The 47978-nt window shown below is 53.7% G+C and carries 46 protein-coding genes, 2 tRNA genes, 1 rRNA gene and 1 CRISPR repeat array (1 of these 50 only partly in view); of the genes, 29 read left to right on the top strand and 20 right to left on the bottom strand.

Features of this window, described 5'->3' with window-relative positions; translation table 11 throughout:
- The 3 genes from rrf (at nucleotide 1) to N7326_RS09055 (ending at nucleotide 3648) form a co-directional block, all read left to right on the top strand.
- Nucleotides 1-117, top strand: a 5S ribosomal RNA gene (gene rrf / locus N7326_RS09065).
- A gap of 149 nt (nucleotides 118-266) precedes the next feature.
- Nucleotides 267-1013 carry an ABC transporter ATP-binding protein gene (locus tag N7326_RS09060; RefSeq protein ID WP_259158719.1) on the top strand — a complete coding sequence of 249 codons (747 nt, stop codon included), beginning with the start codon at nucleotides 267-269 and terminating at the stop codon, nucleotides 1011-1013.
- Entirely contained in the window at nucleotides 1000-3648 is a 2649-nt protein-coding gene (locus tag N7326_RS09055; RefSeq protein WP_259289653.1) for an ABC transporter permease, read from the top strand. Before N7326_RS09060 ends, N7326_RS09055 begins: the two co-directional genes overlap by 14 nt.
- Here N7326_RS09055 and N7326_RS09050 read toward each other — a convergent pair.
- Complete coding sequence (locus N7326_RS09050; RefSeq protein ID WP_259080031.1) at nucleotides 3645-3944, bottom strand: FluC/FEX family fluoride channel; 300 nt, start codon at nucleotides 3942-3944, stop codon at nucleotides 3645-3647. The genes N7326_RS09055 and N7326_RS09050 overlap by 4 nt on opposite strands.
- Nucleotides 3944-4306, bottom strand: a complete 363-nt coding sequence (locus tag N7326_RS09045) for a CrcB family protein (RefSeq protein WP_263088541.1) — start codon at nucleotides 4304-4306, stop codon at nucleotides 3944-3946. The genes N7326_RS09050 and N7326_RS09045 overlap by 1 nt, the downstream gene beginning before the upstream one ends.
- Before the next feature lie 85 nt (nucleotides 4307-4391).
- On the opposite strand from N7326_RS09045, the gene pgm reads away from it, so the two are divergent.
- The 5 genes from pgm (at nucleotide 4392) to N7326_RS09020 (ending at nucleotide 8325) form a co-directional block, all read left to right on the top strand.
- Nucleotides 4392-6047 (top strand): phosphoglucomutase (alpha-D-glucose-1,6-bisphosphate-dependent), encoded by a 1656-nt coding sequence (gene pgm, locus N7326_RS09040; protein ID WP_259080043.1) that lies wholly within the window; start codon nucleotides 4392-4394, stop codon nucleotides 6045-6047.
- Between the two features lie 100 nt (nucleotides 6048-6147).
- On the top strand, nucleotides 6148-6630 hold the full coding sequence (locus tag N7326_RS09035) for a DoxX family protein (RefSeq protein WP_259158771.1): 483 nt from the start codon (nucleotides 6148-6150) through the stop codon (nucleotides 6628-6630).
- A gap of 48 nt (nucleotides 6631-6678) precedes the next feature.
- Entirely contained in the window at nucleotides 6679-7389 is a 711-nt protein-coding gene (locus N7326_RS09030) for a DsbA family protein (protein WP_259080045.1), read from the top strand.
- Between the two features lie 137 nt (nucleotides 7390-7526).
- Nucleotides 7527-7599 (top strand) — tRNA-Ala (locus N7326_RS09025).
- 435 nt (nucleotides 7600-8034) lie between these two features.
- Nucleotides 8035-8325, top strand: coding sequence for a hypothetical protein (locus N7326_RS09020; RefSeq protein WP_259080047.1), 291 nt, complete (start codon nucleotides 8035-8037; stop codon nucleotides 8323-8325).
- Nucleotides 8326-8478: 153 nt separating this feature from the next.
- Here the strand turns inward: N7326_RS09020 and N7326_RS09015 are convergent, their stop codons facing one another.
- Nucleotides 8479-8844, bottom strand: coding sequence for a hypothetical protein (locus tag N7326_RS09015; RefSeq protein WP_263088540.1), 366 nt, complete (start codon nucleotides 8842-8844; stop codon nucleotides 8479-8481).
- A 933-nt stretch (nucleotides 8845-9777) separates the two neighbouring features.
- Here N7326_RS09015 and N7326_RS09010 point away from each other — a divergent pair.
- Together N7326_RS09010 and N7326_RS09005 are read left to right on the top strand one after the other, a co-directional pair.
- Nucleotides 9778-11043, top strand: a complete 1266-nt coding sequence (locus N7326_RS09010; protein WP_259080260.1) for a glycosyltransferase 87 family protein — start codon at nucleotides 9778-9780, stop codon at nucleotides 11041-11043.
- On the top strand, nucleotides 11037-11381 hold the full coding sequence (locus N7326_RS09005) for a hypothetical protein (RefSeq protein ID WP_259080052.1): 345 nt from the start codon (nucleotides 11037-11039) through the stop codon (nucleotides 11379-11381). The genes N7326_RS09010 and N7326_RS09005 overlap by 7 nt, the downstream gene beginning before the upstream one ends.
- On the opposite strand, the gene N7326_RS09000 is transcribed toward N7326_RS09005, so the two are convergent.
- Together N7326_RS09000 and N7326_RS08995 are read right to left on the bottom strand one after the other, a co-directional pair.
- Entirely contained in the window at nucleotides 11378-11689 is a 312-nt protein-coding gene (locus N7326_RS09000; protein WP_259080054.1) for a DMT family transporter, read from the bottom strand. The genes N7326_RS09005 and N7326_RS09000 overlap by 4 nt on opposite strands.
- A gap of 4 nt (nucleotides 11690-11693) precedes the next feature.
- Entirely contained in the window at nucleotides 11694-12029 is a 336-nt protein-coding gene (locus N7326_RS08995; protein WP_259080056.1) for a DMT family transporter, read from the bottom strand.
- A gap of 39 nt (nucleotides 12030-12068) precedes the next feature.
- On the opposite strand from N7326_RS08995, the gene N7326_RS08990 reads away from it, so the two are divergent.
- Together N7326_RS08990 and N7326_RS08985 are read left to right on the top strand one after the other, a co-directional pair.
- The gene (locus tag N7326_RS08990; protein ID WP_259080058.1) at nucleotides 12069-12485 is read left to right on the top strand and encodes a pyridoxamine 5'-phosphate oxidase family protein; all 417 of its coding nucleotides are present in this window, start codon (nucleotides 12069-12071) and stop codon (nucleotides 12483-12485) included.
- Nucleotides 12486-13244 carry a fructosamine kinase family protein gene (locus N7326_RS08985; RefSeq protein WP_259080059.1) on the top strand — a complete coding sequence of 253 codons (759 nt, stop codon included), beginning with the start codon at nucleotides 12486-12488 and terminating at the stop codon, nucleotides 13242-13244.
- On the opposite strand, the gene nadE is transcribed toward N7326_RS08985, so the two are convergent.
- A complete protein-coding gene (gene nadE / locus N7326_RS08980) occupies nucleotides 13241-14080 on the bottom strand; it encodes an ammonia-dependent NAD(+) synthetase (RefSeq protein ID WP_259080095.1) in 840 nt (279 codons plus the stop codon). The genes N7326_RS08985 and nadE overlap by 4 nt on opposite strands.
- 206 nt (nucleotides 14081-14286) lie before the next feature.
- Here nadE and ykgO point away from each other — a divergent pair, with 206 nt between their 5' ends.
- The 3 genes from ykgO (at nucleotide 14287) to nrdE (ending at nucleotide 17356) form a co-directional block, all read left to right on the top strand.
- Nucleotides 14287-14409, top strand: a complete 123-nt coding sequence (gene ykgO, locus N7326_RS08975) for a type B 50S ribosomal protein L36 (protein WP_005511141.1) — start codon at nucleotides 14287-14289, stop codon at nucleotides 14407-14409.
- 412 nt (nucleotides 14410-14821) lie between these two features.
- Nucleotides 14822-15055, top strand: coding sequence for a glutaredoxin-like protein NrdH (gene nrdH / locus N7326_RS08970; protein ID WP_259080112.1), 234 nt, complete (start codon nucleotides 14822-14824; stop codon nucleotides 15053-15055).
- Between the two features lie 141 nt (nucleotides 15056-15196).
- Nucleotides 15197-17356, top strand: a complete 2160-nt coding sequence (gene nrdE, locus N7326_RS08965) for a class 1b ribonucleoside-diphosphate reductase subunit alpha (RefSeq protein ID WP_259080114.1) — start codon at nucleotides 15197-15199, stop codon at nucleotides 17354-17356.
- 51 nt (nucleotides 17357-17407) lie between these two features.
- Here the strand turns inward: nrdE and N7326_RS08960 are convergent, their stop codons facing one another.
- Nucleotides 17408-17893, bottom strand: a complete 486-nt coding sequence (locus N7326_RS08960; protein WP_259080116.1) for a ferritin — start codon at nucleotides 17891-17893, stop codon at nucleotides 17408-17410.
- Between the two features lie 362 nt (nucleotides 17894-18255).
- Here N7326_RS08960 and nrdF point away from each other — a divergent pair, with 362 nt between their 5' ends.
- The 4 genes from nrdF (at nucleotide 18256) to N7326_RS08940 (ending at nucleotide 23939) form a co-directional block, all read left to right on the top strand.
- Nucleotides 18256-19251 (top strand): class 1b ribonucleoside-diphosphate reductase subunit beta, encoded by a 996-nt coding sequence (gene nrdF / locus N7326_RS08955; RefSeq protein WP_259080118.1) that lies wholly within the window; start codon nucleotides 18256-18258, stop codon nucleotides 19249-19251.
- Nucleotides 19252-20112: 861 nt separating this feature from the next.
- Nucleotides 20113-21807 (top strand): aa3-type cytochrome oxidase subunit I, encoded by a 1695-nt coding sequence (ctaD, locus tag N7326_RS08950; protein WP_259080123.1) that lies wholly within the window; start codon nucleotides 20113-20115, stop codon nucleotides 21805-21807.
- A 129-nt stretch (nucleotides 21808-21936) separates the two neighbouring features.
- Nucleotides 21937-23193: a phosphoserine phosphatase SerB gene (gene serB / locus N7326_RS08945; RefSeq protein WP_259080131.1), complete on the top strand. Its 1257-nt coding sequence runs from the start codon at nucleotides 21937-21939 to the stop codon at nucleotides 23191-23193.
- A complete protein-coding gene (locus tag N7326_RS08940) occupies nucleotides 23193-23939 on the top strand; it encodes a peptidyl-tRNA hydrolase (protein WP_259080132.1) in 747 nt (248 codons plus the stop codon). Before serB ends, N7326_RS08940 begins: the two co-directional genes overlap by 1 nt.
- Here N7326_RS08940 and N7326_RS08935 read toward each other — a convergent pair.
- The 3 genes from N7326_RS08935 to N7326_RS08925 all read right to left on the bottom strand — a co-directional run bounded on the left by N7326_RS08935 (nucleotide 23863) and on the right by N7326_RS08925 (nucleotide 27780).
- Complete coding sequence (locus N7326_RS08935; RefSeq protein ID WP_259158738.1) at nucleotides 23863-25860, bottom strand: ATP-dependent DNA helicase; 1998 nt, start codon at nucleotides 25858-25860, stop codon at nucleotides 23863-23865. The genes N7326_RS08940 and N7326_RS08935 overlap by 77 nt on opposite strands.
- On the bottom strand, nucleotides 25860-27161 hold the full coding sequence (locus N7326_RS08930) for a nicotinate phosphoribosyltransferase (RefSeq protein ID WP_259080134.1): 1302 nt from the start codon (nucleotides 27159-27161) through the stop codon (nucleotides 25860-25862). Before N7326_RS08930 ends, N7326_RS08935 begins: the two co-directional genes overlap by 1 nt.
- Nucleotides 27162-27528: 367 nt before the next feature.
- On the bottom strand, nucleotides 27529-27780 hold the full coding sequence (locus N7326_RS08925; protein WP_263088531.1) for a hypothetical protein: 252 nt from the start codon (nucleotides 27778-27780) through the stop codon (nucleotides 27529-27531).
- Nucleotides 27781-27923: 143 nt separating this feature from the next.
- On the opposite strand from N7326_RS08925, the gene clpS reads away from it, so the two are divergent.
- The 8 genes from clpS (at nucleotide 27924) to rdgB (ending at nucleotide 33423) form a co-directional block, all read left to right on the top strand.
- Nucleotides 27924-28244 (top strand): ATP-dependent Clp protease adapter ClpS, encoded by a 321-nt coding sequence (clpS, locus tag N7326_RS08920; protein WP_259080144.1) that lies wholly within the window; start codon nucleotides 27924-27926, stop codon nucleotides 28242-28244.
- Between the two features lie 5 nt (nucleotides 28245-28249).
- Complete coding sequence (locus tag N7326_RS08915) at nucleotides 28250-28792, top strand: DUF2017 domain-containing protein (RefSeq protein ID WP_259080146.1); 543 nt, start codon at nucleotides 28250-28252, stop codon at nucleotides 28790-28792.
- Entirely contained in the window at nucleotides 28792-29745 is a 954-nt protein-coding gene (locus N7326_RS08910) for a P1 family peptidase (RefSeq protein WP_259080147.1), read from the top strand. The genes N7326_RS08915 and N7326_RS08910 overlap by 1 nt, the downstream gene beginning before the upstream one ends.
- Nucleotides 29746-29753: 8 nt before the next feature.
- A complete protein-coding gene (locus N7326_RS08905; protein WP_259080148.1) occupies nucleotides 29754-30383 on the top strand; it encodes a rhomboid family intramembrane serine protease in 630 nt (209 codons plus the stop codon).
- A 25-nt stretch (nucleotides 30384-30408) separates the two neighbouring features.
- Nucleotides 30409-31227 carry a glutamate racemase gene (murI, locus tag N7326_RS08900; protein WP_259080149.1) on the top strand — a complete coding sequence of 273 codons (819 nt, stop codon included), beginning with the start codon at nucleotides 30409-30411 and terminating at the stop codon, nucleotides 31225-31227.
- 67 nt (nucleotides 31228-31294) lie between these two features.
- Nucleotides 31295-32062 carry an MBL fold metallo-hydrolase gene (locus N7326_RS08895; protein WP_259080150.1) on the top strand — a complete coding sequence of 256 codons (768 nt, stop codon included), beginning with the start codon at nucleotides 31295-31297 and terminating at the stop codon, nucleotides 32060-32062.
- A gap of 22 nt (nucleotides 32063-32084) precedes the next feature.
- A complete protein-coding gene (gene rph / locus N7326_RS08890; RefSeq protein ID WP_259080152.1) occupies nucleotides 32085-32816 on the top strand; it encodes a ribonuclease PH in 732 nt (243 codons plus the stop codon).
- A gap of 1 nt (nucleotide 32817) precedes the next feature.
- A complete protein-coding gene (gene rdgB / locus N7326_RS08885) occupies nucleotides 32818-33423 on the top strand; it encodes an RdgB/HAM1 family non-canonical purine NTP pyrophosphatase (RefSeq protein WP_259080155.1) in 606 nt (201 codons plus the stop codon).
- 39 nt (nucleotides 33424-33462) lie between these two features.
- On the opposite strand, the gene N7326_RS08880 is transcribed toward rdgB, so the two are convergent.
- Nucleotides 33463-33813: a DUF3817 domain-containing protein gene (locus N7326_RS08880; RefSeq protein WP_259080157.1), complete on the bottom strand. Its 351-nt coding sequence runs from the start codon at nucleotides 33811-33813 to the stop codon at nucleotides 33463-33465.
- Nucleotides 33814-34212 carry a hypothetical protein gene (locus tag N7326_RS08875; RefSeq protein ID WP_259080159.1) on the bottom strand — a complete coding sequence of 133 codons (399 nt, stop codon included), beginning with the start codon at nucleotides 34210-34212 and terminating at the stop codon, nucleotides 33814-33816. It abuts the gene before it with no gap.
- A gap of 90 nt (nucleotides 34213-34302) precedes the next feature.
- On the opposite strand from N7326_RS08875, the gene N7326_RS08870 reads away from it, so the two are divergent.
- Nucleotides 34303-34387: transfer RNA gene (locus tag N7326_RS08870), tRNA-Leu, on the top strand.
- A gap of 745 nt (nucleotides 34388-35132) precedes the next feature.
- A CRISPR array of direct repeats spans nucleotides 35133-37908; the repeat unit is 29 nt; unit sequence CGGATCATCCCCGCTCGTGCGGGGAAAAC.
- A gap of 70 nt (nucleotides 37909-37978) precedes the next feature.
- On the opposite strand, the gene cas2e is transcribed toward N7326_RS08870, so the two are convergent.
- The 8 genes from cas2e to cas3 form a co-directional block, all read right to left on the bottom strand.
- Nucleotides 37979-38329, bottom strand: a complete 351-nt coding sequence (cas2e, locus tag N7326_RS08865) for a type I-E CRISPR-associated endoribonuclease Cas2e (RefSeq protein WP_259289641.1) — start codon at nucleotides 38327-38329, stop codon at nucleotides 37979-37981.
- Nucleotides 38326-39291, bottom strand: coding sequence for a type I-E CRISPR-associated endonuclease Cas1e (gene cas1e / locus N7326_RS08860; RefSeq protein WP_259080165.1), 966 nt, complete (start codon nucleotides 39289-39291; stop codon nucleotides 38326-38328). Before cas1e ends, cas2e begins: the two co-directional genes overlap by 4 nt.
- Before the next feature lie 6 nt (nucleotides 39292-39297).
- Nucleotides 39298-39942: a type I-E CRISPR-associated protein Cas6/Cse3/CasE gene (gene cas6e, locus N7326_RS08855; RefSeq protein ID WP_259289640.1), complete on the bottom strand. Its 645-nt coding sequence runs from the start codon at nucleotides 39940-39942 to the stop codon at nucleotides 39298-39300.
- Between the two features lie 14 nt (nucleotides 39943-39956).
- Nucleotides 39957-40661, bottom strand: a complete 705-nt coding sequence (cas5e, locus tag N7326_RS08850; RefSeq protein ID WP_263088510.1) for a type I-E CRISPR-associated protein Cas5/CasD — start codon at nucleotides 40659-40661, stop codon at nucleotides 39957-39959.
- A 4-nt stretch (nucleotides 40662-40665) separates the two neighbouring features.
- A complete protein-coding gene (cas7e, locus tag N7326_RS08845) occupies nucleotides 40666-41805 on the bottom strand; it encodes a type I-E CRISPR-associated protein Cas7/Cse4/CasC (RefSeq protein WP_259080169.1) in 1140 nt (379 codons plus the stop codon).
- A 15-nt stretch (nucleotides 41806-41820) separates the two neighbouring features.
- Nucleotides 41821-42402 (bottom strand): type I-E CRISPR-associated protein Cse2/CasB, encoded by a 582-nt coding sequence (casB, locus tag N7326_RS08840; protein WP_263088508.1) that lies wholly within the window; start codon nucleotides 42400-42402, stop codon nucleotides 41821-41823.
- Complete coding sequence (casA, locus tag N7326_RS08835) at nucleotides 42402-44024, bottom strand: type I-E CRISPR-associated protein Cse1/CasA (protein ID WP_259080172.1); 1623 nt, start codon at nucleotides 44022-44024, stop codon at nucleotides 42402-42404. The genes casB and casA overlap by 1 nt, the downstream gene beginning before the upstream one ends.
- Nucleotides 44025-44102: 78 nt before the next feature.
- Entirely contained in the window at nucleotides 44103-46955 is a 2853-nt protein-coding gene (gene cas3, locus N7326_RS08830; RefSeq protein WP_263088507.1) for a CRISPR-associated helicase Cas3', read from the bottom strand.
- Between the two features lie 586 nt (nucleotides 46956-47541).
- Here cas3 and N7326_RS08825 point away from each other — a divergent pair.
- Nucleotides 47542-47978, top strand: the start of a protein-coding gene (locus N7326_RS08825; protein WP_263088506.1) for a type I polyketide synthase. 8614 nt of this gene lie beyond the right edge of the window; the window shows 437 of its 9051 coding nt (coding positions 1-437); the start codon lies at nucleotides 47542-47544; its stop codon lies beyond the right edge, outside the window.

Below are 47978 nucleotides of genomic sequence, written 5' to 3'. Positions count from 1 at the left end.
GTCGGTGGTTATTGCGTCAGGGGTACGCCCGGTCCCATTCCGAACCCGGAAGCTAAGCCTGGTAGCGCTGATGGTACTGCAAACGGGAGTTTGTGGGAGAGTAAGTCACCGCCGACCTAAAACTTAAGATGGTGGGGAGGGGTTGTGTGCAGGCTGTGTGCTTGTGCGCAACCCCTCCCCCTTTTTTTGTGTGTGTGGGGTGTGTGTGGGGGTTGGGGTAGTCTGGGGTGGGTAGGCTTTGTAGTGTTTGAGGGAAGAGGAACCAAATGCAAACCACCCCAGCTGCACGTGCACATAACCTGACCAAGACCTATGGATCAGGCAGCACTCAAGTTACTGCAGTGAATTCTATATCCATCGAATTCCCACAACGGCAGTTTACGGCCATTATGGGGCCTTCCGGCTCCGGGAAATCTACGCTGATGCATTGCATGGCCGGGTTGGATAGCATCTCTGGGGGCTCGACCTATATTGGGGATACCGATCTATCGCAGCTCGATGATAAGGGACTGACGAATTTAAGACGTGATCGCATCGGTTTTATATTTCAGAGCTTCAACTTAGTTCCCACATTAACCGCTGCAGAAAACATCACTCTTCCGCTCGATATAGCGGGCAAACCGGTGGACCACAATTGGTTTCACACCGTGACCTCACGGTTAGGCCTCGTCGATCGTTTAGGACACCGTCCTGCCGAGCTTTCCGGAGGACAGCAGCAGCGCGTCGCTTGCGCACGTGCTCTGGTTGCGCGCCCCGATATTATTTTCGGCGACGAACCCACGGGCAACCTTGATTCCAATGCTTCTCGGGAGGTCCTCGGGATTTTGCGCGGTGCGGTCGATGAATTTGGCCAGACTGTGGTGATCGTGACCCATGACCCCAGCGCGGCGAAATATGCCGACGAGGTCATTTTCCTATCCGATGGAGAAATCCGGACACGGCTGAACAGCCCGAGTGCTGAAGAGATTTTCGCAGTCATGGGTACTTTGGAGGATACCGATGGGCAAGCATAGCGCCCCGCGTCCCTCAGGTTCGCAAACCCTCCTGCGTATGAGTTGGCGCACAGTTGTTGCACATAAACTTCGTCTTGCCCTCACAGTGGTGGCCGTGATCCTCGGTACCTCCTTCGTGGCTGGGTCGATGATGTTCACAAACTCATTGGAAAAGGTCTTCGACTCAGCAGTGGAGGATCTATTCGCCGACGTGGACGTAGTCATGCATCCCAACCCTGGAGCTATGGTGGGGGCCAACCTTTTTGCACCTGGTGCTGGAACCTCCGGTATTACGGGAATCAAGGTAGATATGCTGTCTACGCTCCGCCAAGATCCGCAGATCGCTGGGGTCACGGTACAGGGCGCAACCACCGTGGTGGTTGCTGATGCTCAACGACGACCCTTCCAGACTCGCTCCGCGCAATCTACCATCAGTCCCTGGTACGACACCGAACAGGCTGTAGGCCTCGGCAATACTCTCCTAGAGGGAGAACTCCCTCGTGACAACGGCGTAGCTATCAACCGTGCCGCCGCCAACGATTATGATATTGCCATAGGTGATGAGGTCATTGTTGTTGATCCTGAAGGCCAGCGTAGTTATCAAATCACCGGCATCTACCAACCCGCTTCGAGCGCAGTGGACCTCAGTACCGGCGTATTATTACTTCAAGCCGAAGACGTCTATATCGATACGTATCTAGGTGGCATTTTCATCCCCGCGGCCTTAATATCGGGAGACGTAAAACGCGGCAGTGAGCTAATTGACTATCTTCAGCAAACCTACCCCGAATACGGCTACGCCTCAGCCCAAGAATTAGCACGCGGCATTTCTGAGTCCGTTGCAGATGCGCTGAGTTTTGTTAACTATTTCCTTGTGGCCTTCGCCATGATCGCCCTCCTGGTCGGTTCCTTTATTATTGCCAATACCTTTGCCATGATCGTGGCTCAGCGTCTCAAAGAATTCGCTCTGTTACGAGCCCTAGGGTGTTCCAGAAGGCAACTGACATCCACGGTGGTCATCGAATCTATTCTGGTCGGTATCGTCGGATCCCTTCTCGGTGTGCTCGCCGGTATGGGATTAGTTCAGGCCATCCAATTCACCCTTGGACGACTGGGTATGCCTATCGCTGCAGGCACAACTGGCCTTGGGGCATCCGCGATTGCTTTCCCCATCGTGCTTGGTATCGTCGTGACTGTTATAAGTGCTTGGGCACCCGCTCGCCGTGCTGGGGCCGTCCGCCCCGTGGAAGCTATGCGGACCACGGAAAGCTCAACTGCAACCTCCCTTAAAACACGTACGATCTTAGGTCTTCTCTTGCTCGCTGCGGGCATGGCGTTAGCCTTCGCTGGCGCGCTTGTCGATGCTGATAGCTACGCGACTAAAACTCGTGCGATTGGCGTAGGTATTGGCGCCTTTGCTGTCATTGGTGGCGTCTTCATGGCGTCGCCGGCACTGTCCATCCCTCTCGTGGGTGCCCTGGGCCGGGTTATAGCTCGCCCCTTTAAAGCTATTGGACAATTAGCCGCCACCAATTCTCGCCGCAATCCTAAGCGCACGGCTACCACCGCTTTCGCTCTGACTCTCGGTATGGCGCTTGTCACTGCTATTGGGATGTTGAGCGCCTCCATGCACGACAGTATTGAAGATCTGGTGAATTCAGAAGTCACCGCTGATTTCGTATTAGAGGGTCCTAGTGCCATGAGATTCCCAGTGCCGACGAATGCCTACGCAGATATTCAAGCTCTGGATAGTATTGATCAAGCGGTAGCAGTATCCTATGCCAAAGTCTCCCTAGACGATTCACCCACCGGTCTGGCGGCGCTGAGGGGCTTTCCCATCACTTTTATGGCCAATGGCGATCTTGAGGACGTCGTGGGACTAAAGAATCCGCAGGGAAGGTTTGATCTCTCCCAAGCTGGGACTTTTATCGCCCGCGAGTCCTATGCTCAAGAGCGCGGATTAGCCATAGGCGATACCGTGAATATCTACGACCAAGAGGGCCAGATCTTAGCGCGCGCTGAGCTGACTGGAACTTATGGAGACAACCGCATTCTCGACGATGTTGTCCTGTCTGAAGCCACAATCATTGATACCCCCGCTTATGAAAATGACAATCTGGCTCAGGTGCTTCTGATGGGCAAAGAAGGCGTAACACAGCGCTCCTTGCGAGCCGATCTCGAACAAGCCGTGGAAAAATACCTCGTGGTGCGGGTGATGAATGCCCAAGAATATGCCGGCGCCCAAGCAGGTTTAATCAACCAAATGATGTATATCCTCTATGCACTCCTTGGCCTAAGTATTATTGTCGCGGTGCTAGGCATTATCAATACCTTGGCACTTAATGTCATTGAGCGTCGGCAGGAAATTGGTATGCTGCGCGCTGTCGGTACACATCGCAACCAAGTGCGGCTGATGATTACCATCGAGAGTGTGCAGATAGCGATCTACGGCTCCATCATCGGAATGATTGTGGGCCTCGGGCTCGGATGGTCCTTCCTAAAAGTTCTAGGCTCGCAGGGGCTCGAAACCATATCCGTGCCCTATGGAACATTAATGATCATCCTCATAGGCTCTGGACTCGTAGGTGTGCTCGCCGCGATCTGGCCAGCCCAGCGCGCCAGTACAACGCCGCCGCTCGATGCGATCTCACATTAACTAAGGGCGATGAGGCCCAGGCCTGTAATGAGGGTTATAAGAAGATAACCGACAAAGAGGAGAGACTTACCGCCTTCGAGCATAGTTCCCAATTCCTTCGCGAGGGTCGACCACGTAGAGAGTGCTCCAGCAAATCCAACACTGATCACCCAGGCGAATCCGCTCGCGGCACTCAGAGCTATTGCAAGGCAGGCCAAACTATTCGCCAGATAGGTGCCAGCTGGGCTGGGAAGGAGACGAGAAAGCACATAGCGGAGCGCCCCACCACAGCAGGCAGCAAAAAAGACCGTGAGCATTATACGCTCACCCTCTGGGACACACTTGTGCCGGCAAACCAGGCGAGGAGGCACGTTGAGATCGTTATCAGACAGTAGCCGAAGGCCTGGGGGAGGGGCAGATGGGCGGTGAAGCCAGCGAAGGCCGAAAAGCTCGTAAAGCCACCGAGAATTCCTACGGCGAAGAAGGCGCGCAGGTTTTCGTTGCGGGGATTGCTCAGGCCCATAGCGAGACACCCGAGAATATTGATCACGAGGAGTAGCTCCGGCCCAGAACCGAGGGAGAAGACCAACGCGCGGGCACTCGCGCCTAGTCCAGCACCAAGTCCCGCGAGGATGGTGAGGCCGAAAAATTTATGGGTTATATGCAGGCCACGATTCATGGCAGTGATTGTACATCGGGTGGATCGAGCATGATTTAGCGCTAAGATAATGAGGACACAACTGTCCACAGAAGGAGTAACAGCAATGGCTCACCCACGCGCTGGCCAAGTAGCCCAGCCAGAAGACCTTGTCGATATCGCGGGGCTTGTCACCGCGTACTACACCCGCACCCCAGACGTGAGTGACCCTGATCAACAGGTTGCGTTCGGGACCTCCGGGCACCGCGGATCGTCCTTTGATACCGCCTTTAATGAGGCCCATATTCTTGCCACGACCCAGGCCATCGTGGATTACCGCCAGGCTCACCATATCGGTGGCCCCGTTTATATCGGCCGTGATCCCCACGCACTCTCCGAGCCTGCGATGGTATCGGCCCTGGAGGTTTTAATCGGCAACGATATCCCCGTGCGCGTTGATGACCGTGGTCGCTTTACCCCCACCCCAGCCGTCTCGCATGCGATCTTGGCTCATAACGCCAATCTGCCAGGTGGGGTTACGGGCTTGGACCCCAAGCGCGCCGACGGAATTGTGATTACTCCTTCGCACAATCCGCCTCGTGATGGTGGCTTCAAATATAACCCACCTAATGGTGGGCCTGCTGATACCGATGCCACTGATTGGATCGCGCAGCGCGCCAACGATATTCTGCGTAATGACCTTAAAGACATCCGCAGAGTAAGCGTATCGGGCGTCCTCGATCCGCGAGCAGAGCGTTTTGATTACCTCAATCATTATATTGCGGACCTGCCCAATGTGATCAATATTGAGGCTATCAAGCAATCTGGTCTGACCATTGGGGCTGATCCTATGGGTGGTGCCTCGGTGGACTACTGGGGGCGTATCGCTGAGGTCCACGGGTTGAATCTCACCGTAGTAAACCCCATTGTGGATCCCACCTGGCGTTTTATGACTCTTGATACTGATGGCAAAATCCGTATGGACTGCTCCTCACCACATTCGATGGCCAGCTTGGTGCATAACCGCGATAAATACGATATCGCTACCGGCAACGACGCCGACGCTGATCGCCACGGTATCGTCACCCCCGATGCTGGACTGATGAATCCGAACCACTACTTAGCTGTTGCCATTGACTACCTCTATACCCACCGCCCGCACTGGGGCACTGACGCCGTGGGGAAGACCCTCGTATCGTCGTCTATGATCGACCGGGTTGTGGCAGATTTGGATAAGAAACTCATTGAAGTTCCGGTGGGCTTTAAGTGGTTCGTTCCGGGTCTGATCGACGGCTCAGTTGGCTTTGGTGGCGAAGAATCCGCCGGCGCTTCCTTCTTGCGCCACAACGGTACCGTGTGGTCGACCGATAAGGATGGTCTCATTCTTGACCTTTTGGCCGCCGAAATCACTGCGGTTACCTCCAAAACTCCGTCGCAACGCTATGCAGAGCTTGCCCAAAAATTCGGCGCCCCGCATTATGCACGAACAGATGCTGAGGCCAACCGCGAACAAAAGGCTCTTCTTAAGGCGCTCTCGCCTGAACAAGTGAGTGCCACTGAACTCGCTGGCGAGAAAATCACCGCGAAATTGGTCTCGGCTCCAGGCAACGGTGCACCATTGGGAGGACTTAAGGTGTGCACCCAAAACGCGTGGTTTGCGGCCCGCCCCTCCGGTACCGAAGATAAGTACAAGATTTATGCCGAGAGCTTCTTGGGCGAAGATCACCTCGCACTCATGCAGGACGAAGCTCGTGCGCTGGTGAAAAAAGTATTAGAGAGCTAAACGAATTACTGCCCGTGGCCCTACAAATAAGGGCTACGGGCAGTAGGTTGCAATAGTTCAGGTGAGCTTTTATACGCAAAGATGGATAGACTAAGTGACTATGCTCCTAGAAAACGGCATCTTAGCGGGAGATGACACCCGTTCAAAGGTTATCGACATCATCAGCGCACTTGCTCGCTTTGGGCTAGCAGCGGTATGGATTCTCGCTGGGCTAACCAAAATTGGTAAACCCATGACCGAGGCCCAAAATATTATGGCCTATGAAATCTTCACCCCAGACTGGTCCTACTTCCTCGGGCAGATTATTGGTCCTGTGGAGATCGCTGGCGGGCTCATTCTCTTAGTCGGAATCTTTATCAGGCAAGCAGCGAAGATATCCCTCATAGTTTTGATCTTCTTTATGATCGGGATCGCCCAAGCTTGGTACCGTGGACTCGTGATCGATTGCGGATGCTTCGGTGACGCTGACCTTGCCGATGGCGGAATGAGCTATGTCACCACGCTGCTACGCGACGTGGTCTTCGTGGCCATGTCAATTTGGGTAATGGTCTTTCCCTATAAACGATTCGCCATCTACCCCTAGAGAGCACCCTTTTAACATATTCGGATACAAGTGAGTCAAGAAGGCTTGATGAGTAATAAAATTAAAAATCCCAACGAGAATAGCAGTGGCTTTATCTGGGCGATCGTGGCTCTAGTTGCCATAGCGATCGCAGTTGTTGGATATATAGTTGTTAGCGGCAATAACGCGGAAAAAGAAAAACTCGCCGCGGATGTCGAGCCCGTAAATATCACTACCACCGTGGAAGACAATGCCGTCGTTTTGACATCGGACGCCACCACGCCGGACGCTCAAAATATTGAGATCTATGAGGACTTCTCTTGCTCCTTCTGCGGAAAATTGGCAACTTCTACAGATGAGGACATGAAGAAACTCGTCGAAGAAGGCAAGATCGTCGTGCATATCCGCTCGCTCAACTTCCTCGACCGCGGCCAGGCTGGCCACTCCACCCTCGCCGGCACTTCTGCCTACACCGCAGCGAAGGCTGGAGACTCCCAGGCCTACTGGAATCTTCGTAAGAAGCTCCTAGAAGATCAAGAAAAGATCTACGGGGTATGGGACGCCGCTCGCATGGCTACTATCGCTGAAGGCTTCGGCGCGCAAGCATCCACCGCTAAGCAGATCGAATCCCAGGATCTCAGTGATGAATACGTGGCTATGGCAACCGCTAACTCCGAGAAGCTAGAAAAAGTAAGCGGCAAAGTTTCCTCCCCCCGTGTCTTCATTGACGGCAAAGAGGTTGGCGACGATATCTTCGAATGGCCACGCTTAATTAAGTAATGGTCTTGAGCTAAGGGTCCGCATGGGTGAAACTATGCGGATCTTTGCTTTTTGGAGAAGTATAAGCACAGCTTGAACTCGCGATTTGGTAGTGCTGGAGACCATCAGGTAGCCTAAAATTCGTTCGCATGAACAATGGGGCTATGGCGCAGCTGGTAGCGCACCACACTGGCAGTGTGGGGGTCACGGGTTCGAATCCCGTTAGCTCCACCGAAGGAAAACCCAGCTACTTTGAGTAGCTGGGTTTTTTGCTGTCTAGCTGGGGTTATGGTCGCTCGAGGGTAGTCCAATCCGCCCCGATCCGTCCCTAAAATGGCCCTAGTGGCCCTAGAATGGCCCTAAAATGACCTCAAAAATCCGGCAAGAAACACACCCTATGGCCACCCTTTGCGCGCCCGCTACCACCACGAGGGTGTATGCTGTGACGCCGTGAAATGTTTAAAAACTAAACACTAAGCCACCGCATGGAACGCCGAAGAAGAATAGCTCATCGAGCTCCACGCACAGCCCTCTCCACAACCCGCAACGATCTCACCACACCGACCGCAAACCCCACCGCCAGAGAATTGGCTCAACGCCTCTTAAGAATCACTTGGCATACAGCTCAAACCGCTGAAAGAGTGCACTCTGTGGATCCACAAGAAAGTGACTGTCAACCGTGTCACGTCGCCGCTACCCCAGGCGATTAAAACCCCGAACATTATCCGCTTGGCAGGGCTGATGATAGCCGAGATTGCTATCGGCGATATTCACTGCTGGTGGGAAATAATCAACCGTGCTTACCTCTCCAAAACATTCAACCAGCAAGCCTCTAGAGGGCTCACAGGTGCTTCCGCGCGTGCTGTTGAGCGTGAAATCAGCGAGCGACAAAACCCGGAGGTGCTGGAGTGGTCGGGCGCGTTGAGTAGGACGTCCATTGTTTCGACGAGTCAATAATAGGGCAACACGTACACCTCGAGGTACTGGCAGACCCCCACAAGTGAAAGCGGGCGTCACTACTGAAATCGACCCCCACCGTGGCGAGATCTGGCTGGTTACTCGTCTGGCGGGCCAAGGTGCGCCCCTGTAGGGGATCGGGAAGCTGCTTGGTTATATTTTGATCGGAATATGATCACGCAGGTGTATGGGAAGGTCCGTGCGAGCCGTATTGGCACTTTTTTGGAGAAGGTCGACGCCATTCTGACAGAACCGAACATCCCCCTCAGTAAGAAGGTTGTGAGGGTTTCTTGAGTTGTATATGCAGTCACGCACGGCTGGTGAAGCGTCGACTCGTGCGCGTTCTTCAATGTAGAGCCAGTTGAAAAGAAAAGCTGTGACATGGCTGAGGGAAATTGGGCCCCTATTATTCACCGCTGCGAAAGTTACTTGAGCGGGCTGATTGTCGTCGTAAAGCCACAGGCTACGGCTCACAAGCACAACTGTGATTGTCATAGCGGCAGCCATGTCGGTTGTCATCCCAGGATCTCTAGGAGCCTATCTCTTGATCTAGGAATCATTGCGGGTAGGTGGATTGCATCTTGATCGAGAAACAACTCACCTATCACAAAATCCTGCCTGCCCGTAGTTATGGGTGCTAAGAGGCCCAGTGGCTGATGTGGGCGCGTGTTCGAGGAATACGTCTTAGGTCCTGCCGGTGTCGACGGTGGCCCACTCTTCGCGTGAGTGGGAGTAGTGCAGCAGATATTCTGTTCTCGCGTTAGCGCGGGTGTGTTGAAATTTCGTGATATTCCGACTGTGTGCGGACTCATTGCGATCCAAATCGTATATGTAGATCCTGTCAATCTGGCCAACTCTAGTGGGAGTATTTGAGCGTTTTAATTCAGCTAAACCGCATGAAGCATATTTGCTATGGAAGCAGGGGTCAGCTCGTCAACCTTGCTGGGTCAATTCAGGGCCCATATATCAAGGTGACCCAGAGTGCGGACGGCCACGCCAATATTTCCCTGACCGTGTGCATGTCTTGACACAATAAAACCCCTCAGACGCGGGCTAATAATATCCGAGATGTGATAAAGGGGATTTATGGTACCTGTTCTAAAATCCGCTTTAGTGAACGTTCTCGTGCGCTGTGTAAATACTTAACTAATAAGTGATAACAAAACGCGCGAGCGATGAATAGCAACGATAAACCTACTAAAATACCGCGTTTCCACCATCTTCCTAGCAGTGAGAGCATATGCGTTAATATGCATCTGACACGTGGTGTGGTCTATTGTTATGGTCGCTAGTGGCTACCTAACCCAGCAGTTAAGTGCTAAGGGGAGCGTTTCTCTTGCGCTGGTACATTTAACCTACATTGAAGCGGTAGCACGACCACCAGTTTGCCGCTATTTCAACCTGTGCTGCTGTGCTCCGCGCTTAAGTGAACTACACTGTCACACTGTGAATATGCCCTCTCCACCAGTAAGGCCGCGCATCCCAGGGATTGCCACTCTCATTGCTCTATCCTTTATAGCCGCATGGCGGGTACTGTCGGTTAATCTTTCGGCGGAGAATATGACTTATTATGTCAACCTCTTCCAGATTCCCGTGGATTTTCGGGTCTACTATCTTGCTGGGCAGGCGCTTCGAGAAGGGCAGGACTTATACGCCGGTAATTTAGTTCTCGATTTACCGTTTACCTATCCGCCCTTCGCCGGTGCTCTCTTTGCACGGCTGGCGGCATTTCCTGAATTATCAACTCTGGTGGTCTGGCAATTTTTTTCGGCGGCAGCGCTAGTCGCAGTGGTTATAGCCGTATTTCAGGAGCGCGGCTACCGCCTGGATTTCCCCACTGGGATTCTCGTGGCCTTGATCAGCATCGCCTTCTTCGCTCTCGCGCCGATACGCAGCACTTTTCTCTTCGGCCAAATCAATATCTTCCTGATGCTTCTCGTTAGTACCGATTTTCTTCGTCGCAGCTCACTATTGGGCGGTGCAGGAGTAGGGCTCGCTGCGGGAGTAAAGCTGACTCCCGCCTTTTTTGGTCTCGTTTTCCTTATGCAAAAGCGCTGGTGGGCGGCGCTCACTAGCATTGCTGTCTTTGGATTCACAGTCCTGATTGGCTACCTCTTGGTTCCAGATGCCCATATATTCTGGACGTGGGCGATCTTTGATTCCAGTCGCGTTGGCGATCTCAATAACCCCGGTGCCCAATCGCTACGCGGAATGCTGCTACGCGCCTTCGGAGTCGAGGGCGGAGCACTCTTAGTAGTTCTGACAGCTATAGTCCTCGCAGTGGTGATAGCGGGAATGTGGGCGGCGATCCAACTTGATAATCGTTCTCTTGCACTAGGAATTGCAGGCTATGGTGCCACACTGGTGTCACCTTTTTCCTGGCAGCACCACTGGGTTTGGGTGGTACCTATGGTCTTGAGCATTCTCGACGCGCTATGGCGGCTCACTATGCGACTATCAGCCCGTATAGCCAATAGATGGGTACGTGAGCTGAGTGAACAGTGTGCTGCCTTCTGCAGTGCGGCGCTCGTGGCCCTCATGGTCCTGCCGATGGTCAGCACCGTGCAGTGGACTGAGCTAGCCTATTTTGAGGCGGGCCTGAGCCCATTGTGGTGGATGCGGGCACTTTATATTGGTTCCGCCTTACTCACCGTTCTACTCGCAGCGATCGTCGCAGTGGTTTGTGTGTGGCGGCGTCGAAAGGAAATGTCATGCTAGATCCGTATCAACAACTTCAAACTCTGCTGCAATCGCCCGCGGCTGTTCGAAGCGTGCGAGAATTTGAGAAAAAGCGCCATCTGATTGGCTCCCTCGATCCCAAGCCGGATAAATTCACCACTGTATTTGTCAACGAGACGGATTTGGTGTGGGCCTGGATTGGCCAAGAGATGGAGACCTTCGTCGATCAAGCAGTACAACTCAGTCGCACGCGTATTGATGCTAGCTACTGGGCAGACAATAAGGAAGAATTACTACAACGGTTTGTTGACGATCACGAATTTGTCGACCCACCGCTGGTGGCCGCGCTGCAGCGGGCGGGTGGCCTCAGCTACTAGCCGCTACCTAACTCGACGAGTAGAACTCCGAGTGCGATGAGGGCTATCCCCATAGACATGGTGCGGGTGAGATGTTCGTGGAAAATAATGCGTGACAGAATTGCAGTGGCTGCAACTCCACAAGCAGTCCATATTCCATAGGCCACTCCGATACGCATACCGTGCTGCAATGCCCCCGAAAGAAGGGTGAAGGCAAGGATATAGCCCGCGACAGCGATAAGAAAAAAGCGCGGTCGAGCGGTGGCCGCTTTCAAACTCAATGTGGCGGCAACTTCGGCACAAATTGCTCCAAACAGGTACCAGAACATGAACCTAGGCCACCTGAATTTCTCGGGGATGACCGAATTCCACCAGCACAATCCCGCCTATAATAATAACGATGCCCACCGAGCTGAGCCATGAGAGCTGCTCGCCATATATCCAGGATCCCAAAATGGCCGTGAGAGCAACGCCCGCAGCGCCCCAAATTCCATAGGCTACGCCTAGCGGTACACCCCGTTTGAGGAGAATAGTGAGCGCACTATAAGAAATCGTATATCCCAGAGCTACCAAGACGTATAAAATAGTAAAGGAAGCAGCTGCTTTGAGCAGCAGCGTCGCTGATACCTCGCACACAATCGCCAGGGCGAAGAGCATCCACTTATTCACGCAAGCAAACCTACCGTATCCGCTTTCGAAGGGGAAAATATGCCAGCAGGACCCGTGAATATCCTCAGCCAAAACGAGTGCCTTGAAAAGCTCGCAGGGCAGCGCCTAGGCCGCATTGTGGTGCGTCGGCACGCTGATATGGATATCTTCCCCATCAACTATGTTCTCGATGCTGGCGATCTCTACTTCCGCACCGCAGAAGGAGCCAAACTCTTTAGTATCGCGCTTAATTCCGATGTGCTCTTTGAAGTTGATGAGGTAACCGAAACCCATGCGTGGTCAGTCGTGGCCCGCGGACATGCGCACGTCCTTCGAGATACTAAAGAGATCCAGCACGCCGATACTCTCGCGCTACAACCATGGGTGCCCACCTTAAAGTACAACTTCGTCCGCATGACCATCACGTCACTGAGCGGTCGCGCCTTTGCCCTGGGTGCTGAACCGGAACGCTACTAGATGTCAGGTTTTAAAAAAACCGTCGCACCGCACCTCGCCGGCGCTCCTCAGTGCGAAGCAAAAGGGCTGATATGGCTGAGAGAGGGCAGCTCCGCGGTCGTCGAGGTTCTCGAGGTGGACAATATTAGCATCACTACCGAATATATCGAGCACACATCGCCTAGCGCATTGATGGCTTGGCGCGCCGGGCAGGAGCTTGCTCGTATTCACGCCTTGGGTGCGCCCGCTTTTGGGGCTCCGCCACCTGGGTGGGAAGGGGATATCTATATTGGCACCCAGCGACAGTCAGCTCAGCCGACGGCAGACTGGGCTGAGTTTTACTGCCGCCAACGGGTGTGGCCCTTCGTTATTCAAGCGGTAGCCAGTGGCAATCTGAGCACACGCGATGAGGCTGTGCTCGCGACAGTTTTAGAAAAAGTCGAGCAGATACAGTGGCCTACGATCGCTCCCGCTCGGATTCATGGTGATCTGTGGAATGGAAATCTGATTTTTGGCACCCACGGCCCCTTCTTAATCGATCCCGCAGCCCACGGTGGTCACCCACTGACGGACCTGGCCATGCTGGAGTTATTTGGGTGCCCGTATCTCGAAGAATTTTTCGCTGGTTACCAAAAGATCACTGCGCTGCCTGAAAACTTCCGCAGCATGCTCTCACTCCACCAACTGCATCCCCTTGCAGTGCATACCTTCACTCACGGCCCTAGCTATGCCCCAGAGCTGATGCGAGCCGCGTATACCACCCTTAAGGTGCTGGCTTAGGCAGTGCCTGTTGACGAACGCCACCACAGATCATAAGGGGTAACGGGTAAGTGGCGTTTGTGTTCGCCGATCTGCCAGAGATGCATGATGCGCTCGAGCGCCGCAGGGCTGACCTCACCAGTGCCTTGAACGAAGGTATCGATGTCCTTATAGCTCAGGCCTAGGGCTTCTTCGTCGGCCAGTCCTGGTCGGTCGTCTTCGAGGTCCGCAGTGGGAATCTTCTTCCAGGTGGATGCTGGCGCACCCAGCTCCTGAAGAAGCGCTGCCCCTTGGTTCTTGGAGAGGCCGAAGATGGGCAGTATATCCGCGGCGCCGTCGCCAAATTTTGTATAAAAACCTGTGAGGTTTTCGGCGGCATGATCGGTTCCGATAACGAGTAGTCCACGCTCTCCGGCGAGAGCGTATTGGGCTGCCATGCGCTGTCGAGCTTTAAGGTTCCCCTTATTAAAATCCCCGAGCTTATCTAAGCCGAGCGCCTGAGCACATGCTTCCGCGAGCGCATCAGTTGAGTCTTGGATATTGATGGTGAGGCTATGGTCGGGCTGGATGAAGTCGAGTGCGATCTGGGCATCCTGCTCATCAGCCTGGTGTCCGTAGGGGAGTCGGAGGGCATAAAATTCGGCGTCGAGGCCTTCGTCCCTAGCGCGTTCTACTGCGAGCTGGGCAAGTTTGCCAGCTAGGGTGGAATCTTGGCCCCCTGAGATACCGAGGACGAAGCCGCGGGTATGCGTGGCCTTGAGGTAATCGAGGAGGAAGTTTACGCGGATCGCTATTTCCTCTGCTGGCCTAATCACAGGCTGGGTATGGAGACGCTTGCGAATATCATCGGGATTCATGGGCCTAATACTAGCGCTTTTTCGGTGTGGCTGATCTCTTAAGGTGGAGGGAAAGGTTTGGATAATCCACAGCTGATGGGCTAATATGATTCTCCGTGTCATGACTGGCTTTTATATACGCCTTCTCTCAAGGAATTGGCCTAGTCTTATTTAAGATGTGACGAGTTAGTGCGCCTGACTCATCCTCAAGCAGAAAGGAGCGCCCGATGAAGGTTCGTAAGTCCCTTCGGTCGCTGAAGAACAAGCCGGGTGCTCAGGTTGTGCGCCGTCGCGGCAAAGTTTATGTGATCAATAAGAAAGAGCCACGTTTTAAGGCTCGTCAGGGCTAATAGTCCTATATTTATCCACCCCTTAGAACTCTAAGGGGTGGATTTTTTTATGTGTTAGGCCATCTCTCAGACAAAGGGGGTAAAGGGGGTGGAGGGGATAAAAAAATTAATTTTCCGCATTTTCTCCACTGAGCTGCACGGATGTTGAAGGGGCTGAAATCCCCGGCTCCAACGGGTGAGGGGTCCGGCTCTCATGGAGGACTATATATGGTGGAAGCGGACCTGCCCAGCTGGGAATTCCATGGCTGTAACTACTATATGTTGTGCCATTTGCGTTATTTTACCACTAAGTATAGTGTTGGTTCCTGTCAGTAAGTCACTGGTCAATAAGGCCCACAGGGTAACCAGTGAAAGAATTGGGGCAGTGATCCGCAGCCTTTATGCCCGTTAATGAATAAGGAAAATTCTTACGATGTCTATCACTCTTTATACCAAGCCAGCGTGTATGCAGTGTGTTGCTACCAAGAAGCTTCTTGACCGCTCTGGTCTGGATTATGAGACGGTTGATATCTCCATCGACGACGAGGCTCGCGATTATGTCCTATCGCTCGGTTACCTCCAGGCTCCCGTCGTGATGGTCGATGGTGAAGATCACTGGTCGGGCTATCGCCCCGAGCGTATTGCGAACCTCCTCGCAGCTGCCTAAGTCATCGAGATACGTCCACGGCGCCCCTCCTACACATAATACGAACGAGCGGGGGCGCTACTTTTATGGCCTAATCACCCTCCACGCTTGCAGAATATTCTTTTGGCAAGCCCCTCACAAGCAAAGGAACCACGAGCTATCGTGTCAGAGAATCTTGGATCCAAGGTTGCCGAGCCCGCATCCCGCGATGAGCAACTCGACTACCATGCGCTCAATGCGCTGCTGAACCTTTATGGCAGTGACCATAAAATTCAGTTTGATAAAGACCGCCAGGCTGCTAATCAATTCTTCCTGCAGCACGTTAACCGCAATACCGTCTTCTTCCACGATCTCGAGGAAAAGATGCGGTATCTGGTGGAAAATAAGTACTACGACCCGGCGGTTCTGGATAAATATGATTTCGCTTTCATTAAGGAGTTATTCAAGCAGGCCTATGCCCACAAATTCCGCTTCCAAACCTTCCTCGGTGCCTATAAGTACTACACGTCCTATACTCTAAAGACCTTCGACGGTGCTCGTTACCTCGAGCGCTTCGAGGACCGCGTGTGCATGGTCTCCCTCGCGCTTGCCGACGGTGACAAAGAGCTAGCTTCGCATTTGGTTGATGAGATTATTTCCGGTCGCTTCCAGCCAGCTACCCCTACCTTCTTGAATATGGGTAAGGCTCAACGTGGCGAGCCAGTCTCTTGCTTCCTATTGCGCATTGAAGACAATATGGAATCGATTGGTCGCTCGATCAACTCCGCGCTGCAGCTTTCGAAGCGCGGAGGTGGGGTGGCCCTGCTGCTATCGAATCTGCGCGAATCAGGTGCTCCGATTAAGCATATTGAGAACCAATCGTCCGGTGTTATCCCCGTGATGAAGTTGCTCGAAGATGCCTTCTCTTATGCCAACCAGCTTGGTGCTCGCCAGGGTGCGGGGGCAGTGTATTTGAATGCGCACCACCCCGATATTTTGAACTTCCTTGATACCAAGCGCGAGAATGCCGATGAGAAGATCCGCATTAAGACCCTCTCCTTGGGCGTCGTGATCCCGGATATCACCTTCGATCTTGCCAAGCGCAATGATGATATGTACCTCTTCTCGCCCTATGACGTGGAGCGGGTCTATGGCAAGGCCTTCGGCGATATTTCGGTGACCGAACACTACCAAGAGATGGTCGAGGATCCTCGGATCCGCAAAAAGAAGATCAATGCCCGGGAATTCTTCCAGACTTTGGCGGAGATTCAGTTCGAATCCGGCTACCCATACATCATGTATGAGGACACCGTGAACGCAGCCAACCCCATTGAGGGCCGCGTTAATATGTCCAATCTCTGCTCAGAAATTCTGCAGGTCAATTCACCATCGGTCTTCAACGACGACCTCACCTATGAGCATATTGGTCAGGATATTTCCTGTAACCTTGGCTCTTTGAATATTGCCATGACCATGGATTCACCCGATTTTGGCCAAACCGTAGAATCGGCCATTCGGGCGCTGACCGCTGTGAGTGAGCAGACCAAGATTGATTCCGTACCGTCGATACGCAAGGGTAATGATGACGCCCACGCGATTGGCTTAGGGCAAATGAACCTCCACGGTTATCTCGGCCGTGAGCGTATTCAGTATGGGTCGGAAGAGGCTCTTGATTTCACCAACGCTTATTTTGCAGCGGTGCTCTACCACTGCTTGAAGGCTTCGAATCAGCTGGCAAAAGATCGCGGACATGCTTTCGTGGGCTTCGAGACGTCGGACTATGCCTCGGGTGCCTACTTCGATCGCTTTGATCCTCAAGATTTTGCTCCTCGTACCGCTCGGGTCCAAGAACTCTTTGACAATTCCTCGATTGAGACTCCGACCGCTGAACAGTGGGCAGAGCTTAGGGCTGAGGTGATGGAACACGGTATTTATAACCGATATCTGCAGGCTATTCCACCAACAGGGTCCATTTCCTATATCAATAACTCCACCTCGTCGATTCACCCTATTGCCTCGAGGATTGAGATCCGTAAAGAGGGCAAGATCGGTCGCGTCTACTATCCAGCACCCCATATGGATAACGACAACTTGGAGTACTTCCAGGATGCCTATGAGATCGGCTTCGAGAAGGTCATTGATACCTACGCGGTGGCCACCAAGTATATCGACCAAGGATTATCGCTCACCCTTTTCTTCAAGGATACGGTGACGACCCGCGATATCAACCGTGCTCAGATTTACGCGTGGCGTAAGGGGATCAAGACCTTGTACTATATCCGGCTGCGTCAAGTCGCTCTCGAAGGAACCGAGGTTGAGGGCTGCGTTTCCTGCATGCTCTAACGGGAAAACCCCGAGAGATACTCTCGGGGTTCAACCAGATGAAGGAATAACTTAACGCTTGGAAAGCTCATCGTCGATATAGAGGACGCCAAGACCTTCACCGGCCAGGCGGAGGCGATCGAGGATCTCTCTCACGGAGGCTTCTTCTTCAACCTGCTCGGTAACGAAGGTATTAAGGAGTGGTCGAGATTCGAAATCGTGAATCGAATCGCTTAAGATCGCAAGTTCGCGTATCGACGCACTTACCTTTTGCTCATGGGCGAGGGCGAGTTCGAAAATCTCCAGTGGGCTCGAGGCATCGACCTTGGGAGGATTAATATCGCCAATCTGCGGCGTGTAGTCGCGATCGAGGAGGTGCTGAGCAAATTTCTCGGCGTGCTCGAGCTCTTCGGTGTGTTGCTTCTTTAACCATAAGGTCATGCCGGGAAGGCTGAGATCGTCGGTGATATAGGACATTTGCAGATAAACCATCGATGCTTCAAGCTCCATGGTGATCTGTTCGTTCAAGGCAGTTGCAAGTTGTGGATTAATACTCATGAATCACAGCTTAAAGTGATTGATTCATCTTGTCAGCGAAGGTTAGCCCAGCTTAACTAGGTTTTCTGGCCTCGTATTTGGTTGGGCAATCCTAAATAAGGCTACCGTAATGAAAATGGCCGAAAATATTCACGGAGATCTAAATATGCTGCTTAACCTTATAAAAACTCCCCATTAATAGGGTCTAACTAAATAATCCCGCGCGGTTTAACTAAGTCCAACCTATTTTAGCAGCCATTAAGTTGCGTGACTAAAATCACATAATTGTCTGGTGGTTAAGACCACAAACAGCAACCATATGGACTGTGGCACTATGGGTTGAAAGAATCGCACACCACCTCGCATATATAAGAAGGAGTGCTATGCACTTGCATAAGGAAGAAGAACAATTCTTCGCCACCCACCAAGATCCCGTATCTGCCATCAACTGGAATACCATCCCTGATGAGAAGGATAAAGAAGTGTGGGATCGTCTCACTGGTAACTTCTGGCTGCCAGAAAAGGTCCCTGTTTCTAATGATCTCAAGAGCTGGGCAACCCTCAATGACCTTGAGAAGCAGACCACCATGCGGGTATTCGCAGGCCTAACGTTGCTCGATACCATCCAGGGAACCGTTGGTGCGGTTTCCATGCTCAAAGATGCCCAGTCCATGCATGAAGAGGCCGTATTGACCAATATTGCTTTCATGGAGTCAGTGCACGCTAAGAGCTATTCCAATATCTTCATGACGCTCTCGTCCACCCGTGAGATAAATGATGCATTCCGCTGGTCGGAGGAAAATGAGAACCTCCAGCGCAAAGCCAAGATCATTATGACGTATTACGAGGGCGAAGATCCGCTGAAGAAGAAGATCGCCTCCACCTTGCTGGAGTCTTTCCTCTTCTACTCCGGATTCTATCTGCCCATGTATTGGTCTTCTCATGCGAAGTTGACCAATACTGCCGATATCATTCGTCTGATCATTCGTGATGAGGCCGTTCACGGCTACTATATCGGTTATAAGTACCAGAGACTGCTGGCCAAGCAGACTCCTGCGCGTCAGGCAGAACTGAAGGAATACACCATCGAAATGCTGCTAGAACTCTACGAAAACGAGATTCAGTATTCCGAGGATCTCTACGATCCATTGGGATGGACCGAGGATGTGCGACGCTTCCTGCGTTATAACGCCAATAAGGCCCTGAATAACCTCGGTTACGAGCAGATGTTCCCTACCGACGAATGCCAGGTGTCCCCAGCAATCCTGTCCGCCTTGTCGCCCAATGCCGATGAGAACCATGACTTCTTCTCCGGCTCAGGTTCTTCCTATGTCATTGGCAAGGCTGAGAATACCACTGACGACGACTGGGACTTCTAAGCACGAGTATCGCCTTGAGCTGTAGGTCTAAAGGAAGTAGCGATCCCTTGAGGCCTACGGCTTTTTCGTTTAAAAAATAACTGCCGTTGTCCACATGTGGGGGGATGATAGAAAATCGATGCCCGGGGTCGCTCCAAGTTCCCCTTGGTAATCAGGTGGCCGCTTCTTGACGGGGGGTGCGTTATTGAACTCTAAGCGCCCCCCTCTAAGAATACTGAGGGCGCGAGTGGTAAAAGGCGTAAGTAATCCGTAATGGATGGGGACTATCTCGGAGGTGACCATGGAGGTTTGAGTTTCGTTGTGTCGGGAACTATCCCATATATGGACTTGTACAGGTTAAGCGTGATCGCGGTGGTGTCAGCTCACCTCAGCTCAGCCATCGGAAAGCCGGGGTTTAGCGAGGCTCAGTCGTCGCTCCCGTCGGATGATGTGGCACCACGTCGTTTACCACAGTCTTTCACCGCCACTTACCACAGACTCTCACCGCCACTCATTGAGTACGGCCTCGGCAAAAGTCAGGTGATGCTTGTTATGAGCGGAGCTGATCATCCTTTTGTTTGACGTTGAATGGGGGCACTGACCGTCGCATTCTCGCCTGAGAGAAGGGCACACCTTGATAACTTTGATGTCGCAGATCACATCTTTTTGCTTATAATCCCCGTTCATCGACGATGCTACGCGTTTGGGGATTAAAAAATATTTCCCCACCAGTGCAATAGTCGGTAGTGTAGAAGTGAAACTAGTCTCTTTTTTATGGGGCCGGTAGATTTTTCAGTGTTGGACACGGATAGTGTACGACATTTTTTATAGATGCACTCGCAGGAAACTCGCTCGCATCTTAAACGAAGTCAGGAGGATCGTATGACCGCAGTGGTGCCACGGCAGGAGAACTACTCCCAGCCCACTCGTCCCGCACCCACTGGGGGTGCGCGAATTGGCACGCTCGCATGGTCCATGCTGACCACCACGGATCACAAACTACTAGGCATTATGTACATCATCATGTCTTTCGTGTGGTTCTTCGTCGGTGGCTTTATGGCCTTGCTTATTCGTGCCGAGCTCTTTACCCCAGGGCTCCAATTCTTATCCAATGAGCAGTTCAACCAGCTATTTACCATGCACGGCACAATTATGTTGCTGGCATTTGGTACCCCAATTGTGTGGGGCTTTGCTAACTATATTTTGCCGCTCCAGATTGGGGCTCCAGACGTGGCTTTCCCACGCCTGAACGCTTTCGGTTTCTGGATTACCACCATCGGTGTGGTTGCCATGATGGCAGGTTTCCTCACCCCAGGCGGCGCAGCTGACTACGGGTGGACAATGTACCTACCCCTTGCTGACTCCATCCACTCCCCAGGTCTTGGTACCGATATGTGGATCGTGGGTGTGGGCGCAACCGGTGTTGGTACCGTTGCATCCGCTATTAATATGGTCACCACTATTTTGACCATGCGCGCACCGGGCATGACGATGTTCCGCATGCCAATCTTCTGCTGGAATGTCTTCGTGACGTCCGTCATTGTACTTATGATCTTCCCGCTGCTTCTGGCCGCTGCACTTGGCGTTCTCTATGACCGCAAATTGGGTGGACATATCTATGACCCAGGTAATGGCGGAGCTGTTCTTTGGCAGCACCTCTTCTGGTTCTTCGGGCACCCCGAGGTTTATGTGCTGGCGCTGCCATTCTTCGGCGTTATCTCAGAGATTCTCCCTGTTTTCTCCCGCAAGCCAATGTTCGGTTATATCGGTTTGGTCTTTGCTACCCTGTCGATCGGATCGCTCTCGATGGCTGTGTGGGCTCACCACATGTTCGTCACCGGTGCAATCCTATTGCCCTTCTTCTCCTTTATGACCTTCCTCATCTCGGTTCCTACCGGTGTGAAGTTTGTGAACTGGCTCGGCACTATGTGGCGTGGCCACATCACGTGGGAGACCCCGATGCTCTGGTCGGTCGGCTTCCTCGTTACCTTCCTCTTCGGTGGCCTCACCGGCATTATGCTTGCCTCCCCACCACTGGACTTCCACCTTGCTGAGTCTTATTTCCTCATTGCCCACTTCCACTACACCCTCTTCGGAACCGTCGTCTTCGCCTCCTGTGCAGGCGTCTACTTCTGGTTCCCCAAGATGACCGGTCGCATGCTTGATGAGCGACTAGGCAAGGTGCACTTCTGGCTAACCTTCGTTGGCTTCCACGGCACCTTCCTCATCCAGCACTGGGTAGGAAATATGGGTATGCCCCGCCGCTACGCCGACTACCTCGATTCTGATGGTTTCACCACCCTCAACCAGATTTCCACAGTATTCTCCTTCCTCCTTGGAATGAGCGTATTGCCATTTATCTGGAACGTCGTGAAATCCTGGCGCTACGGCGAGGTTGTCACCGTAGACGACCCATGGGGCTACGGCAACTCCCTCGAGTGGGCGACCTCATGCCCACCACCACGACACAACTTCACGTCGATGCCACGTATCCGCTCCGAGCGTCCAGCCTTCGAGCTGCACTATCCACATATGGTTGAGCGCATGCGTAAGGAAGCACACGTGGGCCGCCACTAATAGCTCCACGCATTCCTGACTTCTTAATACTGAGGCTGATCACACGATCGGCCTCAGTATTTTTATTACCCGAAAGAAATAGCCAAAATGTTAACCGCCCCCGCATTCGTCATGGAAGAATAGGAAGGCGTGAATAGAGACCTTGCCCCCACCGTGGAATTAGAAGCCCCGCTCACCCCTGCCGTCATTACAGTAAGCGGAACAGATCGCATTGGCGTCAGTGCAGCTTTCTTTAGAGTGCTCACAGCTCACGGTGCTCAGATTTTGGATGTCGAGCAGTCTAAATTCCGTGGTTATCTGTCGCTCGCTGCCTATATAGGCATAGATCCCAAGAGGCTAGAAACCCTCACCATCGGGCTGAGGGATACTCTAAGCGCCTACCAGCAAACGGTGACCGTAGAATTACGTGAGACCGTAGGCAGCCCTAAACCGTACTCCACTCACGAGATTATTGTGCTGGGAAATCCTGTTCGCGCTGCCGATATCTCTCGTATCGCTCAGACCCTCGCCAATTACGAAGCCAATATCGATACCATTCGTGGTATCTCCGATTACCCTGTTACTGGGCTCGAATTTAAGATTACGATGGCCAATGCCGACCCAGGTGCGGGAGTCCCCGTGCGTAAAGCACTCGCTGCCTTAAGTAGCGAGCAGGGGATCGATATCGCCATCGAGCGGGCCGGACTACAACGACGCTCCACGAGACTGATTTGCTTTGACTGCGATTCCACCCTCATAACCGGGGAAGTCATCGAGATGCTCGCCGCGCGGACAGGCCGCGAGTTGGAAGTCAAAGACATCACCGATCGCGCCATGCGCGGGGAATTAGACTTCGAGGAATCTTTGCGCGCCCGGGTGCGTCTACTTAAGGGCTTAGATGCGCGCCTCCTTAAAGAGGTCGCTAAGGATATTGTGCTCACCCCGGGTGCGCGGACGACAATTCGCACTTTAAAACGTATGGGCTATAAAACTGCGGTCGTCTCTGGTGGATTTATTGAAGTCCTTCAGGATCTTGCCGCCGACCTCGAACTCGATTATGTCCGCGCAAATACACTCGAGATCAACAATGGTGTGCTAACCGGCGAAGTCCTCGGCACAGTGGTTGATCGCCGGGCGAAAGCTGAGTTCCTCGCCGAATTCGCCGCTGATAGCGGTCTTCAGATGCATCAGACAGTCGCTGTAGGCGACGGTGCCAATGATATCGATATGATCTCAGCTGCAGGCTTAGGTATTGCTTTTAATGCCAAACCAGTTCTCAAAGAGATTGCTGATACCTCGGTCAACTCACCCTTCCTCGATGAGGTGCTCTATATCCTGGGTATCAGTCGTGCCGAAATCGAATCCGAGGATACCTCACTTACTCGTCGTGTTCCGCTCAACCCCTAATGCACTCACAATTTCTCTCGGCTCATCGTTTGCTCGCTGATGCGGTCCAGCATCGCCAACACAGCACCGGTATTGATGATCAAGCGATGCAAATTGTTCTCGAGATCCCAAAACCTAATCCACCCCGACGGGAGGATCTTCTGGCTGCAGCAGGTATCGCTGTTGTACAGGCATGCCTGATCGACGAGGCTGGCTGTGATTCCCATTATCGCAGCCACCTAGAAATGTGGTACGACCGCCGCATCCGCAAGATTACCCGGCGCGCCCGGGGTGCTGGGTGGCGTAACGTTCAAGAAATTCCCGGCGTCACCGCGCACGTCAAGGGTGCTCGCGCCCGCGCTTTTATCCCCACGGCTATGGACGACGTTGATCCCAGGTTGCGCTCCCTCCAAATCAAGGGCACCGATCTACCCCCAACCCTCCCAGCACCTGCACCCCCACCAGTTCCTCATCTCCGGGTGCTTATCGATGCCTCGCTCCGTATGAGTCTGGGGAAAGCTGCCGCCCAAGTAGGACACGCCTCCATGCTTTTTGCGGGCAGCCTTGATGCCTCCGCATGTTGGGCCTGGCGAGAGCGCGGATACCTTCTCAGCGTTGCCGAAGTAGACGCCCTCAGCTGCGCGCAGGCAGCGCATCAACCGGGCGCGATAACGGTTATTGATGCTGGTTTTACCGAGATTGCTCCGGGCTCGATGAGTTGTGTTGCGTTGTGGAGTGCTGGACCAGGCGCCCTAGAGCTGCAATGACTGTCTCTTTTTTATGGGTGCGCCAAAATGCGGGCATGGAAGAGATTAAAAAACTCCCGTAGCGCTTGCTGCTCAGGCGAGGATCGAGGCACGCTACCACCCCGCGATCCGAGGTGGCACGTAAGAGCCGGCCGGCGCCTTGAGCCATCAGTAATGCCGCGTGGGCGGCAGCAACCTCCATAAAACCGTTACGACCAGCTGCGTCCGCTGCCTCTTTGCGGGCCTGTAAAAGGGGATCATCAGGCCTTGGGAACGGGATCTTATCCATGATCACCAGCGAACAGCTGCTGCCGGGGACGTCTACACCCTGCCACAAACTCAACGTGCCGAAGAGGCAAGAATTTTCCTCTTTGCTAAAAGTTTTGATGAGTGCTCCGGTACTATCCTCGCCCTGGCACAGAACTTTAAAAGGCAAGCGATGCCGCAGCGCGTCCGCGGCTTGCACGGCGGCACGTTTAGAGGAGAATAGGCCCAAACTGCGACCTCCCGCCGCCATAATGAGGTCATAGATCTCGTCGATAATGGCATCAGCAAGGCCATCTCGTGAGGGTTCGGGCAGATGGGTGGGAAGATAGAGGATACCCGAGTGCGCGGGATCAAACGGGGTCCCCACATCGAGTCCGCGCCAGCTGTGTTTCGGCACACCCCAACTAGCCGCCATAGCCTTGAAATTCCCGCCGAGGGTCAACGTTGCCGAGGTGAGAATCACGGTGTGGTTGCTAAATAAATGCAGCGCTAAAGCGTGAGAAACAGAGAGCGGGGCAATATGCATGCTCAAGCGACCGCGTTCATCTTCCGTTAGCCACACCACATCTTTATGCTGAGTGATATCGGGCTCTTCAAAAACGTCGAGAATGCGAATGATGGCCTCGCGCTGACTTTCTAAATGCATCTTGACATTCTGTCTCTCCGCGTAGCGCTCGGGGTCATTCGTACTCTCCTGAGGTGGCGCGGTGCCAATACTGGTGATGAGCGCGCCAGTGAGAGAAACAATGGCATCGAGAGAAGGTTTGAGGGCCTCTGGGAGGTCAACCAGTCGTCCGAGTGGTATCTGCCCCATCGCTTTTTCCCAATCCTCGACAGCGGAGGCGAGTTTTTCATCGCGAACTCCGGAGCCCAATTTTGCGGCCCGATTCAGCGAAAGATCAAAAGCGTGGGTAGAGATCTCCTGGGTACTCATCGCAGTAAAGCGATCGGTGAGTTCATGGGCTTCGTCAACAATAACAACGTCGTGATCGGGGAGGACAGGCACATCGAAAATAGCGTTAATAGCGAGCATCGCGTGGTTGGTGACAACGATTTCACTCTCGGCAGCCTCTTTTTTGGCGTACTCGGCAAAGCACTCTTCCCCGAAGGGGCAGCGCGAAGCGCCCATACATTCTTGAGCGCTCACACTAAACTGGCGCCATATTAGATCGGGCACTCCAGGTTCGAGGCTGTCACGATCTCCTGTTTCCGTCTCCTCGGCCCACGCAAAAACACGGGCACTCGCCGCTCCCAGCTCACTTATGGGAGTGTCCTCGGTATCGAGCGAATCCTCTAAAGAGCTGGCTCGATCGAGCTTATAACGGCATAAATAATTGCTGCGGCCTTTTAAAATGGCGAAGCTTGGCGGAGGATCGAGAATATCGGCCAGAGCAGCGCGCACTCGCGGCAAATCTCGATCGATGAGCTGTTTCTGGAGCGCAATCGTCGCTGTGGAGATTATCACTGGTTGGGAAGAATCGCGTGCCGACATTATCGCTGGAATGAGGTAAGCAAGCGATTTACCGGTACCCGTTCCCGCCTGTACGGCCAAGTGGGTACCGTTTTTTAGAGCCTTATCCACCGCCTGCGCCATACGCACTTGACCCGGTCGGCTGTGGCCCCCAATCCCGCTGACTGCGGCATCGAGCAGCTTCGTGACATTGAGATCGGCCATTAGAAGCCGAGGTAGCGCACACTGAGCACAGGCTCATCCTTGCTGAGAGCGAGGCCCTCCCACGGAAGGGTCACCAGTTGATGTGCGAGGTAATCGCGAGACTGCTTGAGCGTGGGAAGTCCTGCAACCCGGTGCCCATCGCGCATCAGCGGGATGGTGAGCGGGAGTACGCTAAGATTTGGGAATTCCGGCTCCGCGCTGTCAAAGGGCATCACGATTTCTTCGATTGCGGTCCCTGAGGCCCGGTGAGTACGCACGGCGCGCTTGGCTCCACCCACAGAATTCTTATTCCTGGAGCGCTTGGCCACAGGATGATCATCCACTGCGACCAATTTATACACCAGTGAGGCCGTGGGAGCACCGGATCCAGTTACCAGCGAGGTGCCCACTCCGAAACTATCGACAGGATCTCCGCGCAGGCCCGCAATGGCGTATTCGTCCAAGTCAGAGGAGACGACGATGCGGGTATTATAGGCCCCCAATTCATCGAGCTGCTGGCGTACCTTGCGAGTCATGACCCCCAAATCGCCGGAATCGATACGCACGGCTCCCAGTTCGGTTCCAGCGACCTCAATGGCGTTGTTTACACCTTGGGTGATATCGAAGGTATCGACTAAGAGAGTGGTGGAGCTCCCGTACTGGGCAATCTGCGACTCAAAGGCCGCCCTTTCATTGGGGGCACCATCGGAACCGACATGCACGAGCGTCCACGAGTGCGCCGCGGTACCTGTGGCAGGGATACCATAGCGGTGTGCAGCCTCAAGATTAGAGGTGGCCTGGAAACCAGCGAGATAGGCAGCGCGAGAGGCGGTGACTGCGGCCTCCTCATGGGTTCGCCTAGAGCCCATTTCGATCAGCGGGCGACCATCGGCCGCGGTTACCATCCGTGCTGCGGCAGTAGCGATCGCAGAATCAGAGTTTAGTATTGAGAGGATCACCGTCTCGAGGATCACGCACTCGGCAAAAGTGCCCTGCACGGTGAGGATAGGGGAGTGGGGGAAATATAATTCGCCTTCCCGGTAGCCGTCCACTTGTCCCGTAAAACGGTAATGGCGAAGAAACTCCTTCGTTTCCTCGTTGAGGAAATCGAGACCAGCGATTTGATCGCTGGTAAAGATAAAATTCTCGATAGCCTCGATAACGCGCTCTGTGCCCGCGACCACCCCGTAGCGGCGCTCATTAGGAAGCCTACGTCCGAAGACTTCAAAGGTGCAGTGGCGCCAGGCAGTGCCGTCGGCAAGCGCGGACTGTAGCATGGTGAGCTCATACATATCCGTCATGAGCGCGGTTGAGGTAGACATCAAATTTTTCTTTCTCGCTTATTAGCTAATCCAGTTGAATATAAGCGTATGTCTTCTCGCCGACGCTTGCCACTCCAACGCCTGCGGTCGTGCGATCTATTCGCCCCAAAACCTGTTGGCTTGGGGGATTATGAAACCACTGGTCTAAAAATGCCGCCCCGAATGCTTGATGATGAAAAAGCTTGGCCTGCACCGTGAGCTGACCTGACTCTGGGCCCCAGTAGGTCCCTGTCGTAACATTGCGCTCGGCCCACTATTGGGCGCGCACATTTCAGTGTATACCGAGACGAAGAGACGACGAAGAGACGACGAAGAGGGTGCCCGCTATCGAGTCGCGCGCGATTCACAATTGTGAGGATATCGCTCCTCATCGCAGAGTTCTCAAAAGCCGCCGAGCATTACGGTCTCGCAGCGCGTAGTCGTAATAGCTCTCAGAAAAACGATAGCTTCTCCGCTGCGAGGATCCGTCGGATGGTGACATATATTCCGCCACGGTAGCGGAGGCAAGCGTACTTGGCGCGATGAGGCAGGCGAGAAATTGTTGAATGCCACCGAGCATCGTGAGGTTGCCGCGAAAGGGAGCTGTAATTTCTCGAATCAGAGCGGGGAGAAGTGGCATGGGGTGGAAACCCTTCCGCAGCAAAGAGTGCGGCGATGAGTAGCGGGTTGAGTAGAGGGTTGCCGTGTTTTCTGAACATACCCACGAGGTATTGCGGGTGCTTTATGCACTATGCGTGAAGCTTGCAGCTAAACTGGACGTTTATGAGTACCTGTAACCCGCGCTGCGGCTCCCCAATGGCCACACCTGAGCTGGATGAGGATCTCGAGGTCGACATTGCCACCAGTGAGAACCTCCCATGGATGTGCATTGTTTGGGATGATCCCGTGAACCTGATGAGCTATGTCACCTATGTTTTTCAAACCGTGCTCGGTTATGATCCGAAGCGGGCTGTGGAGCTGATGATGCGGGTCCACACCGAAGGCAAAGCAGTGGTGAGCTCCGGTGAAAAGGATAAGGTCGAAGCGGATGTGAAAAAACTTCATACCGCTGGGCTCTGGGCCACCATGCAGCAAGGGGGATAAGGGTTATGCACGCGTGGAAAAAGAAAAAATCTCTCCTCAAAGGCGTTTCATTTAGTTGCGAACTCGAAGTCCATGAACGCCAGATTCTAGGCAACCTCGCCGCGACTGTTGCTGAAGCCCTTATCGAGCGGGCTCAATCGGCGCCCAAGGATGAACTGGCGGAGCTCACCGGCATGCCCTCAGGTCATACCGTGGCTCCAGAGGACCCGGGACTGGCCCGTCTCTTGCCCGATTTTGAGCGCGAGGGTGATGAGGAATACGAGGGTGATAATGGCCTCTTACGCGCCCTCAACGAAACCGAGATTACCAAGGAGAAGCTCGCTGGGCTCAGCGCAATCTCTCATGCGATTGGCCCGGGTGGCTCAGAGCATATCAAGCTCTCTGAACCAGAGGCACATCTATGGCTACGTGCTCTCAACGATATTCGGCTCTTCTTTGCCGCTAGCGAGATCGCCCAACCTGATGAAAGCCGCGACCGTGATCAAATCGTGGAGTGGCTCGCCTATAACCAAGACAGCCTGCTCCAGGCCGTGATGGGGGAAGCTTAATGGGAGGCTTTTTAAGCGATATCCCAGGCATCGCCATCGCCCATCAAAGCCTAGGTGATACCGGCTGCAGTGTTATTATCGCCCGCGATTCCGCCACCTGTGCAGTAGATGTGCGTGGTGGGGGGCCGGGAACGAGAGAAACTGATCTCCTCGAACCTCACAACACAGTGCAGCGCGTCCACGCAATCGCATTAAGTGGGGGATCAGCCTACGGTCTAGCTGTTGCTGATGGTGTCATGGCGGCCCTCGAAGAGGCAGGCATCGGTTTCCCCGTCCTAGGACCAGAAGTTCCCGGTCCGATTGTCCCCATCGTGCCAGCAGCAGTCATCTTTGATCTCCTCGTTGGCGATCCACATCACCGCCCCACCAAAGAGGATGGAATCGCTGCCACTAAAGCAGCGCTCAAGGATGGCAAGGATCAGCGTTCTGGATCTATCGGTGCGGGAGTGGCCGCCACAGCTGGGGTGCTGCGGGGCGGCTTCGGCCAGGCCAGCATGCACGTAGGTCCAGATAACCAGTGGCGTATTGCGTGCGGCATTGTGGCTAATCCAGTTGGTAGAGTGGCCGATCCGAATACCGGCCAACTCTATGCGGACCCCTCGATACGGGTGGATAGACAAAAATTTGCCGCCCTCAAACCGCTGCTCAGTAAGCTCAATACCACCATCGGTGTCATCGCCACCGATGCTCCCATCACCAAAGCGCAAGCAAAGAGGATCGCTATGGTGGGCCACGATGGAATTGCCAGAGCTATTCAGCCAGCCCACTCGCCGCTCGATGGAGACACTCTCTTCTGCCTATCCACTGGCGCAGATACTGGCGTGGATATCGCCATGATGGGTGAATTATCGGCTGCGGCGGCGCAGGTCGTATCAGCGGCAATCCTTGATGCCCTCCTCCACGCGCAGCCTGCCTTCTCACTGCCGACCGTGAGCTTATTGCGGGTACAATAGCGCGTACCATGAGCAATGTGATGCGGCAACCAGCAGAAACTTTTGGACCAGTCAGAAGCGTGAAAAAAGGCCTTATTGTGGCAGGCTCCTTTTTAGTACTGATTTGGTCGGTTCAGATCATCGGCCTCCTCCTGTTTCCTAAGAATATGGCCTATCTGGGGATTCGCCCCCTAGAATTCTCTTCCGTAGCTTCGATCCTTTCAGCGCCTTTTGTCCATGGAAGCTTTAGCCATTTAATTGCCAATTCTGTTCCGGGCGCCATCTTTGCTTTCTTGGTTGGCTATTCCGGCTACCGGGTCTTCGTCGAAGTAACCATGATCACGATCTTCGTCGGCGGACTGGGAGTATGGATTACCGGTGGGATGGGCACTGTGCATATAGGCGCCTCCGGATTAGTCTACGGGTGGCTGGTCTACCTCGTAGCTCGAGGGGTTTTTAATAAATCCTTTGGCCAAGTGGTGGTAGGAGTCGTTTTGGGGCTGAGCTACTCCGGAATGATTTGGGGAATATTTCCCACCGCCGCATGGATTAGCTGGCAGGGGCACCTCTTTGGCGCCCTTGGGGGATTCTTAGCAGCGGCCACCATCGTTTCCGATGATCCTAAGCCCGCCAGAAAACCTGTCCGAATCAATCCATAAACCCATGAAAATAGTAGAGACAGATATGGCTTCTTTATCACAGACTGCAACCCCTGACGCCAATGCACCAATCGGAATCTTCGATTCCGGAGTTGGAGGACTGACGGTAGCCCGCACCATCATGGAGCAGCTGCCTGGTGAGTCCGTGATTTATATAGGTGATACAGCCCATGGCCCCTACGGCCCACTGCCCATTGCCACGGTGCGCCAACACGCGCTCGCTATTGCCGACGAACTCGTTGAGCGGGGCTGCAAAATGCTCGTCATAGCCTGTAATACGGCCTCGGCTGCCTGTCTGCGTGATGCTCGAGAACGATATGCCATTCCCGTCCTTGAAGTAATCCAACCCGCCGTACGCCGCGCAGTAGCGACCACCCGCAATGGAAAGATTGGGGTCATAGGAACCGTCGGTACCATCAATTCAGGGGCCTACCAAGATCTTTTTGCTGTTAATCCCCAGGTAAAGGCTTATGCCCAAGCATGCCCTCGGTTTGTCGACTTCGTCGAACGTGGGATTACTTATGGACGTCAAGTACTCGGAATAGCCGAGGCTTATGTAGAGCCGCTCCAAGCAGCGGGAGTGGATACCCTCGTGCTTGGCTGCACCCATTACCCATTGCTTTCTGGGGTGATCCAACTCGCCATCGGGGACCAAGTTACCCTGGTGTCTTCGGCGGAGGAAACCGCCAAGGATGTGATGCGAACTCTGTCGCAGCGCAATCTCCTCGCCAGCACCGACCATCCCACAAGAGTCTTTGAGGCAACCGGCGATCCAGAGAAATTTCAGCAGTTAGCTGCGCGTTTTCTCGGGCCAGATGTGACGTGCGTCAGTCCGCATAGATAAAGCTAAATTTCCCACATATGCAGGACTTTTCTTGTTGTCGATAGAAAAAACATGGGAAAGTTGATCTATGAAGGTTACAGTTCTCGGTAGCTCCGGAAGCCTGGGGGCGCACGGCAATCCCGCCTCCGGCTACCTCGTGGAAGCCACCGCCGGGTCCGCCGTAGTGATGGATTTAGGTCCTGGCGTACTTGGCAATCTGCAGACCCTACAGAACCCGAGCGAGGCGCACGTGGTCTTCTCTCACCTGCACCCCGATCACTGCCTGGACTTTCCCTCACTCATGGTCTGGCGACGCTACCACCCCGAGCGTGCTGCCCACTCCCACAATATCTGCGCGGGCCCTCGACTTCTCCCCGAAAAGCTTGGAATTTTAAGTGCCAACGAACCAGGCCAGATCGATGATATGGGTGATACCTTCACCTTCACCGCCTGGCAGGCCCACCACGCAGAAATAATTGGTGGACTCCACATCACCCCTTATCCAGCAATTCACCCCAGCGAGAGCTATTCGCTACGCGTTGAGGACCAGGCAACGGGTGCGGTCATAGCCTACTCAGGCGATACTGCCTATCATGAGCACCTCATCGCCGCCGCTGATCAGGCCGATCTCTTCATCTGCGAGGCCACGTGGGGGGAGAGCTCTGATGGCAAGGTCACAGAAATGCATATGAGTGGCGCCGAAGCAGGACGCGCTGCCACCCAAGCTGGAGCGAAAAAGCTGCTGCTCACCCATATTCCTCCCTGGGTCGACTGGGAGGCAACGCGCCGGGCTGCCGCCGCGCACTACCATGGCCCGATTGAGCTTGCTCGACCCTTCCTTGAACTCGAGATATAGCTACGCGCTAGACTCGTTTACTATGACAGCTCCTATCACGCGTGCCGACGGCCGCCAAGCCCACGAATTACGACCAGTAAAAATCACCCGCGGATTCACCTCCAACCCCGCCGGATCCGTACTCATCGAATTTGGCAATACCCGGGTGATGTGCACCGCCAGCGTGGAACGTGGCGTACCCCGCTTCAAACGCGACTCCGGCGAAGGCTGGCTTACCGCGGAGTACTCCATGCTTCCTGCCGCCACTCACGAGCGGATGCCTAGAGAATCCATGCGCGGCAAAGTCAAAGGCCGCACCCACGAAATCTCTAGGCTCATTGGTCGCAGCCTCCGCGCAGCCATCGATCTTAGAGCACTGGGCGAAAATACCATCAATATTGACTGTGATGTCCTCCAAGCCGACGGTGGTACCCGAACCGCCTCCATCACGGGCGCCTATATTGCCCTAGCGGACGCGATTACCCACTTAAAACAAATTGATCCCAGCATCGGAAACGCTCTCCTGGCTCCCGTGGCCGCCATCTCCGTGGGAGTCATCGACGGTGATGCCCTCCTCGACCTCCCTTATGAGGAAGATTCCCGCGCTGATGTGGATATGAATATCGTGATGCAAGAGGGTGGACGCTTCGTGGAAATCCAAGGCACTGGCGAACACAATACCTTCAGCCGTGAAGAACTTAACCAGTTAATGGATCTCGGCGAACAAGGCTGCCAAGAACTCATTGCCGCTCAAAAAGCCGCCCTCGGACTCTAATATGCGTATTCTGCTAGCCTCGCATAACGCAAAAAAGCGTGAGGAACTCGAAAATCTTGTACGTGCCGCGGGCCTCGAGACTATCGATATTTGTACTCTGTCCGATATCGATCCCTATCCGGAGCCAGTTGAAGACGGGCGCACCTTCAGCGATAACGCACTGATCAAAGCGCGCGCCGGGGTGCACCACACGGGGATCATGACTCTCGCCGATGATTCTGGCCTCGCGGTCGCCGAACTCAACGGGTGCCCCGGAGTGCTCTCTGCCCGCTGGGCCGGAGAGCACGGGAACGATCAAGCCAATAATGAGCTGCTTCTAGCGCAGCTAAAGGATACCCCGCTCAAGCGACGGCAAGCGGCCTTCCACAGCGTTCTCGCGCTCGTTGATCCAAACGGGCAGGAATACCTCGTAGAAGGATATTGGCCAGGAAGCATAGCCACCAGCCCCCGCGGTGATAACGGCTTCGGCTACGATCCCATCTTCCTACCCGACGACGCCCAGGGTCGAACCAGCGCGGAATTGAGTGCGGTTGAGAAAAACCACATCAGCCACCGTGCGAGGGCGCTACAGAAGCTACTTCCTATTCTCCGGGAGATCAGCGCATAGAAAAATCCGCGACCACTATAAGTCGCGGATTTTTGGTTTTTAATTCAGATCGAATTGCTCTTTAACCTCGCTGCGGCGCCAGTGCTCCACGAAGAAGCTCAAAAAAGGCACGGCACCAGCAAGGGCAGTGACCACCCAGCGAAGCGGTGGCCACAGGGCTTTCGTTCCAAGGTTCAACGTGGCCAGTAAGTACACCATATAAAACAGCCCATGAATCTGACCGATATAGTGCATCCACATGGGCACGTCCATCCCCAAAAGATACTCTGCGATCATGCGCGCTGTGAGCAAAAGAAGCCAGGTGCCAGTGACCCACGCAGCAATGGAAAAGAAAGTTAAAGCTTGCTTCACGCGGCGCTGGCGCTCGGGGTGAACCCGTGGTGCTGCCATCTATATGTCCTCATTTCTTGAATCTGGCCGCACTCTGCGCGGCTGGACAAGCTCATTAAATTCCTCCACAGAGGGCTGATGCCACTGCGGTAAAAACTCCTCATCGATGGCATCAACAGTAGGCTGCTGCTTCTCAATGACGAATTCCTCACCCCGATGGGCGGCCTCCGCGCGCTCATTTTCGTATTGTAGGATGCGGCGATAAGCGTAGACGAAGAAGAAGCCAAAGAATGGCCATTGCAGAGCGTAGCCCAAATTTTGGAAGGTGCCCGAACCAGACTGAAAACGCGTCCACTGCCACCACGCTAGGGCGAAAGTGGCAATGACTAGCAGGGCTAGGAAAATAACGTGCCACGCCTTCACGCGTAGTTTCGGAACGGGATCAGGGTTGATACTCACAATATTTAAGAGTATCAAATACTGAGAAACCTAGACGTGGCAGAGCCATTTTGATCACCTCGCATGTGGCCTGTACAATGATCCAAGCACGCGCTCGTGGCGGAATTGGCAGACGCGCTGGATTTAGGTTCCAGTGTCTTAGGACGTGGGAGTTCAAGTCTCCCCGGGCGCACCACAGCTTTAATGCCACCCTGTGTCATAGACACGGGGTGGCTTTTTGCGTGAAGGAGTAGACTTAATCACGTCGATGTAGCAGGTTTGCAGTGCTGCTGTGATATCAACAACGGTAATTCCTGGGGGCAGTTTTGGGCTGCGGTGCAGAATCGATAGCGTTCAGGGCTTCACCTCGCATCTGATCCACAATTCGTCGGCACTAATTAGCGAGTTTCGGAGAAGATGCTAGGTTTGAAAAAATGCTTCTCCTGTGAGCCTATGCATTAAGGGATGCTCAGCCTCTAGACGGGTTTCTCTGCCTCAAGTCTAAATGGTCTTGAGACCTAGCATGCGACCGTTTGCAGTGCAGAATTTTAGGAGACTTCGCTTTGCTACATAACGATATTGGAAGACTTTCTTCTCTATGTCTCAGGTATTCGCATACGTATGTAGTTATTTAGTCATAGCCTTTGAACTGTTTGTAAGATGAGTGGTTTTGTGAAAATATTGCTTACCTTTTGAGGTGCTTAAGTTAAAAGGGCTACAGATTGTAAAATTTTTGCTACGGCGAAACCTTGAAGCGTTCTATCGACCGAACTCTCGAAAGAGATTTACGGCGATCGAACATAGTGTTGAGGTTCTTTCTCTGAAAGAACTGGGGCTCGACCGCTGGGGGAGAAGAGTTTTATCGTCGTAACAAGGGCGAGCATCATCTCTGCTTAAGCGGGGGAAAACGTCCTATTTATGCAGCTAGATGATCAACGACACGGATCATCCCCGCTCGTGCGGGGAAAACGACTGATCAGAAAACTTTTCACTTTCCAGCTCCGGATCATCCCCGCTCGTGCGGGGAAAACTAGCTGGCCTACACACCGTCAACGGTCGACGGCGGATCATCCCCGCTCGTGCGGGGAAAACGTTACTTGCGACTGGCGCTCGGTTTGGGTGCACTGGATCATCCCCGCTCGTGCGGGGAAAACTGTAGCAGACTGGCCCGCTAGCGCTTTTATCGCGGATCATCCCCGCTCGTGCGGGGAAAACTAGTTCAGCGTGCTGCCTGAGTTTCTGCACTCCGGATCATCCCCGCTCGTGCGGGGAAAACATCTCTAGCAATTGGTAGCACTCGTGCTAACTCGGATCATCCCCGCTCGTGCGGGGAAAACGGTGTCTAGGGCTTTTTGTATCCATAGCCCCCAGGATCATCCCCGCTCGTGCGGGGAAAACTCTGACTGTACTCCTAGAAACCGTTGGAATGGCGGATCATCCCCGCTCGTGCGGGGAAAACCTTGTGGCCTGAGCAGGACTATGACTGGTCTGAGGATCATCCCCGCTCGTGCGGGGAAAACTCAATCAATAAAATCCTCACCTCTGTCTAGGCGGGATCATCCCCGCACGTGCGGGGAAAACCGCGCATATCATGTCCGCCGGTTCACGGGGGCTGGATCATCCCCGCTCGTGCGGGGAAAACGAACAGCGCGGATAAATCAGCCCTTGACACGGCGGATCATCCCCGCTCGTGCGGGGAAAACCAAGCCGACTGCAGCAATCTTATATGCCCTATCGGATCATCCCCGCTCGTGCGGGGAAAACCTGGCGGAACTGCAAGATCAGGCAGTCAGGAGCGGATCATCCCCGCTCGTGCGGGGAAAACAGAGATGCTGCTAACCATAAACGTGAAGAAGCGGGATCATCCCCGCTCGTGCGGGGAAAACCGTTTGAAGCCGTTGCGCGGTCATCGTAACATCGGATCATCCCCGCTCGTGCGGGGAAAACTGCCTGAGGGTCTACAACTGCGCGGCAATATACGGATCATCCCCGCTCGTGCGGGGAAAACTCCCAATTCCAATCTTCCATAAAGTCTTCGAGCGGATCATCCCCGCTCGTGCGGGGAAAACTCTCGTCGTGGTGGTCGCATCGAATGTATAAAAGGATCATCCCCGCTCGTGCGGGGAAAACCTGAGACACCGCTACGCGACGGTAGCCTACTCCGGATCATCCCCGCTCGTGCGGGGAAAACCACCGTATGCTCGCTACCGCTGACGACCTATTCGGATCATCCCCGCTCGTGCGGGGAAAACCTCCGTATCTGTTGGGTTGAGCTCTCGACCCGCGGATCATCCCCGCTCGTGCGGGGAAAACCTAATCAAGCGCGGCGCGGATCTCGCAGCCACCGGATCATCCCCGCTCGTGCGGGGAAAACTTAGTCGACCAGCGCCAGGCGGTAGCGGTCATCGGATCATCCCCGCTCGTGCGGGGAAAACGCATTTATTTGCTCCTTGTAGGTAGTAAAAGCCGGATCATCCCCGCTCGTGCGGGGAAAACACTCAGATACGTACTAAATATTTCTTGTTCGTCGGATCATCCCCGCTCGTGCGGGGAAAACGGCTGGCTATTCCCCCACAGGGTCCTCGGTATCGGATCATCCCCGCTCGTGCGGGGAAAACAGTAGTCGGCGACGACGAACTTGTTACCTTCGCGGATCATCCCCGCTCGTGCGGGGAAAACCTCAGGGCTCTGCGCCTCATACATCATCAAGTCGGATCATCCCCGCTCGTGCGGGGAAAACCCGCTGACGCTGCAGCGGAGCTTGATAGTGGTCGGATCATCCCCGCTCGTGCGGGGAAAACTTCTAGCACGCTACACTAATTTGACGCAACTAAGGATCATCCCCGCTCGTGCGGGGAAAACTTGGTTTGAGGTTTTGAGGTTTCCCTCTCTTGCGGATCATCCCCGCTCGTGCGGGGAAAACCCACATTGAGATGTCGCTACCCCCAGGAGAGGCGGATCATCCCCGCTCGTGCGGGGAAAACGTCTCAAAGGAATTATTGCCGATTTCAGGCACCGGATCATCCCCGCTCGTGCGGGGAAAACCGGGGGCCACAAGGGCCACAAGGGCCGCGCGGGCGGATCATCCCCGCTCGTGCGGGGAAAACAACGTGGTGAAAAAGGTGAACCTGGACGTGACCGGATCATCCCCGCTCGTGCGGGGAAAACCGCTGGTCAATCTTCTACGGGAAAAAAAGGAGAGGATCATCCCCGCTCGTGCGGGGAAAACGTTCAACTAGCGTTTATGCTGCTGGTGCTGCGCGGATCATCCCCGCTCGTGCGGGGAAAACTTTGGCGGGAGCTTGCGGAGGAGGTCGCCACTCGGATCATCCCCGCTCGTGCGGGGAAAACTGTAGCGCTGTAGGGCTGTAGGGCTGTAGGCTCGGATCATCCCCGCTCGTGCGGGGAAAACATTGGGACAACGACGCAAAAGCGGGGCTTGCACGGATCATCCCCGCTCGTGCGGGGAAAACTGTCTTGTGCATGTCGGTTATATGCCTGTCGCAGGATCATCCCCGCTCGTGCGGGGAAAACTAGTAGAGTGCACGAGTCTGCCACAGGCGGAACGGATCATCCCCGCTCGTGCGGGGAAAACTACCGCCAGAATAGTCACCGCGATGACCATGTCGGATCATCCCCGCTCGTGCGGGGAAAACCTAGTCAGATTCCCGCTGACGCTGCAGCGGAGCGGATCATCCCCGCTCGTGCGGGGAAAACACCACGTATGGTGCACGTTTATCAACCTCAATAGCAGTTTACATTGGATTTAAGCCGTCGCCGAATCACTTTAGCGCCGAAATCGGTGTTTCCTGCCAGCACGAGACCAGCCCACTTTTGGCTTTACCTCTTTCGCCCGGCGCGCCTTGCTAGGACGGCGAACAAGATTGACACCCTCCACGTCGACTATTTCCCACTCGTGATTATGAACTCGAAATCCATACCCTTGTTCGTATTCGCGAGTGGTGAACGTCATGATGGCTCGGCCGTTGCCTAACTCCTGCGTTACTAGCGCCCACAGCTTATCTCTAATCCGCGGGTTTACTTTTCCCACAAAGACTCCTGCAGAAACCTCGCTCAACCATCTAGTTAGATGTCCCCGTAAAGAGGGTGGACATGAGCTAAGGACGATGGTTATCATATTTGCTGCTCATAGTTGGTTCCGCCTGCAACCCGCTGCTGTCTGTCATCCCAGAGTTGAATGATCTGATCTTCAAACCAACTGTCATCGTCCGATTTAGCTTCTTCAGGAACTAAGAGAGTTTTTAGATCTTCTACTATTTTCACGCTAAGACGGTTCTGCTTGAAGGCATTGCGGCATGACTTTCTAGTGAAAGTGGGTAAATCGTCGAGCGAGAAGGGCAGATCGTGCATAGCAACGACAGACTCGAAAGCAATGGGTATCGTTATGCTGGCCTTGTATAGATCAGCAATGTCATAGACAAATGATCGGTCGTGACCGGTATGGATGATTCCGAGGCCAGGAGAGCATCCGAGGGCCACGATGGTGGCATGTACTAGCCCGTATAAGCACGTATGAGCGGCTGAGAGCGCGACGTTTATTGGGTCTCCTGAGGAAAAGTTATGCAGATCGTACTGGCGTCTATCCCAAGGTACGTCGTAGCGTTTAGACATATCGCGGTAGAGCCGCCTAATGCGAGCCCCTTCCCGTCCGCGCAGCTGTTGCATAGTCAAACCCGAGGTGTCCTCGCCGTCGAAGCGCAGCTCATACATTGCGCGAGCAGCTTGAAGTCTGAGCCTCTGATTGGAGACAATTTTAGCTTGGGCTTCTAGTAGGCGGGTATTACGCCCTATGGGCCTGCCGTGTGCATAGTATCTTACGCCTTCCTCTCCCACCCAGATGACGCTCATGCCAGAATCGGCAATGGTTGTCATCGCTTGATGTGTCACCCGAGTCCCAGGCCCGAGCATCAACACAGCTAGTGCAGCGCTCGGGATATGTATAACGCCATTTTCGTCAGTGGCAGTAAGAGCAGATGAGCTTTTCGCGATTGTGCAATGCTCCAAGTACAGGAAGCTTAAGCGATCGTCCGCTCGCACCAGCGAACTTGACTCTGTTGGCTTCATACCTGGGATACTCATAGGTACCTAACCTTCCCTAAGCGGGGCTAGCGTAACCAGACCGAAACCATATGCCTTAGCTTTACCCACACCCCTGATAAGTGTCGAACGCAGTAAATCTGGATCGGTCACCTCCAGGGCACCTTCGAAAGTGCAGGATTGCAAAGTGACCGTGCGCTCTTCGTGTCTAAATCGAATACTTGTGGAGTCGCCGACAAAGAAGCTCGGCTGTTCGGTATCGCTTCCTACTGCGAGTGAAACGCCCAGGTGTGAAGCGCGTTCCATCAGCCAGAGCATTTGGTCATCTTCGCGCTGGAGTGGTACTCGGCGCTTCTTGTCATCGCTGCAAAAGGTTTCCTTGACGGGATTTGCACGTAGTCGGAATCGATAACGCTGACCAGTGAGTAAGCGATCGAGGAACTGATCGTATTCTCGGCTTTCCCAGGTCACTTCCTGAGACCACCCAGCTTGTTCCTGCAAATGTTCAAAGGATGGAACGCGGTTGCTGACCATCCATAAGGTTACGTCTCTTTGGTTGCGCTCCAGCCGCCATAAGGAGCGCGGATTCTGGTCTTCGAAGTGTGTGGGAAAGCAGCATTCAACTGCAGCGTGCATAGCTCGCGGGTTGCTGAGCAGTTTTCCCGTCGCCCGTCGTTGTGGGTTAAGCTTCATACGGCTGAGATAGTTCACTGAGCACCTCCTACAAGGGCGAATGGATCATGATCACGAACAGGGATCCCATCCGGGTTTGGAATCGGAGGAGAGAGCCGGTGTCGTACTGGTCGAAGTGCGTGCTTACGGTTTTCGTAGCCAAAACTGATAGGAATATCCCGGATTAACTCATCGGGCTTGTCTCCAACCTCGCAATCCGTCGATATGGGCAGCCTGAGACTTTGAGGTTGCTTACGGCGATACCAATCCGCAGCTAGCCACGGGTGCTGATCGAGAGCGTCATCGAGGGTATCTTCCTTGAATCCCAGCACGATCTTCCCTGTCGGAGTGCATGAGCGTCGACCGAGGAAAAGGGGATAGGCGGGCTTTTTGATGCTTTCAGCCAAACCTTCAAGCAACTCCTTTTCTCCCTCAATACCCACGAGAAATTTCGCGTCGGCGAGATAGTGGCGATAGGTAAGCGGTTTCGCTTTACTGTTACGCCAGTCAATTTCGGTCTGAAAATCCTTGATTAATTTTCCCGCTTGATCGGCTCGTACTCCCAAGCGAAGGCCTACCAAATCACTGACGTCATCGGCCCGCAACCGGCCTTGAGCTGCGGCCAAAAGACCAATGACACCACTTTTAGTCGGCTCGCTCCTAGTCGTTCGGTAAACGAAGCGGGAAGAATCACCCCACGCCTGTAGCGGACCTGCAAATCTTAGTAATAGTACCGTCATGGTCTTAGCTCTGGTCTACGGTATCAAGAACAGCGGCCTCTACAAGCTGGACGATCTCAGGGAGCGTGTGAGCCTCGCCGAAATTTTCAAGGTGGGATCCCTTGGCCGCTGATCCGGTGGCCAAATAGAAGGAGTGGGTTTTCTCGGATCCATAGGCAGTATCGGAGGAAATTGCGTGCTCAGTGAGGCGATCAACGGCTTCCTTCATACGGTTAGATCGCGAGGTGATTGCGTCTTCGAAAGCATCGACAAAGTTGACCGGCTGATCGGCACGGAGTGAAACAGCGAAGAATTCGGGTCGGGTGCGATTGGCAAAAGTATTTTGCTTGCCCGTGGGCATTGACACGGCGAAGGAATCGCAGAAAGCTGCCACGGCACGAGCAGCAGCGGATACCGAGCCTAGAGTTTTGACGAGTTCAGGCACATTGATAGTGGCGTAGCGATACAAAGTAGAGGAATTGAATTCAATGGTCCCGATCATCCCAGCGCCAGCATTATCCTCTGGGGCGTTATCGTCTACAGCCGTGAAGTAGTCGAATTCGGCCTCAAGGGGATGGACTCCGATCGCATGTGCTACTTGGCAGCACGCGTCAGCGTTTAGATCAGGGGCATCGGCAATCATGCGGCCAAATAGGGCAACATCGATGGAGTGTTTATCTTCGACGGCCTTCTTGGCGTCCTTCTTTGTGATCTGCCCACCATTTTCGGTATGAGCTTTGATTGCTAAATCAGCTAGTGCTTCAATTTGCTTACGGGCAAGGAAAAGGAGGTACTGAGTGACTTGTCTCTCGGGAGCACCATCCTCGGTATCTTTCTTGCTCTTTTTAGCAGCTTGCAGCTTAATGCCAGCTGCTTTCAGTACATTTGCCGCAAGCTCTGCAGAGGTGTCCGCGAGTTCCGGGTTCTTCGCTGCGATATTGGCTGCAATACGGTCTACGGCTAGGAGAGTGCGTTCGCCGAGGTCGTCAATGTCGAGCTTAGATTCGAAATCCTTGCGGATAGCGCGCTTCCAGGCTTGTGACGATACTCGCGCGCGACGAGTGCCTCCGAAGAATGTGGATTTTGGAGCTCCCGAATCATCGCGGTTGATATTCGCGGGTCCAACGGCTTGGATAGCGTGGAAATCAATATAGAGGTGAGACATGAGAGGAAACCTTTCTTAGGATTCAGGATTGGTGAAGCGGTATATTTGGCGAGCCCAACCAAGTTGGACAGCTTTTCTACTGTCGGGAAATTGAAAGAGGTAGAGTTCCCGCGCTAGCCGGCCGTAGTCGAGCGGGATGTCTTTACTCCGTAGTAAAGAAACCAGAGTACGAAGGTGGTAACTAGCTGCCTCTACAGTCTGCGCTTGGGTAGCGGATGTGAATCGGCGAAACAGTGAGCTTTCGAAAAAGTCAGCTTCGTTAGTCCGGGCAAGAGTACGCATCGCAGTGCCAAGCCCATTGTCCTTGACGTGCATTGGTCTGGTTTTAGACTGCATGTGGACTGCGAAGAGCGTCAGCGCAGTAAAGACGGCTTGCTCGGCTGCGGAGGGGTGCTGTCCCCGTCCAACGAGAGATTCTGGGAAATTTTCGGCGAGGACTGCCCACGTCTCTGGTGACTCTCCGACAGTCTTACTGGCAGACCTGCGCCATGAAGCCAAATCTGCCTTGGCACTAGGCGACCCTTCTAGGTACTTTTTCTGTAGGCGCTCAACAGTGCGGTAGACGAATGTTGAAACTTGATCAGCTTGAGTAGCCATTATTCTCCTTCCTTTGTAGGTAGTTGCTTAAAAATTTTGGATCTGAACCAAGCTTCGGACTGGCCAAGATTATAAATAGTGTCGTCTTTTTTGCGACCGCGCCAAGCATTCGGAGAGGCATGGGCCGCCAGGGTCCGTCCCTCTTCGAGAATGAGCGCGCGTAATTCGTCCGTCCAGCGCTGGAGTTGCTCCTCTGCGTGATGATGATCAATAGAGAGCTCGCTGAGCCAGGTGCGAAAGCGGGAGTCCACGAGTGAGAAGGCTACTAGCCGGGCAGAATCTCGAGCAATAGCAGGAGCATCCATGCTGTCAGTTTCGGAGCGTGCGATATTCGCAGCAAATTGTCCGAAGGTGCTAATAGTGTCCAAGGTTCTCATGACGGCGGTCTCGGCTATATCCCGAACTCCAGCACCCTCGACTGTGGTTATCAACGCTGGAAAAGTCAGCTTATCCTCAACGATGGTTGAAACTGATGCGGATTGGTTGCCATAAACAACACTTGCCACGGTCACGTTGAGGCTGAAATCGTCGGGGAGTGGACGGCCAATTCTTGCACCCAACTGGGTGACAGTTTCAGGAGGTTCGACCGAAGGGATCTGATCCTTTATGTTGAAATTCTCGATCACCTCGCGCCCAGTTGCCACCTGGGGGAGAAAGGACTGGAACCCACGCCATAATGCTTCTTCGGCGCTAAGTGCTTTGGGCATAAATACTGGGCGCTTGGCCTTTTGGGACTGTGGCCTGGAATAACGCCACGGAGTCATGGTCTCGTATTGTAGTTGGTTGAGATAATCTACTGGATCGCCGTTGGCTATCAGTACCGCGTCGATCGCTTCCCCGTTGTTTCGGAGCAGAATTCGACGCTGTGGCCATGTGATTAGTGAGAGTTGACCGTGGGCAACCGCTGTCGGGCGGGCAGCCGCTGAGAGAGGGGGCTCCTCCCAAATGGGCAGATCCTTAGATCGATCAACATCAGGTTGAGTGGCGTAATTGAGAAGCAAAGTTTCTTTTAACGTGTGACCTCTGATAATTGTGCCACCGAGCCACCCGGTCCAGCCGATTCCCATGGGGTAACCTTTGCCCCCTTTAACGCGAGAATCTCCTACAGCTCCGGACTTGATTCCAGAGTAATCGTAGGCATGAGCGTGGATGAGCCACAGTGCCGCCTCTGCGTAGCTGAGGGGTAGCTTGGAATCGCGTTGCTGGTAGAGCGAGCCCTCCCCAGGACTGTCTGTGATGAGTATATTAAGGTCTTTCCATTCGCCTTTTGCAGTGCGAAGATGAGGGGTCTGCAGGAAGGGTCTTTCAGGATCGAGAAGGTCAAATCGATTGTGTACCGAATTGAGGTATTCGTCGATTTCTTTGTTAGGTAAACCTCGGTTGAGCCATAGGTCTGACCAGTATTCTTCAGGGTCTTCATGCATAGGTTCGTCGACACTGCGTCGAAGAATAGCTAGACAGATGCGAAAGACCGCGAAGTGCATCGTGGGTAGCTCGCAGGAGATATCAATGATCTCATCGCTTAGCTGGAACAGTGAGCGCAGGCTGACTGAATCTACGGTGAGATCTTTCCTTAAAACCGGGATCCACTCTTCGTCGATTAGATTGAACTGTTGGTGCATAACGACCTCCTTTCTTTAGTTGTTTAATTCTAACTTAGCAATAAAAAAAGATTTTTTGCAAGGTCTTGTGAAATTTGATCAGATTTTTTCCACTGTCAGTCCATACTCGCGAGAATAAGCCACATGGTAGCCAGCAATATCAGCCTCTAAATCTGCATCAAGAGCTAGAAATAGTTGGTCACGTAGCCACTTGTTGCGCTTAAGCACTTCAACCTCTGTTGCAGTTAGGACGTCTTGCTCGAGAGCGTCTAACAGAGCGTCAGCAGTGGTTTCATCTTTTAGCACCCAGAAAGGTAAAGAGACGATGCTACGTGCTAAAACCTTCGATAATTGCTCATCGATCTGATGACCGAAGTTGATATATTCGTCCGCTCGTTCAGGAGCAAAATTAAGGGTTTTCAGCCCATGATCGTCGCGAACAACCACGATAACTTCGAGAGCATCCTCGATATCTCGCACCTGGGCACCACCCGCACGTTCCTCTCGCGCTTCCAGGGTGCCTCCCCTCTTTTGGAGCCATACCGGACTAGTATCGGGAGGGACTTGTAAATAGCTTTGTTGGGCGCGCGATATTTTTTGGTTGAGCTGAATCTGAGCCTTTTCTTCGGCCTGTAAAAATTCTGCGGCCCATGATTCTGGATAATAAGGATCGTCCGAGTATGCAGCGGCAACAAGAGAAGCCACGTCCCCAGGGGAGCGGAGGACAGGGCCATGTTTGAGTAGGACGGCGAGAGTGCGCAGTAATGGTGCTCTGCCATAAACCGCGGTGCTTCCTGGATCTAGTGTGGGAGCAAGCTGAGCGTCGGGGGCGGAGCATGCTGCTATATGTACACGTGGGCTGTGGTGGGCTACAGGGCGCTCGTGAGGAGCCCGCTTGTGGCGGTGGAGGCGCCCAACTCTCTGGAATATGAGGTCGATGGGGGCGATATCGCTAAATAGAACATCGAAATCGATATCCATTGATTGTTCAATGATCTGGGTAGACACCACGATCATATTGTGGGGGCGATCGGTTGAATCTGGCCCCAGTCTGTCCACGAGATCTTTCTCAATCCGGCGGCGCTCGTACCCTAGAAAGCGGGAGTGGAGCAGGATGAGTTCGGTCGAGTCCGAACAACGGTCTTTGAGAGCTCGGTATATTTTTTGGGCCCGGTTGACGGTATTGCACACCACTCCGATACAGCCACCGTGAGAGGATTCTTTGATCACCGACTCGATAAAATCTTGCGAATCAAGCCCCAAATAATCCAAGGTAAATTGACTGCTCCGGGAGCTCGGTTGGGTATCGCGCACGAGAAGACCTGTGGCTGTGACAGCACTAAGGAGCGGATAGCCTACGTGCTGATCGAAAGAGATAGCTGCCGCTTCTTTCGATTTCTTACCGATGGCGATCATGCTACCGCTTCTGTAGGCCTCGAGAAGGTCTGAGCGCTGCTGCGGGGCGAGGGTCGCCGAAAGTGCGATTACAGGAATCCCCATGGCCCCCAACCACTCCAAGGTTCGTTTGAGGTAAACCGCCATATAGGCGTCCGCAGAGTGAATCTCATCAAGAATAACGACCTTATTACTCAAGCCTAGATGCCGAAGAGCAAGATGCTTGGTTCGTAGCGCTGCGAAAAGAATCTGGTCGATCGTCCCCACAGAGAAGTCCGCTAGGGCGCTGGTCTTACGCCCGGTAAACCACCAGTGAGGTCTGAAGTTACGATGGGTTTGAGAGTCTTCGTCGGAGATATCGTCGTCATAGATACCAGAGAAGTCTCCCCGAGCTTGATAAAAGATGGCCTGGTATTCATCGTTGAATTGGGCTTTGCCGTGGCTGAGCAAAGTTCCGGCCTGCATATCCGCAGGTAACCTTCTGTCAAGCCATGACATAAAGCGAGGTAGCATGGCATCGGAGGTCGCGCATGTGGGTAGTGCCGCAGTGATGCCGTTGAGGCCGAAACGCGAAGCCAGGATTTCTGCGGCTGCAAAGGCAGCCTCGGTTTTTCCTTCGCCTGTGGGGGCTTCAATGAGCATGAGGCAAGGGCTTGGAACCTCCCGCGCCATTCGCATAGCTTCTATCTGCACTGGCCTCGGACTTGCATTTTCGGGTAGGGAGAAACTGCTGCGAAAAAGATCCGCACTGTTCTGGTCGGGAGCTGGGGTCCAGTGTGGTGGGAAGCGGAGAGATTTAATAGCATCGCGCGCTCGATCACTACTTGAGCGCTGATCGATCAGCGGGAAGAAATCGGTGTTCGAAGAAATCCAGTCCGCCATAATGACGAATCCGCACAGTATCATCTGGGCAGGCGCTGGGAGGGGAGCCTGTGTGAGTGCAATAATGTCTCCATCGTCAAGACCTGCGGTTTTGGCGGCCCTATCCCAATACACAAACCGATCTGCCGCCCAGTGCTTGCGGGCTTCTCGAGATAGAGCGCGGTTTGTTCGTGGTTGAACTAGGTTGAAGGATGGGAAGGATCCGTGATGTCCAGCGACAATCGTCGCTAGGGATTCTCGTGCTTGCCTGTTTCCGTCCGGATTGCGCTGAGCCAGCCACGTTATAAGGCTCTCAGCGCTAAAGAGGCTATGGAAACTTTGGGCCCCTTCGGAGGGGTTAAGTTTTATGAACTCGCCACCGTGTGCTGCGATGCGTTCTTTGAGGCTATCTATTTTTCCCGCAAATGCCAGGCTATGTTTACCAATATCATGTCCTGCCGTAAGAAAGATGGCGAGCTTACGGGCGAGTTCGTCATTGTTAGAAAAGTGGGTACTGATCAAGTCTTGTGAGTGTTGAGGTAGCCAATGATCCCACAACTGGGCAGCTACGCAGGCGGCATCATCGAGATGCCTGGTGAGCGGCATCGATTCACCGGATTGATGGTCGAATTTTGCCCACGCGCCCTTATGGATAGCTATATCTAGTGGCGGTTGGATAAATGGGGGTGTGGTCATGATGTCCTTAGGATATGAGGAAAGCTTGTGATGTATTTCCATTATTCTCGATGAGTGGACAGCGGGGGTACCACGATCGCCCATATATTCGAAAAAGCCCCCAAAACCTACACGTAGGCTGGGGGCTATCCCCGCTCGTGCGGGGATTAGTGTGATCTCTTTATCGCTAAGGGATCATTCCGAAGAACCCTCGGAATATCTGTTTATTCTACGGATCTTACCCACCGAAGGTAAACACACTGCAGGTAGTGGGACGCAAAGCTAAGTCTCGTTAAATGATTAGGGTCTTATTTACTGAAGTGGGAAGCTGCTGTTGCGCACAAATATGCTGCTGATCGTTATTTTTATGACGCTTCCAGCGTGGGATCGTGGGGTTAATTGCAGCGCTGTACTAAAAATTTTTCCGAAAATATGACGCTTCCCTCATGTTTTGTGGCATAGTATTGGGGACAAAATAATCCTGTCGACGAACGACTCCTAAGCGCGCCATTTTTTCTACATAATGCATCTAGACTTAAGCAAAGGTGCCTCGGGTGACCCGACATCGCCAGGCTTTCCCGCATCAATTTGAGGAGAACTTCTCATCGTGACCTCGCACATTAACCACCACGGCATCGAGTATTCGACGTCTCGCCTAACCGAGCGCTTTCAAACTGAACCCTTTGCGCTGGTATTCTCCGGCCAAGGCCTCGATTGGCTCGATACTTTTAAGGATGCTGTAGCCCACGGGGCTGGTCGAACTCTTGAACCCGTCATGAGCCGTGCTGAGGAACTTCTCCAACCAGTGCGTTCCCTTATGGCGGGTACAAATCCCTTCGGATTCGACCCCATAGCGTGGAGCGAAGCGGAGTCTGTGAGCTTCGATCTGGCACACCCCGCGCTCAGCGTGCCTGGCATTTTTCTTGCTCAGTTAGCGGTTTTAGATCTCCTCGAAGCCCAAGGGCTCAACGTAGAAAATGCAGCCGCGCACTTAGGTCATTCTCAAGGTGTTCTCGGGGTATATGCCTTAAAGGATCTCTCCGA

The organism is Corynebacterium sp. ES2794-CONJ1, from assembly GCF_025660615.1.
Classification (GTDB): Bacteria; Actinomycetota; Actinomycetes; order Mycobacteriales; family Mycobacteriaceae; genus Corynebacterium.
The sequence above is the reverse complement of the archived record's forward strand: the minus strand, read 5'-3'. Positions and strand labels throughout refer to the sequence as shown.

Coding starts and splice junctions, on each gene's coding strand:
- N7326_RS09060 (WP_259158719.1), top strand. CDS start 267: ATGCAAACCACCCCAGCTGCACGTGCACATAACCTGACCAAGACCTAT.
- N7326_RS09055 (WP_259289653.1), top strand. CDS start 1,000: ATGGGCAAGCATAGCGCCCCGCGTCCCTCAGGTTCGCAAACCCTCCTG.
- N7326_RS09050 (WP_259080031.1), bottom strand. CDS start 3,944: ATGCTCACGGTCTTTTTTGCTGCCTGCTGTGGTGGGGCGCTCCGCTAT.
- N7326_RS09045 (WP_263088541.1), bottom strand. CDS start 4,306: ATGAATCGTGGCCTGCATATAACCCATAAATTTTTCGGCCTCACCATC.
- pgm (WP_259080043.1), top strand. CDS start 4,392: ATGGCTCACCCACGCGCTGGCCAAGTAGCCCAGCCAGAAGACCTTGTC.
- N7326_RS09035 (WP_259158771.1), top strand. CDS start 6,148: ATGCTCCTAGAAAACGGCATCTTAGCGGGAGATGACACCCGTTCAAAG.
- N7326_RS09030 (WP_259080045.1), top strand. CDS start 6,679: ATGAGTAATAAAATTAAAAATCCCAACGAGAATAGCAGTGGCTTTATC.
- N7326_RS09015 (WP_263088540.1), bottom strand. CDS start 8,844: ATGACAACCGACATGGCTGCCGCTATGACAATCACAGTTGTGCTTGTG.
- N7326_RS09010 (WP_259080260.1), top strand. CDS start 9,778: ATGCCCTCTCCACCAGTAAGGCCGCGCATCCCAGGGATTGCCACTCTC.
- N7326_RS09005 (WP_259080052.1), top strand. CDS start 11,037: ATGCTAGATCCGTATCAACAACTTCAAACTCTGCTGCAATCGCCCGCG.
- N7326_RS09000 (WP_259080054.1), bottom strand. CDS start 11,689: ATGTTCTGGTACCTGTTTGGAGCAATTTGTGCCGAAGTTGCCGCCACA.
- N7326_RS08990 (WP_259080058.1), top strand. CDS start 12,069: ATGCCAGCAGGACCCGTGAATATCCTCAGCCAAAACGAGTGCCTTGAA.
- N7326_RS08985 (WP_259080059.1), top strand. CDS start 12,486: ATGTCAGGTTTTAAAAAAACCGTCGCACCGCACCTCGCCGGCGCTCCT.
- nadE (WP_259080095.1), bottom strand. CDS start 14,080: ATGAATCCCGATGATATTCGCAAGCGTCTCCATACCCAGCCTGTGATT.
- ykgO (WP_005511141.1), top strand. CDS start 14,287: ATGAAGGTTCGTAAGTCCCTTCGGTCGCTGAAGAACAAGCCGGGTGCT.
- nrdH (WP_259080112.1), top strand. CDS start 14,822: ATGTCTATCACTCTTTATACCAAGCCAGCGTGTATGCAGTGTGTTGCT.
- N7326_RS08960 (WP_259080116.1), bottom strand. CDS start 17,893: ATGAGTATTAATCCACAACTTGCAACTGCCTTGAACGAACAGATCACC.
- nrdF (WP_259080118.1), top strand. CDS start 18,256: ATGCACTTGCATAAGGAAGAAGAACAATTCTTCGCCACCCACCAAGAT.
- ctaD (WP_259080123.1), top strand. CDS start 20,113: ATGACCGCAGTGGTGCCACGGCAGGAGAACTACTCCCAGCCCACTCGT.
- N7326_RS08940 (WP_259080132.1), top strand. CDS start 23,193: ATGCACTCACAATTTCTCTCGGCTCATCGTTTGCTCGCTGATGCGGTC.
- N7326_RS08935 (WP_259158738.1), bottom strand. CDS start 25,860: ATGGCCGATCTCAATGTCACGAAGCTGCTCGATGCCGCAGTCAGCGGG.
- N7326_RS08930 (WP_259080134.1), bottom strand. CDS start 27,161: ATGTCTACCTCAACCGCGCTCATGACGGATATGTATGAGCTCACCATG.
- N7326_RS08925 (WP_263088531.1), bottom strand. CDS start 27,780: ATGCCACTTCTCCCCGCTCTGATTCGAGAAATTACAGCTCCCTTTCGC.
- clpS (WP_259080144.1), top strand. CDS start 27,924: ATGAGTACCTGTAACCCGCGCTGCGGCTCCCCAATGGCCACACCTGAG.
- N7326_RS08915 (WP_259080146.1), top strand. CDS start 28,250: ATGCACGCGTGGAAAAAGAAAAAATCTCTCCTCAAAGGCGTTTCATTT.
- N7326_RS08910 (WP_259080147.1), top strand. CDS start 28,792: ATGGGAGGCTTTTTAAGCGATATCCCAGGCATCGCCATCGCCCATCAA.
- N7326_RS08905 (WP_259080148.1), top strand. CDS start 29,754: ATGAGCAATGTGATGCGGCAACCAGCAGAAACTTTTGGACCAGTCAGA.
- murI (WP_259080149.1), top strand. CDS start 30,409: ATGGCTTCTTTATCACAGACTGCAACCCCTGACGCCAATGCACCAATC.
- N7326_RS08895 (WP_259080150.1), top strand. CDS start 31,295: ATGAAGGTTACAGTTCTCGGTAGCTCCGGAAGCCTGGGGGCGCACGGC.
- rph (WP_259080152.1), top strand. CDS start 32,085: ATGACAGCTCCTATCACGCGTGCCGACGGCCGCCAAGCCCACGAATTA.
- rdgB (WP_259080155.1), top strand. CDS start 32,818: ATGCGTATTCTGCTAGCCTCGCATAACGCAAAAAAGCGTGAGGAACTC.
- N7326_RS08880 (WP_259080157.1), bottom strand. CDS start 33,813: ATGGCAGCACCACGGGTTCACCCCGAGCGCCAGCGCCGCGTGAAGCAA.
- cas2e (WP_259289641.1), bottom strand. CDS start 38,329: ATGATAACCATCGTCCTTAGCTCATGTCCACCCTCTTTACGGGGACAT.
- cas1e (WP_259080165.1), bottom strand. CDS start 39,291: ATGAGTATCCCAGGTATGAAGCCAACAGAGTCAAGTTCGCTGGTGCGA.
- cas6e (WP_259289640.1), bottom strand. CDS start 39,942: ATGAAGCTTAACCCACAACGACGGGCGACGGGAAAACTGCTCAGCAAC.
- cas5e (WP_263088510.1), bottom strand. CDS start 40,661: ATGACGGTACTATTACTAAGATTTGCAGGTCCGCTACAGGCGTGGGGT.
- cas7e (WP_259080169.1), bottom strand. CDS start 41,805: ATGTCTCACCTCTATATTGATTTCCACGCTATCCAAGCCGTTGGACCC.
- casB (WP_263088508.1), bottom strand. CDS start 42,402: ATGGCTACTCAAGCTGATCAAGTTTCAACATTCGTCTACCGCACTGTT.
- casA (WP_259080172.1), bottom strand. CDS start 44,024: ATGCACCAACAGTTCAATCTAATCGACGAAGAGTGGATCCCGGTTTTA.
- cas3 (WP_263088507.1), bottom strand. CDS start 46,955: ATGACCACACCCCCATTTATCCAACCGCCACTAGATATAGCTATCCAT.